This is a genomic window from Williamsia sp. CHRR-6 (genome assembly GCF_018474015.1).
Lineage (GTDB): Bacteria > Actinomycetota > Actinomycetes > Mycobacteriales > Mycobacteriaceae > Williamsia_A.
Genome location: NZ_JAHCSG010000002.1, coordinates 515,211 through 572,881, shown reverse-complemented (window position 1 = coordinate 572,881; position 57,671 = coordinate 515,211). Strand labels below are relative to the sequence as shown.

Genomic DNA, 57,671 nt, shown 5'->3' with positions numbered 1-57,671 from the left:
GCCGCATGACGCATCGCGGTGACCAGGCAGCGGATCTCGATCGGGTGGCCGGCCTGCGCTGCGGCGGCCATCCCGTCGTCGAACCCGGCGAGCACCGCTTCGACCACCTCGTCCAGCGACAGTCCGGCAGTCAGGTGCTGCTCGGGCGCGAACCGCGACTCGGCGTAGACCACGCCGTCGGCGGCGAGGTCCTCGGCGCACTCCCGGGCCACCCGGCGCAGCGCCGACGCCGTCTGCATCACCGCGACGGTATGGGTGAAGGTCTCCAGATAGCGCACGAGCGAACCGCTGTCGGCTGACTCCCGGAACCACCGCGCCAGCGACTCGGCGGCGGAGGCGGGCAGCTCGGTGTAGCCCACCTCGCGGGCCAGGTCCACGATGGTGGTCGGCCGTAGACCCCCATCGAGATGGTCGTGCAGCAACACCTTCGGCGCCAACCCCACCGCGTGTCGGTCGAATCGCGCGTCGCGCTCGAACTGCGTGGCGCGGTCGGAGGAGTTCGGGCCGGATGCGGCGGCTGCGGCGGTCATCAGCCCACGGTAACGCGATCGATGATCAACGGACCGTGCTCGACCGGCGCGTCGAGATCGGCCTGCACGGTGACCGCCCCGACCGCGGCGGCACGGGCATCGGCGAACCTGTCGGGAGTGTCGGTGAGCAGGGTGAGCAGCGGGTCGCCCCGCCGCACCCGGTCACCGGGGCTCACATGCCAACGCACTCCTGCGCCGGCCTGCACGGGCTCACCCTGGCGGGCCCGTCCGGCACCCAGCCGCCAGGCGGCCACCCCGATGGCCATCGCGTCGAGATCACCCACCACGCCGTCGATCTCAGCGGTGAGCACCTCGGACTCGCGGGCCTGCGGCAGCGGGGCGTCCGGGTCGCCGCCCTGCGCGGCGATCATCGCGCGCCAGGAGTCCATCGCGCGGCCGTTGGCCAGGTTCTGCGCCGGATCGGCATCGACCCCACCGGCGAGCAGCATCTCGCGGGCTAGCGCCAAGGTCAGCTCCACCACATCGGGCGGGCCGCCCCCGGCCAGCACCTCCACCGATTCGCTCACCTCGATGGCATTGCCGGCGGTGCGGCCCAACGGGATCGACATCGCGGTCAACAACGCCACCGTGTGCACGCCGGCATCGGTGCCCAGCTCGACCATCGTCTGCGCCAACGCGCGGGCGTCGTCGAGCGACTTCATGAACGCGCCTGCGCCCACCTTGACGTCCAACACCAGTGCACCGGTGCCCTCGGCGATCTTCTTGCTCATGATCGACGAGGCGATCAGCGGGATCGACTCGACCGTCCCGGTGACATCGCGCAGGGCGTAGAGCTTCTTGTCCGCCGGAGCCAAACCCGCACCGGCGGCACAGATCACCGCACCCACCGCACTCAGTTGCGCCATCATCGACGCCACGTCGACGTCAGCGCGCCAGCCGGGGATGGCCTCCAGCTTGTCCAGGGTGCCGCCGGTGTGGCCCAGACCGCGCCCGGACAGCTGCGGCACCGCCAACCCGTAGGAAGCGACCAACGGCGCCAGCGGCAGGGTGATCTTGTCGCCCACCCCGCCGGTGGAGTGCTTGTCGACGGTGGCCAGCACCCGACCGTCGCGACGCAGATCAGCGAAGTCCATCCGCTCGCCGGTGGCGATCATCGCCGCCGTCCACCGCGCCACCTCCCGGCGGTCCATGCCACGCAACAGGATCGCCATCGCCAGCGCCGACATCTGTTCGTCGGCCACCAGACCGTCGGTGAAGGCTCGGATCACCCAGTCGATCTGCTCATCGCTCAACGCATGACCGTCGCGTTTGGTGGCGATGACCGACACGGCATCGGGGGTGGCCCCCATCAGGCACCCACCGTGGCGGTCACTGCGTCGATGTCGTCGGGCCCGAACGCATCCGGGAGTAGGTCGGCCAGACGTTTGGGCCCGTCGGGGTGATCGACCAGCAGATCCGCACCCCCGAACTCGAACAGGATCTGTCGACAGCGACCACACGGCATGAGGATCTGCCCGCGCGCATCGGTGACGCTCACCGCGATCAGCCGTCCGCCGCCGGTTCGGTGCAGGTCAGCGGCCAGCGAACACTCTGCGCAGATACCGAGCCCGTATGAGACATTTTCCACATTGCAACCGGAAATGATTCGACCCTCGGCCACCAACGCCGCCGCGCCGACCGGAAATCGAGAATAGGGCGCGTACGCCCCCCTCATCGCGGCTCTTGCCTTGTCACGCAACGTGTTCCAGTTCACTGCGTCGCTCACCGACACTCCTCGTCCTCGCATCTGGTCTGCGGCCGCGCACAACGATGGGCGACACGAGATGATGTAAGGCAATCCTCACATTCATCAGAGCGTGACCACACTGAGTTCAGGCCGGGTCTTACCGTTGCCAGACTAGGTTTAAAGTCGAATGAGTAGGTCCACGACGGCCCGGAAATCGCCACCGGTCCGCCGCATCCCTCGACGATGACGGAGGCCATCTTCAGATGAGTACAACGACCGAGGTCGCGCCGGAACCGACGCGCCGTCTGTCCTTTTATCGCGGAGACCCGGGCATGTGGTCGTGGGTGCTGCACCGCATCACCGGCGTGTCCATCTTCTTCTTCTTGTTCGTCCACGTGCTCGACACCGCGATGGTGCGGGTCAACCCGGACACCTACGACAAGATCATCGACACGTACAAGACCCCGATCATCGGCTTGATGGAGATCGGTCTTGTGGTCTGCGTGCTCTACCACGCACTCAACGGAGTCCGCATCATCCTGGTCGACTTCTGGGCCAGTGGAGTCAAGTACCAGCGGCAGATGCTGTGGGTGGTGGGAGGCGTTTTCCTCATCGTCTTCGGCTACTTCGCCGTCCGCATGCTGACCATCCTCATCGATCACCTGTAAAGGAGGCGAGACCATGACCACATCGCAGGCTCCCAAGCTCGCCCCGGTGCTGACCACCGATCGCAACCGGCCGGCCAGCCTCGACAACCCGCGGTCGCCGCGGGAACCCAAGCGCGGCAACTTCGAGAAGAACGCATGGCTGTTCATGCGCTTCTCCGGCGCAGCGCTGATCATCCTGACCATCGGCCACATGGCGATCATGCTGACCATCGACGACGGCGTGCACCGCATCAACGCCGCGTTCGTGGCCGAGCGGTGGCGGCAGCCGTTCTGGCAGGTCTGGGACCTGTCGATGCTGTGGCTGGCCCAGCTGCACGGCGGCAACGGCGTGCGCACGGTGATCGCCGACTACGCGCGCAACGACCGCACCAGGTTCTGGCTCAACGTCTTGTTGGCCCTGTCGATGATCCTCATCGTCGGACTGGGCAGCTACGCACTGTTGACATTCAAGTAGACCGAGTTCGGTTCAGTTCTTCTACGACACCCATTCGAAGCCACCCGAAGCCCTGGGAGGGATTCACATGCAGGAACATCGTTATGACGTCCTGATCGTCGGCGCTGGTGGCGCCGGCATGCGCGCAGCCATCGAGGCCGGTCCGCGCGCCCGCACTGCCGTTCTGACCAAGCTCTACCCCACCCGTAGCCACACTGGCGCGGCCCAGGGCGGCATGTGTGCTGCTCTGGCCAACGTGGAGGAAGACAACTGGGAGTGGCACACCTTCGACACCATCAAGGGCGGCGACTACCTCGCTGACCAGGACTCCGTCGAGGTCATGTGCAAGGAGGCGATCGACGCCGTCCTCGATCTGGAGAAGATGGGGCTGCCGTTCAACCGCACCCCCGAGGGCAAGATCGATCAGCGTCGCTTCGGTGGTCACACCCGCGATCACGGTAAGAGCCCGGTTCGCCGGTCCTGCTACGCCGCCGACCGCACCGGCCACATGATCCTGCAGACGCTATATCAGAACTGCGTCAAGCACGACGTCGAGTTCTTCAACGAGTTCTACGCGCTCGATCTGTGCATGGGCGAGAACGAGAACGGTGAGCCCATCGCCACCGGCGTGGTGGCCTACGAGTTGGCCACCGGCGAAATCCATGTGTTCCACGCCAAGTCGGTCGTGCTGGCGACCGGTGGCTCGGGCCGGATGTTCAAGACCACCTCCAACGCCCACACCCTCACCGGCGACGGCATGGGCATCGTGTACCGCAAGGGACTTCCCTTGGAGGACATGGAGTTCCACCAGTTCCACCCGACCGGTCTGGCCGGGCTGGGCATCCTCATCTCCGAGGCAGTCCGTGGCGAGGGCGGGATCCTGCGCAACGCCGACGGCGAGCGGTTCATGGAGCGCTACGCCCCCACCATCAAGGACCTGGCCCCGCGTGACATCGTGGCGCGGTCGATGGTCCTGGAGGTGCTCGAGGGCCGCGGCGCCGGACCCAACAAGGACTACGTGTACATCGACGTGACCCACCTCGGCGAGGAAGTCCTCAACGAGAAGCTGCCCGACATCACCGAGTTCTCGCGCACCTACCTCGGTGTCGACCCGGTGACCGAGTACGTGCCGGTGTTCCCCACCTGCCACTACGCCATGGGCGGCATCCCCACCAACATCACCGGGCAGGTGCTGGCCAACAACGAGCAGGTCGTACACGGTCTGTACGCGGCCGGCGAGTGTGCGTGTGTGTCGGTGCACGGTGCCAACCGGTTGGGCACCAACTCGCTGCTCGACATCAACGTGTTCGGTCGGCGCGCGGGTATCGCCGCCGCCGAGTACGCCGAGTCCGTGGAGCTGGCCCCGCTGCCCGAGAAGCCGACCGCCATGGTCGACGAATGGCTGGGCTTGATCCTCTCAGAGCACGGCAGCGAGCGGGTGGCCGACATCCGCACCGAACTGCAGGCTTCGATGGACGCCAACGCATCGGTGTTCCGCACCGAGAAGACCCTCAAGCAGGCGCTCACCGACATCCACTCGTTGAAGGAGCGCTACAGCCGGATTCGCGTGCACGACAAGGGCAAGCGCTTCAACAGCGACCTGCTCGAGGCCATCGAGCTGGGATTCCTGTTGGAGATGGCGGAGGTGACCGTGGTCAGCGCGCTCAACCGCAAGGAGACTCGCGGCGGCCATGCCCGTGAGGACTACCCCGACCGCGACGACGTCAACTTCATGCGCCACACCATGGCGTACAAGAAGGGATCGGACCTCATCTCCGAGATCGAACTGGACTACAAGCCGGTCGTGCAGACCCGTTACGAGCCGATGGAGCGCAAGTACTGATGACCGCCACCGTAGACATCGGCAAGACCTCGGCCGAAGAACCACCGCTGCCGCCGGTTCCGGACGAGGCCACCATCGTCACCCTCAAGATCGCCCGGTTCGATCCGGAGAATCCCGATGCTGCCGGGTGGGAGAGCTTCCGGGTTCCGGCGCTGAAGACCGACCGGCTGCTCAACCTGCTGCTGTACGTGAAGGGCTACCTCGACGGCACCCTGACGTTCCGGCGCAGCTGTGCCCACGGCGTGTGTGGCTCTGATGCGATGCGCATCAACGGTGTCAACCGGTTGGCGTGCAAGTTGCTGATGAAGGACCTGCTGCCCAAGGACAAGAGCGGCAACCTCGACAAGAACAAAGAGGTCACCATCACCGTCGAGCCCATCCGCGGCCTGCCGGTGGAAAAGGACCTCGTGGTCGACATGGAGCCCTTCTTCGACGCCTACCGGGCCATCAAGCCGTTCCTCATCACCAGCGGCAACGAGCCGACACGTGAGCGGATCCAGAGCAGTGCCGATCGGCACCGCTTCGACGACACGACCAAGTGCATCCTGTGTGCCTGCTGCACCACGAGTTGCCCGGTGTTCTGGAACGAGGGCAGCTACTTCGGTCCGGCGGCCATCGTCAACGCGCACCGTTTCATCTTCGACAGTCGCGACGAGGGTGCGGCCGAACGCCTCGACATCCTCAACGGGATCGACGGGGTATGGCGCTGTCGCACCACGTTCAACTGCACCGACGCATGTCCACGTGGCATCCAGGTCACCCAGGCGATCCAGGAGGTCAAGCGCGCCTTGATGTTCTCGCGCTGACCGGTAGGCACAGTCGACACGACCGAGCCCGCGTCACCGATGGTGACGCGGGCTCGATTCGTACCCGAGGTGTGGGCTCAAAACACCGTCACGGCGTGAGGACGGCGCTGCCGAGCTTCACCGACAACTTGTTGTTGGGGCCGGCCACGATGGCGTTGAGGATGCCGGTGGCGATCCCGCAGCCCGACGGGAAGCTGGGGATGGTGTAGGTCCCGGTGAGAGTCCCGTTCGGGTTGAAGGTGGCGCCGAAGATGTCAGCGGCCTTGAACGCACCGGTCAGGTTGGCCGTGACCTCACCGCTGACACACTTGCCGCCCGCCGGGATGAGGTTGAGCGCCGAAGAACCGAAGTCCAGGCCCAGTGGCACCACGCTGTCGATCCGGATCTTGAACTTCTGCGTGGCGGCCAGACCCAGGTTGACCGGCGGGATGGCGTCGGGGGTGACGGTCCCGGTCACGGCCGACGGGTCGACGATGGAGATCTTGAACGACGCCAAGGTCAGCGGCCCCAGTGCCAGGTTGGCGTTGGCCTGCGGGAGCTGCAGGGTGCCACCGATGGTGCGCGCGATGGGATCAAGCACCGAGGGCAGGCTGGTGGTGGGGAACACCACGTCCTGACCGGTCTTGGCGATGGTGGTGACGGTGTCGGCCTTGAATGTGATGTTGAAGCCGGCCGCGTTCGCCGATCCCTGGCCCGCGACGAGCATCGCTGCTGCACTCGCCGCGCCGAGGACCACACTGACCAACCGCGCACTTGTCTTCATGTGTTTTTTCTTTCTGCCGGTGGGCGCCCCGTTCGTGAGGCTCACGACGGAGTGTAGAGATGTGAACGCTCTCACGTTTCGAGTTCGTTAAACCGACTTTTCCTCCAATTCCGACACTCGAGAACTGTGCTTTGTCACAACGCTCCCGCTCTACGATCCACCTACCGGAGTGGAGAACCGGCAGCGTCACCGTGCATGCTGGGACCGTGCCGTACAAGCCCCGTCGGTGGTCACCGATCACATTCAGCGCTCGGCGGGTACGGGCAACACGTACTCGGATCAGGTGTCTCGCGCCGGTGCTCGCGGTGACCCTGGTGGCCGGATGCGCCGCCGACGTGACCCACGAGATCTCCGGCGACATGGTGGCCATACCTGGTGTGGCCGCCACTCCTCCGATGGGCTGGAACAGTTGGAACACCTTCGGCTGCACCATCGACGAGTCGCTCATCAGATCGCAGGCCGACGCCCTGGTGACCTCTGGATTGGCATCAGCGGGATATAGGTACGTGGTGGTCGACGACTGCTGGGCGGCGCCACAACGCGACCGCGACGGCCGGCTGGTCGCCTCGCCGCAACGATTCCCGTCGGGGATGCGGGCGCTCGGCGACTACCTGCACCGACGCGGGTTGTTGTTCGGTCTCTACTCCACTCCCAGCAACAAGACCTGCGCCCAGCGCTACGGCACCTATCCCGGCGCCTCTGGCAGCGCCGGCCACGAGAAGACCGACGCCGCCACCTTCGCATCCTGGGGTGTGGATTACCTCAAATACGACTGGTGCTCCGATGACACCGATGTGCGGGCCCAGCGCACCGCGTTCATCACGATGCGGGATGCGATCCGCGCCGCCGGCCGCCCGCTGGTCTACAGCATCAACCCCAACAGCGGCGGACCCGGTCAGGACCAGAACTCGTCGCTGCCCGGTGCGGCGTACGACTGGGGTGGTGTGGCCTCCATGACACGGCTGACCAACGACATCGCCCCGGTCTGGCGCGTCGGTGGCGGACGCACCCGATCCCAGGGCATCGCCGAGGTGATCGCCGCGTCACGCACGGTCAATGCCCGCGTCGGACCGGGGCGTTGGCTGGATCTGGACATGTTGGAAGTGGGGGTGGGCACCGCGTTGACTGCGGCCCAGCAGCGCACCCACCTGGCCATGTGGGCGATGATGGCGGCGCCCCTGATCACCGGCCACGACCTGACCTCGATGACCACGCAGACCCGAGACCTGTTGGCCAACAGAGGGATTCTTGCCATCGACCAGGACCGGCTCGGTCGCCCGGCCACCGCTGTGCGCGGCGACGGATCCATCCGGCGACGGTCGCTGGCCGACGGCTCGGTGGTGGTGTCGCTGACCAACGCCGGGACCACCTCGGCCGGGATGAGTTTCACCCTCGACGAGGTGGATGCGCCGGGCTCGGTGGCTGCCATCGATGCGTTCTCCGGCGCCCGGCTACCGATAGATCGGCGCCGCGGTGTCGTGATCGTCCCCGTACCCGCCTACGACACCCTGGTCATCCGTCTCGCGACGAGCTAGTCGCCGCCGTCGGCGTCGGTGACCCGACTGCGCCGCGACCGCCGATCGAAGCTGACCCGGATGCGCTGCATCCGGGAGGCCTGTTGGGCCTGGACCTGATGCGCATAGGACACCCGGTCGGCGCGGGAGAGTTCGGCGTCGTCGGTGAACGGCACCAGCAGCGCGCGCGGCCACAGCCGGTCGACCCGAACCGCGTTGATCTCGGCGGTGAACACCACCGCCAGCGCGGTCAGCTGCAGAAACGCCAAGAGCCCCAACACCACCGCGAACACACTGTTGGTGGCGCTGGCGTGTCTCACCACACCGTTGACGTAGTACGCGCCGAACGTCTGCAGCAGCTGCCAGACCACCGCCATGGCCAGCCCTCCGGGTAGCACCTCCCGAAACGTCAACGACCGCTCGGTTCCCACCTGATAGGCCAGCGCGAACACGGCCGCGTTGATGGCGATCGCGGCCACCGTCAACACACCGTCGACCAGCGGATCATAGGACCCGATCACGTTGCCCACCAACGACAACGCGGCGGTGGCGGCCAACGCGACCGCCAGCACCAGCAGGATGCGCAGGCTACGCAGCCGGGACATGAACGGGTTGGGGCGTTGCATCCGTGGCACCGACCAGACGGTGTTCATCGCGTTCTGCACCGCCTGCCCCACCCCCGAGGCACCGTAGAGCGCCAACAGTGAACCGACGACCACACCCGCGGTGCCGCCACTGAGTTGGCGCGGCCTGCTCAACTGCTCACCGATGATCGGCATGTCGCCGAGCGCCGAATCCAGAAGGGAGCGTTGCAGATCCGGATTGTTGGCCAACACCAGACTCAACCCGGTGGTCAGCAGCAACAACAGCGGGAACAGTGACAGGAACGCGTAGTAGGTGATCAGGGCGGCCAAGAACCCACCGAGGTCGTCGACGAACTTGTAGATCACGGCGATCAGGAACCCCAGCGGCCGGTTGCGTCGTTGCAGTGCGTCGAGTCCCCGCAGCGCCGCCGTCATCGCCGGAACCGCCGGTGGCCGGGATCAGTAGTGGAAGGTGTCCGACGGAGCGGGCGCGTGGTCAGGCGCGTTCTCGTCATCGGCGTGCACCTCGATTCCGTAGGCCCGGGCGAGGTCGACGATCTTGGTGGCACGAGCGATGCGCGGCAGATCCGATCCGTTGCGGATCTCGCCACCGTCACGCTCGAAATCACTGAAGAACTCACGCGCCCATGCGATCTCCTCCTGCGAGGGCGACAGGCCCTCGTTGATGGCCGGGCACTGATCGGGCGTGAGACAGATCTTGCCGGTCATGCCGAACTCGCGACTGACCGCGGTCGCCTCGCTGAGTCGCAGCGCCGAGGACCCCACCGTGGGGCCGTCGATGGCACTGGGCAACTGGGCCGCGGTGGCAGCGATGGTGAAGCGGGAACGGGCGTAGGCCAGCGTCGCCGGATGCTCACCGAACCCGGTGTCGCGACGGAAGTCGCCGATACCGAACGCCAGCCGGAATGTGCCCTTGGCCGTGGCGATCTCCCCGATGCGCTCGAGTCCACGCGCGGTCTCGACCAACGCGACGATCGGGACGTCGGGCAGCCGCGAGGCGGTCTCGGTGACATGGTCGACCGACTCGACCATCGCCAACATCACCCCACCCACGCCGGGCTGGCCGGTGGCACGCACCGCACGCAGCGCCTCGAGGTCGGCCTCCCACCACTGGGTACCGAAACCGTTGATGCGCACCCAGTCCGAGTTGCCCCCCGACAGCCACCGCACCACGTTGTCGCGGGCCTCCACCTTGTCCTTGGGGGCCACCGCATCCTCGATGTCGAGCACGACGATGTCGGCGCGGGAATGAGCGGCGGCCTGGAACCGATCGGCGGATCGCCCGTTGACCAGCAGCCAGCTACGGGCCAGAACGGGATCGATGCGCGAGCCGATGTCCTCGGCTTCGACGTCACTGTCGGAGATCTGTGTCGGATTCATCGCCGACATCGTCTCCCACCTCAGGCAGGTCGGCAAAGTCGGGGCCGACACGACACCGGTGGGGGCGCCGCCGACGGGCGAGTCGGCAGCAGTAACAATCGGTCATCGGCGGCGAAGGAGAACGTGGTGGGCAGTGAGACTGGCGATACGGGGCAGGTCGTCCCGGCCCGAACCGATCGCAACCTGACGAGAGCCGATTTCCCCGTGTTGGTCCCGGCCATCACGCGGTGGGCCGACAACGACATGTACGGCCATCTGAACAACGCGATCTACTACCAACTCTTCGACACCGCGATCAACGGCTGGCTGATCGGTGACGCCGGAATCGATCCGATCACCGCGCCGGTGCAGGGTGTGGTGGTGGAATCTGGGTGCAGCTACTTCCGGTCGGTGGGGTTTCCGGAGCCGTTGTCGATCGGGCTGGCCGTGGCGCGCCTGGGCACCTCCAGCGTCACCTACTCCCTCGGGGTGTTCGCCGACGACGAACCGACGGTCGCCGCGGCGGGCCGCTGGGTGCACGTCTACGTCGACGCCCAGACCCGCCGACCGGTCCCCGTTCCCGAGGCACTGCGCGCGGTGATGGCCACCGCCGTCGTCACCACCGAAGGAGACCAGTCGTGAAGATCGACGCCGCTGTCCTCGTCGAATCGGGACGGGCTCGCCCCTATGCCGATTCCGAGCCGATCCTCATCGCGCAGCTGGAACTCGATGGGCCAGGCCCCGGTGAACTGTTGGTGCGGATCGAGGCCGCCGGCGTCTGCCACTCGGATCTGTCCGTGGTCGACGGTAACCGGCCCCGGCCGCTGCCAATGGCCCTGGGGCACGAGGCCGCGGGCATCGTCGAGGCAGTCGGGGCCGGTGTCGAGGACATCGAGGTCGGTACCCGGGTGGTGATGGCGTTCCTGCCCCGCTGCGGCGACTGCGCGCCGTGCGCCACCGACGGCCGGCTGCCCTGTGGACCGGGATCGGCGGCCAACAACGCCGGCACCCTGCTGGCCGGGACCCGGAAGCTGACCGCAGTCGGCGGTGATCTCGATGGGCAGATCCACCACCACCTGGGGGTGTCCGGTTTCGCCACGCACGCCGTGGTGGACCGACGCTCCGCGGTTGCGGTAGGCGCCGACGTGCCCCCGGAGGTGGCCGCCGTCCTGGGGTGCGCGGTGTTGACCGGTGGCGGCGCGGTGATCAACGCGGGCCGACCCACCACCGGTCAGTCGGTGATGATCATCGGCCTCGGCGGCGTGGGGATGGCTGCGGTGCTGACTGCGGTCTCGCTGGGCCTCGGTGAGGTGATCGCCGTCGACTCGGTGCCCGACAAGCTGACCGCGGCGCGTGCCATCGGCGCCACCGCGGTCTACTCCCCCGCACAGCTGGCCTCCTCCGGGGTGAGCGCCGACGTGGTGGTCGAGGCCGCAGGCAACGCCCGCGCATTCGAGGCGGCGGTCATCGCCACCGCACCGGGCGGGACCACCGTGACCGTCGGCCTGCCCGCGCCGGACGCGGTCTCGTCGATCCATCCGCTGGCGCTGGTAGCCGGGGCACGAACGATCGTGGGCAGCTATCTCGGTTCAGCGGTCCCGGGTCGCGACATCCCCCTCTACGAGAACCTGTGGCGCGCAGGAAAGCTGCCGGTCGAGAAACTGATATCTGCACGAATCCGATTGCACGACATCAACTCCGCGATGGACGCCCTGGCCGATGGCACCGCCATTCGACAGATCATCGTCTTCGATTGAGGCTCAGGTCGGTGTGGACTCCACATCGACCACCGTGTGCTTACGGTTGCGGTACACCCGTCGACCGACGATCACCATCACCACCACGACCAGCACACCGATCGCCGCATACGACACCCAGCCGAGGTCACGTTCGACGACCTTGTAGGACTTCCCGGCCGCGTACCCGAGGCTGGCCACCACGGTGGCCCAAATGGTCCCACCGATGGCGTTGGCGATGACGAAGGTACGGGTGGGGATCGCGGCCATCCCGGCCATGCCCGGGATCAGCGCGCGCAACGCGGCGACCCAACGACCGAACAGCACCGCCAGCGCGCCCCGCTTGCGCAACGCCTCGCGGGCCTGTTCGACGTGGGCGGGTTTGAGGATCGACGGCGGGATCTTGGCCAACAGCTGGGTACCCCACCGCTTGCCCACCTCGAAGCCGATGAAGTCGCCGATGACAGCTCCGGCGATGGCCGCGATGAGCACCTCCCACAGCGAGAGTCGTCCACCGTTGGCGATCACGCCCGCGATCAGCACCGCGATCTCACCGGGGATCACCACCCCGATGAACACCGAAGCCTCCAGCGCCGGAAACAGGAACGCCATGGTCAGCGCCAGCCAGGGCGGCAGGTCGAGCAGCCAGTCCACAATCGCCTCGATCACCCGACCCACAGTATCCGCGCCCGCGGCCGCATCACGAGAGCACACAACTGTGCAACGGCACCGAGACCGAGCGGTGATCGAACACGCGCCACGACCGAATCCGTCGTTGTGTTACCGAACAGAAAACAATTCCGTCGTTTCGACGTGCTCAGACGGACCTAATCGTAGTGTGACGCCATGGCCGTATCAGAACCCCTACCCGCCGCCGCCCCGCCGGTGGGTGACAAGGGCCTACGCGCGGGATCACTGGGACTGGTGGGCAATGTGGTCATCGGCCTCTCGGCGGTGGCCCCGGCCTACAGCCTCGCCGCGACACTGGGATTCGTCGTCGCCCAGGTCGGCGACAAGTCTCCGGCGATGTTCGTCCTCGCGTTCATCCCCATGCTGCTGATCGCGTTCGCCTACCGCGAGCTCGGCCAGGACACCCCCGACTGTGGCACCACGTTCACCTGGGGCACCAAGGCGTTCGGTCCGTGGATCGGGTGGATGGGCGGCTGGGGGCTGGCGGTCTCGGCGATCATCGTGCTGGCCAACGTCGCCGAGGTCGCCGCGGTGTACCTGTTCAAGTTCCTCACGCTGGACTCGTTGGCCGACGACACGATCGTGAAGGTGGGTGTGGGTTCGTTCTTCATCATCGCGATGACGTGGGTGAGTATCCGCGGCATCGTGATCAGTGAGCGGATGCAAAGCGTGTTGATCGCGGTGCAGTTCGGGGTGCTGATCGTGGCCAGCATCATCGCCTTGATCAAGGTGGCCTCGGACCACGCAGGTCCCCAGGCCATCACGCCGCAGTGGGACTGGTTGTGGCCCAGCGGTTTGTCCTCGTCGCAGATAGCAGCGGCGATCATCCTGTGCATCTTCATCTACTGGGGCTGGGATGCATGTCTGGCCGTCGGCGAGGAGACCAAGGATTCCGCGCGTACCCCTGGCCGGGCGGCGGTGTTGACCACGCTGATCCTGGTGTTCACCTACGTTCTGGTGGCCTACGCCATCCAGTCGTTCGCCGGGTTCGGTGACAAGGGAATCGGTTTGAACAACCCGGACAACACCGACGACGTGCTCACCATTCTCGGCAAACCAGTGGGCGGGGTCATCCTGTCGTCGCTGCTGTTGTTGACGGTGTCGATCTCGGCGCTGTCATCCACCCAGTCGACCATCTTGCCCACCGCACGCGGAACCCTGTCGATGGCCGTCTACGAGGCCCTGCCACGCCGCTTCGCCTCCATCCATCCGCGTTATATGACACCAGCTTTCGGTACCGCGGTGATGGGTGCATCCGCCTTGTTCTTCTACCTCGTGCTGTCGCTGGTGAGCAGCAACACACTGGGCGACTCGGTCGCCTCGCTGGGGCTGGCGGTCGCGTTCTATTACGGCATCACCGCCTACTCATGCGTCTGGTACTTCCGCCGCACCCTGTTCACCTCGGTTCGCCACTTCTTCATGCGCGGCCTGTTCCCGCTCGTCGGTGCCGGGGTGATGACGTGGGCGTTCGTCAAAAGCGCCATCGACATGTCCAAGCCCGATTACGGCTCGACGTCGTTCGGGGGCGTGGGTGGTGTCTTCGTGTTGGGCGTGGGCATGTTGGTCTTGGGTGTCCCGCTGATGCTGTTGTGCGTGGCCGGCGGTCGAGACTTCTTCCGCGGCAGGACCCTCAACGCGTCGACCGAGGTGAAGGTGCCCGATGTCTACTGAACCGATTCGACGGATCACGGTCGGATACAAGGCGACACCGTCCGGCGAGGACGGCGTGGCATTGGCGGTCGCCATCGCTGAATGTACTGGTGCCGCAATTGATCTGGTCTGCATCGTGCGGATGGAGGAGCCTGACGGCGTGCCTGGGCGCGCCGCCTACCAGGATCTGCTGGTGCAGCGGGCCACGAGTTGGTTGGCCGATGGCGCCGCCCACGTCCCGGCCGGCATCGCGGTCGAACGGCATGCGATCGTCGCCGAGTCCTTCACCGAGGGGTTGTTGGATTTCGCGGTGTCATCGGGGGCCGGGCTGATAGTGGTGGGCGGTACCCGCGACAGCATCTTCGGACGCCACGCGCTGGGCACGGTGAGTTCGGAGCTGCTGCACTGCTCTCCCCTGCCGGTGGCGCTGGCTCCTCGTGGGTACGCCGAGCGTGCGGCCGTTCCGTTGACCACGATCACGGTTGCGGTCCCGGAATCGGCGCGAGCCGACAACCCGCTGCCTTTCTCGTTGGCGCTGGCCGAGCAGGCATCGCTATCGCTGCGGCTGGTCTCGCTGGTGTCGTTGGACGACGACGAGGACATCGACGCCGAGACTTCCGCGCAGACCCGCGCTCGACACATTGCGGCGGCCAATGCCGTTCTGGCCCAGGCACAGCGGTCGGTGACCACGGTGCCGTCCATCGACGCGACGGTGGCCGACGGCGACACGCTCGAAGACGCGCTGGAGACCCTGCGTTGGGGCGAGGGCGACGTGGTGGCCGTCGGCTCGGCGCGACTGGCTGCTCCCGAACGTATCTTTTTGGGTTCTACCGCGGCCCGGATCCTGCGGTCCACCACCGCCCCGATCGTGGTCGTGCCGAAGGCGCGCGGATAGACACCGTGCCGACGGCGCGCGGATAGACACCGTGCCGACGGCGCGCGGGTGATCAGCGGGTGATGTTGATGATGGTCGACTTGGGTTCGGTCATCGCTTCGAGGGCGTAGCGCACCCCTTCGCGTCCGATGCCTGAGCCTTTGAAGCCGCCGAAAGGCATGGCGTCGAGGCGTTGATCGCTGGTGCCGTTGACGACCACCGCGCCGACGATCAGCCGTTCGGCCACCGACATGGCGGTGTCGATGGAGGTGGTGAAGATCCCCGCCTGCAGCGCGAGGTGGCAGTCGTTGGCCGAGGTCACCGCCTCATCGATGTCGTCGACGGCCACGATGCTGACCACGGGGCCGAAGACCTCGTCGGTGAGGATCTGACAGTCCGGTGGCACGTCGGTCAACACTGTCGGTAGGTAGGTGTTGCCGATTCGGCGACCGCCGGTCTGTAGTCGAGCACCGGCGTCGACGGCCTGCGTCACCCACTGTTCGACGCGTTGCGCGGCCCTGAGGTCGATCAGTGGTCCGATGTCGGTGAGTGGGTCGCGTTTGGGTCCGGTCTGCAGTTGGTCGGTGTGTTCGACTGTGCGCGTGACCAGTTCGTCGTGGACCGAGCGCTCGACGTAGACCCGTTGGACCGACAGACAGTTCTGACCGGCCACCCCGAACGCCCCGTCGACGATCTGGCGTGCCGCGGAGTCGATGTCGGCGTCGGCGGCGACGATGGTGGCGTTGTTGGCGCCGAGTTCGGTGAGCAGTTTCTTGGGTCCGGCTTCGGCGGCGATTCTCGCGGCCACCCGAGGTCCGCCGGTGAACGACACCAGCGCCACATCCGGGTGGGCGACGAGTGCGCGGCCCACCTCGACTCCACCTGGTATCACCGACAGCCGCGCGGCGGGCACCCCCGACTCCAGCAGCAGCTGGGCTAGGGCCAGCGCGGTCAGTGGTGTGTTCTCGGAGGGCTTGACCACCACACTGTTGCCGCCGAGCAGTGCAGGTCCCACCTTGTGGGCCACCAGGTTCAGCGGATCGTTGAAGGGTGTGATGGCTGCGATCACCCCGACGGCTTCACGCCGGAACCATCCCAGCGTCGACGGCATGCGGGGACTGGCCGCGAACGGCAGCGTCTGTCCTTCCAGCGCTTCGGCGGCCTCGGCGGTGAGGCGCAGCGTCTCGGCGCACCGGTCGATCTCCCGATCGGCCTCGGTCACGGTCTTGACGCCTTCCCCGGAGATGAGGTGCACGAGGCGTTGCCGATCGGCGAGCACTCGCTGCGCGGCGTCGCGCAGGGCGGCGCACCGCGCCCACACCGGCCACGGCGTCATCAGTGCTCGGCGACCCGCTTCGATGGCGTTGCCGACGTCGTCGACGGTGCTCGCACAGACCATCCCGACCACCGATCCGTCGTCGGGGTCGGTGACCGGCACGCGCCGATCGTCGGTGCCCCAACGGCCGGCGACCAGTTTGCCTCCGGGCACCGTCTGCGCAGCAACAGCGGTGGTCGCCGCCGACATCAGACCACCACTCCGAGCCGGTCGAGCACCTTGGCCCCGGCGCCGACGAAGGGCAGGAACCAGGGCGGCCCGAAGTGTCCTGGCACGGCGGGATAGGACAATCCGGCCCACACGTTGCGGTAGTCCTTGCCCGCCAACTTGAGTCCGAGTTGGCGGCCCATGTAGGTGGCCATCTGGACCCCGTGGCCGCTGTAGCCCAGCGAGTAGTGCACCCCGTCACGCACCCCGGCGTGCACCATGCGGTCCATCGAGATGTCCACCAGCCCACCCCAGGTGTAGTCGATTCGCGACCCGGCCAGATGCGGGAACACCTGCGCCAGAGCATCTTTGAGAATCTCGGCGCTCTTGAGGTCGGAGTTGGGGCTGGAGAGGGAGAACCGGGCCCGGCCCCCGAAGAGCATCCGGTCACCGATGAGTCGGAAGTAGTAGGTGAGCATCTTGTTGTCGGCGGCTTGGCGCCGGTGCGGTAACGCCAGGCGTGCCGCTTCGTCGCCCAGCGGCTCGGTGACCACGATGAAGCTGCCCACCGGTACCGTGCGCCGCTGCAGCCATGGGGTGAGTGCACCGGTGTAGCCGCTGGTCGCGACGAGAACATCGTCGGCTTCGACCACGCCGCGCACGGTGGCCAGTCGATGCCGACCATCGGGCAGACGGTCCATGGTGACCACTTCGCTGTCCTCACAGATCGTGGCGCCTGCGCGCACCGCAGCCGCGGCCAGGCCGTGGACGAACCAGCCGACGTGCACCCCGGCTCCGGCCGGATCGACCATGGCACCGGCGTAGAAGTCGCTGCCGATCTCGTCGCGGATCTGTGAGCGCGGCACCACGTCGACGTGGTGGTCGAGGTGTTTGGCCAACAGGTCGCGGGTCTGGACCATCCCCTGGTACTGCTTGTCGTTCATGGCCAGCGTCATCTTCCCGGTGCGTTCGAAGTCGCAGTCGATGGAGTGCGCGCGGACCAGGTCCTCGATGGAGTCGATGGCGTGGTTGTACTCGGTGAACATCGACAGTGCGGTGTCGAGGCCGTAGCGCTTGATCGCCGAGCCCAGACCGATGGCCAGACCGGTGGTGGCCATGCCACCGTTACGACCCGAGGCGCCCCAACCGACGGTGTGGGTGTCGAACACGGCCACCGACCCGCCGGCGGCGGCGATCTCCAGCGCGGCCGCCAATCCGGTGAACCCTGCTCCGACGATCGCGACATCTACGCGCTCGGGAACGGGGGTGGAGCGGAAATCGCCTGCAGGCGTTGAGGTGTCGAGCCAGTAGGAGGTGAGCTTCATGGGGTCTCCAGTCACAGTCCGAGTTGCCGGTTGAGCTCGTCGAGCGAGCCCACGGTCACGTAGCGGTAGGCAGGGCTCTGCGGGTCGTAGCCGCGGTCGAGGAACACCTTGTTTGTGAAACCCAGATCATCGGCGGGCATGAGGTCGTAGCGGGTGTGCGACGACACATGCAATATCCGGTCCGGGGTGGTGCCCAGCTGCTCGAGCATGTATTCGAACGCCTGATAGCGCGGCTTGTAGGCCTGTGCCTGTTCGGCGGTGTACACCGCGTGAAACGGCGCGCCCAGCTTCGGCACGGAGACGTCGAGGAACGAGGTGTCGGCGTTGGAGAGTATGACCAGCGGGTAGTTCGCACCCATCGTCGCCAGCGGGGCCGGGACGTCGGCGTGCGGCCCCCAGGTGAGCACGGCCGCGGCCAAGCGCTCCCCGGCATCGGGTGCCACGTCGACACCGAATGCTCGACACGTCCGGGCGTAGGCGTTGTGCAATACCTCGGCGTAGGGCCGGTAGTCACCACACACCTCGTCGTAGCGGTACTTGGAGAATCGGGGCAGGAAGCGGGCGATCTGTTCGTCGTCGAGCTGGTCGCCGATCAGCTCCAGCGTGGTGCTGGTGATCTCGAAGTAGATCAGGGTGCCGTAGCAATCGAACGAGATGAAGTCCGGGCGCTTGGTCGGGTCGAGTTCGAGGCTGGCCACTGCAGTCCTTCCGTGGGGAGAGTGCTTACGCACGATCTGACGGCCTACCGTATCGCCAGGGCGGCATATTGTCGACCGTCGACTGAATCCGTTTGACACACGCCCCCGCCGACGTGAGGATTGTCCAGTACATACATGGCGCTCGGTGAGCGCACCCGAGGAAAGTGGGCGCGATGGCCGGCCTGGACAGTCTCCGCACCCTGGAACGCAAGTCCACCTCTGCCCGCATCGTGGCCGAGCTACGACAGATGATCATCGAAGGCGAGCTGGCACCCGGCGAGCAGCTCGCCGAAGCGCGGATCGCAGAATTGCTCGGCGTCTCGCGTGCGCCGGTGCGCGAGGCGCTGCAGCAACTGGTTCAGCAACAATTACTGGTTGCCGCTCGCAACCGTGGGGTCTCGGTCGTCACCTTCTCCAGCGCCGACATCTGGGAGATATACGACGCTCGGGTCGCGATCGAGACGCACGCGGCCAAACGCATCCTCGACCGTGGCCCGCAAACCGCCCGCGCCTGCGATGAGCTGCGCACATGCCTCGACGAGCTGCGCCGTGCGGTCGGCCGAAACGACCGTAGGCTGGTCTCGGCAGCCGACCTGGAATTCCATCGCACCTTCGTCGCGGCCGCACAGAACTCCCGACTCACCGACGCCTACACCATCCTCTCTGCGCAGGCGCTCACGTGCATCAACCGCCTCGAGCTGGCCCGGCCCTCGGGTACCGAGATCATCGATGATCACCAGGTGCTCGTCGACCTGCTCGCACGCAGCGACGGCGAGGGGCTGCAGGCCGCCATCGTCGATCACCTCACTGCCGCCGCCCGCAACCTCACCGCCCCGCCTGCGCGCTGACCGTCGCGCCCGCACGCCTTCGCTGCTCGGGCGCGATGACGTGCGCAGTGCATCGACGTACTCGGTCGACCGCGCGTCAGACGAAACAATCTTGAAACCGTATACGGTCGACAATCTTTCCGATACCGTGCTTGGATACCACCAAAGCGAAGCACGCCAGCCCCCGTCTCGGCGCACGGCATCCTGGCTTCGCAACTGTGAAAGGACGAGCACCATGGCTCTCGTACGACGTCTAGCGCTCGCGGTGACCATCCCGGCTCTGCTATTGAGCGCCGCCTGCAGCACTGACGACGGCGACTCGTCGACAGGGCCGGGCAGCACCAGTCAGGCCGCGCTGCCCACGGTGGGCGTCGACGCTGCGGCCGCCGCTCTCCTACCCGCCGAGGCCAAGGCCCGCGGCAGCCTGAGCCTGGCGCTCGACCTGAAGTACCCTCCGACGTCCTACCTCGACACCGACAACAAGACGCCGATCGGGTACAACGTCGACATCGGGAAGTTGATCGGGCAGGCCCTCGGACTGCGGGTGGACGTGAAGAACGTGCCGTTCGACAACGTGATCCCCGGCATCGCCTCGGGTCGCTACGACTTCACAGCCACCAACCTCACGCCTACCGCAGAGCGACTGAAGGTTCTCGACATGGTGACCTACTGGGCCGACGGATCGTCGTTGGTCACCACCAAGGGCAACCCCGAAGGCCTGAGCCTGGTCGGAAACAAAGTGTGCGGGAAGAAGATCGCGGTCACGGTCGGCTCCACGCAACAGGAGACCTACCTCCCCCAGCTGAGCAAGCAGTGCACCGAGTCGGGCAAACCCGCTGTACAAACCGTGGTGCTACCCGACGTTCAGGGGGCGCTGACGCAGATCGCGTCCAAGCGGGTCGACGGGCTCTTCGGCGACACCCCGCAGGTCGGGTTCGCCGCCAAGGAGAAGCCGGACCTCTTCGAGCTCACCACCCCGCAGTACGAGAAGACCGAGGGCGATGACGTCGTGGCCCTAGGGGTGAAGAAGGGCTCGAGCCTCGGCCCGGCGATTCAGAAGGCACTCACCGCCATCATGGCCACCCCGGCGTACAAGGCCGCGTTGGCTCGCTGGGGCCTGGAGACCGGCGCCATCGAGAACGCAGAACTGCTGACCAAGTAGACCACCCATCCCAGGAGGCAACCCAACGTGGACGACCCCGACACACCAGGGCGATTACAGAAGGGGCATCCGATGGCAGATCGGACGGTCGACACCATGTCGACGCTGACCGACTCCGACGCCGCGACTCTCGCCAAACCCAGGATCCGACGTCCTGCCCTGCTCGAATATGCCGCCTGGGCATTGTGCGCCGGGGTGATCGGTGCGGTGGCGCACACGCTGGTGACCAACGACAACTACCAGTTCGGTGTGGTGGCAAAGTATTTCACCGCCGACACCATCATGCGAGGCCTCGGCCTGACCATCACGCTGACCGCGGCCGCGATGTTCTTCGGAACGATCATCGGGTTGTTCGTCGCCATGCTGCGGGTCTCGCCGTTCCTCCCGCTGCGCCTGCTCGCCCAGGGCTACACCACGTTCTTCCGCGGCACGCCGGTGCTGGTGCAGCTCATCTTCTGGTTCAACATCGCCGCGCTCTACCCCGACATCTCCGTCGGTGTCCCGTTCACCGACTTCTCCCATCAGGTCGACGTCAACCGGTTGATGAGCGCGACGACCGCAGCAATCATCGGCCTGTCCCTCAACGAGGCTGCTTACCTCGCCGAGATCATCCGCGGCGGATTCGCCTCGGTCCCCGCCGGGCAACTCGAAGCGGCCGACTCCCTCGGTATGAGCTCGTTCACGCGGCTGCGCAAGGTGACCATCCCGCAGGCCATGCCCGCGATCATCCCGGCTGTGGGCAACCAGGTGATCGGTATGTTCAAGGAGACCTCGTTGGTCAGCGTGCTCGGTGTCGCCGAACTGCTGCAGAGTGCACAGCTCATCTACGCCAAGAACTACCAGACCATCCCACTGCTGATCGTGGTGAGCCTCTGGTATCTGATCATGACGCTGCTGCTCAGCTACCCACAGTCGTTGCTGGAGAAGCGATATTCGCTCTCGCGCAACCGGGTCAAGACCTCGCTCGATCTCGCCGATGTGCCGGTGGGTGCGCGATGACCGGCGCCACGGCCGGGGTGGGGACCATCGAGGCGCGCGCGTTGCACAAGTCCTTCGGCGACAACACCGTGCTGCGCTCCATCGACCTGCACATCGCGTGCGGAGAGATCGTGTGTCTGATCGGGCCGAGCGGCTCGGGCAAGTCCACTCTGTTGCGCTGCATCGATGGACTCGAACCGGTGGACCACGGCGTGCTGAAGGTGAACGGCGAGCACGTCGGATACCGGGAGACCGAGAAGCAGATGGTCGCGCTGCGGCCATCTGAGATAGCGCGCCAGCGCGCCCGGATCGGAATGGTCTTTCAGCAGTTCAATCTCTTCCCCACCATGACCGCACGCGAGAATGTGCTGGCCGGGCCGGTTCTGGTGAAGAAGCTACGCAGACGCGATGTGATCGCGCGCGCCGACGCCCTGCTGGCCAGCGTCGGAATGGCCGGTCACGAAGAGCACTATCCATGGCAGCTCTCCGGCGGGCAGCAACAGCGGGTGGCCATCGCACGCGCGCTGGCCATGGAACCGACGGTGATGCTGTTCGACGAACCGACGAGTGCGCTGGACCCCGAACGGGTGGGAGAGGTGCTGGCGGTGATGAAAAACCTGGCGCACCAGGGCATGACGATGGTGATCGCCACCCACGAAATGGGCTTCGCCCGTGAGGTCGCCGACACGGTCGTGTTCATGGACGGCGGCGTCGTCGTGGAACAGGGCAGTCCGGCCGCAGTGCTCGGCCATCCCGAACACGAACGTACCCAACGGTTCTTGGAGAAGGTGTTGCCGTGACCGATGTCGACCTGGCCATCGTCGGGGTGGGCAGCGTGGGCAGTATGGCGCTGTGGCAGGCCGCGAGAGCGGGTGTCGACGTCCTGGGCTTGGAGGCGGCGACACCGGCTCACACCCGTAGTGCCGCAGGCGGCGACACGCGGCTGTTCCGGATGACCTTTCGTGGTGACGCCGACTACCACCCCATTCTGTCGCACGCACAGCGGTTGTGGCGCGAACTCGAATCCGATTCGGGCGCTGAGATATTCACTCAGTGCGGCGGCTTGGCGATCGGTGAGGAACACGGCCGCTACCTGCCCGAGCTCCTGGCTTCCATCCGACGCACGCCCGCCCCCTACGAGTTCCTGGACCACCACGAGCTGTCGCGGCGCTACCCGCAACACGCGCTGGGTCCTGATGAGTGCGGGGTGTTCGATCCCGAGGCGGGCTTCCTGCGTACCGATCAGGCGGTGTTGTCGGCGGTGCGGTGTGCCACCGAAGCCGGGGCCACGGTGATCTCCGGCGCCACGGTGGGCGAGGTGACCGAGACCCCGCGCGGCGTCCGCATCAGTACCGACACGGCCACCTACACCGCCGCGCGAGTGATCCTGAGCCCCGGCGGCTGGGCCAGTGCACTACTGCCCGAGTCGTTGCGCGCACACGTGCGACCGCATCGGACCATCCTCACCTGGTTCGCAACGCGACACCCGGAGATGTTCAGTCCCAGTCGTTTTCCGATCTTCATCAGGATCACCGCAGACAAGTCGATGTACGGCGCGCCGTCCACCGACGGGGCCACCGTCAAGGCGACGCTGGACGGTCGCAGCTCGGCCTGCGAGCATCCCGACACCGTCGACCGCGCTCTCAGCGCGGCCGAGATCGACGAGACCATCGCGACGGCCACCGAGTACTTCCCCGACCTGTATCCGACCATCGTCCGCAGCGATGTGTGGGGTGATCTGCACACCGATGACGGGCACGGCTTGGTGGGGTTCGCCCCCGGCAGTCAACGCATCTATCTGGGCACCGGTTTCTCCGGCGCCGGGTTCAAGATGGCCCCGGCGTTCGGGGCCGTCGCCGCCACCGAGGCGCTCGGCGGTGACGCCGGGATCGTCAATGTGGACTTCCTGCGACCCAACCGGTTTCACTGAGCAGACCTGGAGACGCGGCGTCAGCTGTCGAAGCCCAGACCCAGCGCGTCCATCGTGCGCAGCCACCAGCCACGCCGGCCACGGTTGCGATCCATCCGAGCGAATTCCCGGCGCGTGATGGTGATCCCGATCCAGCGCATTGGTTCGGGCGGGAATGGCAGGGGTCGCCGCCGCACCATCGACAGGCGGGTGCGTTCGGTGTCGCGTCCGTCGACGAGGTCGAGGGCGGTGCGCGCTGCGAAATGCGATGCGCCGACACCGAGACCGGTGAAGCCGAGTACCGACACCACCCGCCCGCCCAGGCCAAGATCCCAATAGGCCGAGAATCGGGTGCAGGTGTCGATGGCACCACCCCAACGGTGGCTGATGCCGACACCATCGAGTTGCGGGAACATCTGCACGAGATGCTCGGCGAGCAGCGCGAACTCGCGGTCATCCTGCTGGTACCGGACGTCGCGGTCAGATCCGAAGCGGTACAGAGCATCCCACCCACCGAAGAGGATGCGGTCGTCGGCGGTGAGTCGGAAGTAATGGAAGCGAGATCCGCAGTCGGCAAGACCTTCTCGCCCCGACCACCCGATGGCCGCGCGCTGCTGCGGCGACAGCGGCTCGGTCATCAGGACGTAGTCCCAGACCGGCACCGTGGCCCACCGGTCACGGCGGCGCAGCGGTCGCGCGGCACCGGTCGCCACCACCACGCGATCAGCCGTGATCGACCCGATTGCGGTGCTGACGCGTACACGCCCCCGGCTGCGCGAGATTCCGGTCACCGCAGTGTGTTCGGCGATGTGCACACCCAACCGCTCGGCGGCTGCTGCAAGACCCCAGGCCAGCCGCGCCGGATCCAGCATCATCACGTGCGGGTCGAAGGTGGCGCCGAGAACCATCGGCGAGGCGATGGTCGCGCGGGCGGCATCGGTGTCGAGCAACACATCGGGAAGACCGAATTGCGCTGCGGTGTCGCAGTGTTCGCGTAGCTGATCGAGCTGCCAATCGTGGTTGGCGATGTCGAGCTCGCCGACGCGCTCAGCGTCCGCATCGACCCCGAGACGCACCAACGATTTCTCGATCTCGTCGAGCGTCTGCACGCCCATCGTCAGCAGCGTCGCGAGCTCGTCACGGTGGCGCGCCACCCCGTTGGCCAGCCCGTGGGTGAGGCTGGCCGAGCAGAACCCGCCGTTGCGGCCTGACGCACCCTCGGCGATCCGATCTGCCTCGACCACCACGATGCGGCGACCCGGGTTCTCCTCGGCCGCGATGACCGCAGTCCACAGCCCGGTGAAACCGGCACCGATCACCAGCAGGTCGGTGTCGAGGTCGCCCACCAGTGCCGGTCGCGGATCGGGCCGCTCGGGACGGTCGAGCCAGAACGAGGCGCGGGTCGCGCCGGAGATCATCTGCCACCCGCGATCAGTGGGCACCTCGAGCCAGTCGCGGGTATCAGACTCAATCATCTGACCCGCCACCGTCTCCGGTGAACACCGTTCGGTGCCAGGGCTTGCGGGCCACCGCGGTGATGTCACTCATCACGTGTTTGATGGCCAGGTACTCGTCGAGGGAGTAGGTGGACATGTCCTTGCCGAATCCCGAGGCCCCCATCCCACCGTGCGGCATCTCGCTGATGATCGGGATGTGGTCGTTGATCCACACGCAGCCCGCCCGGATCTCGCGCGACGCCCGCTGCGCCCGGTACACGTCACGGGTCCAGGCCGACGCGGCCAGACCGTAGGGGGTGTCGTTGGCCAGGCCGATAGCGGTGTCGTCGTCGTCGACGGCGGTGACGGTGAGCACCGGACCGAACACCTCGGTGGTGAAGACCTTCGCTGCGGGGGTCACCTCGGCCAACAGCGTCGGCGGATAGAACGCACCTGCACCCGAGGGCACCGTGCCACCGGTGACCACCCGAATCCCCTCGGCGCGTGCATGTTCGACGAGCGCAGCCACCCGGTCGCGGTGGGCGATGGAGATCAGCGATCCCATGTCGGTCGCCGGGTCGCGCGGATCGCCGACGACGACCTGCGCCATCACCTCGGCCACCCCGGCGACGAACTCGTCGCACACCGGGCGAGCCACGATGGCCCGGGTAGCCGCGGTGCAGTCCTGGCCGCCGTTGATCAGGGCCGCCGCCACCGCCCCGTGGATCGCCGCCTGCACATCGGCGTCGTCGAAGACCACGAAGGGCGCCTTGCCGCCCAGCTCGAGCTGCACCCGCGTGCCGTTGGTCGCGGCGGCGGCCATCACCGATCGGCCCACGGCGGTGGACCCGGTGAACGTGACCAGGTCGACCCCGGGGTGTCCGGCGATGGCCGCACCCACCTGCGGTCCGGTCCCGGTGATGACCGACAACACCCCGTCGGGCAGACCGGCCTCGGTGGCCAGCCGAGCCAATGTCAGTGTGGTCAGCGGCGTCAGCTCGGCTGGTTTGAGCACCACCGAACAGCCGGCGGCCAACGCGGGCAACACCTTCCACACCGCCATCTGCAGCGGATAGTTCCATGGGGTGATGCTTCCGACCACCCCGATGGCCTCGCGACGGATCCAGGAGGTGTGATCAGCGGAGTATTCAGCGCTCGCCTTTCCCTCGAGGTTGCGCGCCACCCCGGCGAAGAAATCGGCGTTGTCCACCGACCCGGGCACGTCGAACTCGGTGGCCATCCGGATGGTCTTGCCGGTCTGAGCCACCTCTTGTTCGGCCAGTTCATCAGCGGAGTCGGCCATCCGGCGAGCCAACTGTGCCAACACCGACGATCGGTGCGCCGGCGTGGCGCTCGACCAGCCCGGTAGGGCACCGCGCGCCACCTCGACGGCGGCGTCCACGTCGGCGGGTTCGGCCAGATGCATCGTCGCGACGGCCTCGCCGGTGGCCGGGTCGATCACCGAGTGCTCGAGGCCGTGGAATGCGTGAGCCGATCCGGCGATCCAGCCGGCGGCGTGGGAGCAGGTCATGCCCCCCGATGCTAGGCGTGCCAGCTCGAATTCGCGGCGAATGAAGCACCAAACAACAGAATCAGTCATTTCGGTTGCAGAAAACCACTGATTACGTCACGATTGCTCGGTGGCCAAGGAGCTCGACGACATCTCACGCAAGATCATCGAAGCACTGCAGACCGACGGGCGTAGGTCCTATGCCTCGGTGGGCAAGTCGGTGGGTTTGTCTGAGGCGGCCGTGCGCAACCGTGTCCAAAAACTCAGCGACAGTGGATTGCTGCAAATCGTGGCGGTGACCGATCCACTGCGGGTTGGTTTCTCGCGCCAGGCCATGATCGGCATCCGATGCACTGGCGACTCGGTGGTGGTGGCCGAGGCGTTGGCGCAGATCGCGCAGATCGACTATGTGGTCCTGACCGCCGGGTCCTACGACATCATCATCGAGGCAGTGTGCGAGGACGACGACGCACTCCTGGAACTGCTGAACAAGCAGATCCGATCCCAGCCGGGGGTCACCGCCACCGAAACCCTCGTATACCTGAAACTTGTCAAACAGCAATACAATTGGGGTACCCGATGACACTCACCAGCGAACCAGACATCACCAGCGCACCCGATTCGCGCGGTGCCCGCAGCGCGCGGCATCTGTGGGGTCACTTCACCCGGCACGGACAGGGCATCACCCCACCCATCATCACCCGCGGCGAAGGCGTGCGGATCTTCGACGACCGCGGCCGCAGCTACATCGACGGACTGTCCGGTCTCTTCGTGGTCCAGATCGGCCACGGCCGTGAGGAACTCGCTCGCGCAGCGGCGAATCAGGCGCAGACCCTCGGGTTCTTCCCGCTGTGGTCCTACGCCACCCCCACCGCCGTGGAACTGGCCGAGCGGCTGGCCCACTACGCACCCGGGGATCTGAACCGGGTCTTCTTCACCACCGGCGGCGGCGAAGCGGTGGAGAGCGCGTGGAAGCTGGCCAAGAAGTACTTCAAGCTGAAGGGAAAGCCCTACAAGCACAAGGTGATCTCGCGTGCAGTCGCCTACCACGGCACCCCTCAGGGCGCGCTGGCCATCACCGGGATCCCGGCGATGAAGCAGGATTTCGAGCCGCTGACCCCCGGGGCGTTCCGGGTCCCCAACACCAACATCTATCGGGCTCCCGAACACGGCGACGACCCCAAGGCGTTCGGGCGGTGGGCCGCCGACCGGATCGCCGAGGCCATCGAGTTCGAGGGCCCTGACACCGTCGCTGCCGTCTTCCTCGAACCGGTTCAGAACGCCGGTGGGTGTTTTCCGCCGCCACCGGGGTACTTCGAGCGAGTCCGTGAGATCTGCGACTCCTACGACGTGTTGCTGGTCTCCGACGAGGTGATCTGCGCGTTCGGCCGGATCGGATCGATGTTCGCCTGCGACGACTTCGGCTACGTGCCCGACATCATCACCTGCGCCAAGGGCATGACCTCGGGCTACTCCCCGATCGGGGCGATGATCGCCAGCGATCGCCTCTTCGAGCCCTTCGACGACGGGATCACCTCGTTCGCCCACGGCTACACCTTCGGCGGGCATCCGGTGTCGGCGGCCGTCGCCCTGGCCAACCTCGACATCTTCGACAACGAGGGCATCACCGACCACGTCAAGCACACCGCACCGGCGTTTCGAAAGACGTTGGAGCGTCTCAAGGATCTTCCCATCGTGGGCGACGTGCGCGGGGAAGGCTACTTCTACGGCATCGAGTTGGTGAAGGATCAGGCCACCAAGGAGACCTTCACCGCCGAGGAATCCGAACGGGTGCTGCGCGGGTTCCTCTCACACGCGCTGTTCGATGCGGGCCTGTACTGCCGGGCCGACGACCGCGGCGACCCGGTGGTGCAGTTGGCGCCACCACTGATCTGTGGGCAGGCGGAGTTCGACGAGATGGAGCAGATCCTGCGGTCGGTGTTGACCGAGGCCTTCTCCAAGATCTGACCACAGCCGGTGTCGGCGCCACCTCCGCCGCTACTCCACCCGGTGCCGGTAGCGTCAGACCCGTGCTCTCGCGCCGACCCCGTCTCATCCCGATGGCCGCCGTCGCTGCCGTGGCCGTCATCGCTGTGCTGCCCACGTCGGCGCTGCTGCCCGGCTGGACGAACTCACCCGATGCGGTGGTGTCGGCCGAACCGGTGCACCCCGGTGACCCCATTCCAGCCACCCCCGACACCGCGTCGTGTCCCTATCGGGTGATCCCGGCCCCGCCGGTGGACACCTCGGAGGTACCCCCTCCTGGGCAGAGCGCACCCCCGCCGTTGCCGGTGCCGCGACCACCTGTCGGCGGAGATCGGTTGGCGGCCTGCGGCGTCATCACGGCAGGCAACCCGAGCGCCATTCCCCGCGGCATCACCTCGGCGGGCTGGCTGGTGGCCGACGCCGGTTCTGGACAAGTGTTGGCCGCCAAGGACCCACACGGGCGCTACCGCCCGGCCAGCACCATCAAGACACTGCTGGCGTTGGTGGTCCTCGACGAGCTGAACCTGGATCAGGTGGTGATCGGCACCCGCGAGGACTACGGCATGGAAGGCGACTCGGCCGGTATCGGTCCTGGTGGGCGGTATACCGTCCGCCAGCTGTTGCAGGGTCTGCTGATGGTGTCGGGCAACGACTGCGCCAACGCCCTGGCCCGCACTCTGGGTGGGCGAGAGACGGCCCTGAGCAAGATGAACGCGATGGCGCAACGACTCGGCGCGCAGGACACCCGGGCCGCATCCCCGTCGGGACTCGACGCGCCCGGGATGAGCACCTCGCCCTACGACCTGGCCCTGATCTTTCGTGCGGGACTGAAGAATCCGACCTTTCGTGACCTCATCTCCCACGTCAGCGCGCCGTTTCCCGGGTTTCCCCGGCTACCCGACGTACCCGGCGACACCGACCACCCCGGATATCAGATGCAGTCTCAGAACCGACTGTTGGTCGAGGGGTATCCCGGAATCATCGGCGGTAAGACCGGCTTCACCGACGACGCCCGCAAAACCTTTGTCGGAGCAGTGGATCGGCGTGGCCGCACCCTGATCGTGGTGCAGATGTTCGGCCTCAACGAGGCCGGCGACTCCTACTGGGACCAGGCGACTGCACTGCTCGACCACGGCTTCACGGTTCCTGCGGACGCATCGGTCGGGACGCTGGTCACCCCGACTGTGGCCCAGCCTGCCGCCACGAACAACGCAGGCACACCGCGCGCGAGCGCAAGAGACGACGACGGATCAGAAACCAGCGATTCATGGACCGGCCGTCTCCTCGGTGGCACCGTGGGCCTCGTGATCGTCCTCGGGCTGATCTATGCAGCGCTGCGCATCAACCGACGATCCCGCTGATCACCGGCGAACACCACTGCGACGCAACCTCGCTCCCACCGCAACCAGCACCGCACCGACACCGGCGGCGAGCGCCAGCGACCCGGCCGAGGGTTCGCGCCGCACCGTCACCTTCGGCGACACCGTCACCGCAGCGGGCAGTTCCGCCTGGGTGAACCTGGCGTTGGCCTCGTCGGTGGCGGCCCACGCGGTGGCGAACAAGATGATCCGGGTGGTGAGGAACGCGAACACCATGATGCCGATGATCGGTCCAAAGGTGGCACCGGCCGGCCCGTTGGTCACCCCGGCGAGGTAGAACGTGGCCACATACTTGAAGAGTTCGAATACCATCCCGCTCAACGCACCGGCCTTCACGGCGTTGCGGAACGGGAGCCGAATCCTGGGCAGTCGCGCGATGATCCAGGTGAACAACAGCACCGAACCGATCAGCGACATCACCATGGACACGGCTCGGATCACGACGGATATCCCTGGGACGTCTGCGATATGGAGTGCATCGACGATCAGCACCGGCAATCGGCTACCGGCCAACGCCGAGAGACCGAAGGACGCCGCCAGCGCGACGAACAGCCCCAGCAGCGCACCGAGGTCGCTGAGCTTGGTGCGCACCAGCTGTCCCGGCGAGGGCACCGAGCCCCACTGTCGGGTCAGCGCCAGACGCAGGTTGGCCATCCACCCGAGTCCGGAGTACAGCGCCAACACCAACCCGATGATCCCCACCGAGGTGCGCGATGCGATGGCCTGATCGATCAGCCGGGTGAGCTGACCGGCGGCGTCGCCTTGCACCGAATCGGTGATGTGCCCCTTCACCTCTGACAACAGATCGGGGCTGGCGGTGAAGACGAAACCGGCCACCGCGAACCCGATCATCAACAGCGGGAAGATGGCCAGGATGCTGAAATAGGTTGCGCCGGCGGCCAGGAAGTCACCGGTGGTGTCCTGGTAGCGACCGCCCGCGCGGGCGAGGTGGTCGAACCACGGGTAGCGGGCCCGCAGCTTCTCCATCCGCGTGGGCTCGGTGCCGGCGTTCGATGTCGCCTCTGTGCTCACCGGCGCACCATCATCGGGCGGCCGGCAGGAACCCGATACGGTCGTACACCGTGGCCAGGGTGAGCGCGGCCTCACTGCGCGCGCGCTGCGCCCCCCGAGCCAGGATCGCATCGAGTTCGGCTGGGTCGGACAGCAATTCGTCCACCCGACCCTTGAGCGGGGTGACGAACTCGGCCAGCGCGTCGGCGGTGGCCACCTTCAGATCGCCGTAGCCCTTGCCCTCGTACCCCGCGACCAACTCGTCGATCGAGGTGCCGGTGAGCGCGGACTGGATGGTGAGCAGGTTGCTGACCCCGGGTTTGTGCTCGGGGTCGAACCGGATCTCACGGTCGTTGTCGGTGACCGCCGAACGAACCTTCTTCGCCGAGCGTTTCGGGTCGTCGAGCAGGTTGATCAGACCGGCGTCGGAATCGGCGGATTTGCTCATCTTCGACGTCGGGTCCTGCAGGTCGAAGATCTTGGCGGTTCCGGACACGATGTGCGCCTCCGGCACCACGAACGTCTCCCCGAACCGAGAGTTGAAGCGTTGGGCGAGGTTTCGGGTCAGCTCGAGGTGCTGGCGTTGATCCTCGCCCACTGGCACCCGGTTGACGTTGAAAGCCAGGATGTCGGCGGCCATCAGGATGGGGTAGGTGAACAGGCCGACCCCGGCCGAATCGTTGCCGTGCTTGGCCGACTTGTCCTTGAACTGGGTCATCCGGCTGGCCTCGCCGAATCCGGTGAGACAGCTCAACACCCAGGTGAGCTGGGCGATCTCGGGGATGTGTGACTGGACATAGATGGTGGCCCGCTCGGGATCGACACCCACGGCGATCATCTGGGCCACGCTGAGCCGAGTGCGGTGACGCAACGCGACCGGATCGTGGGCGACTGTGATGGCGTGCATGTCAGGGATGAAGTAATACGCCTCGAAGTCGTCCTGCAGCGCCACCCACTGCTGCACCGCACCGAGGTAGTTGCCGAGATGGAACGAATCGCTGGTGGGCTGGATACCGGACAGCACCCGTGGTGGAGTCATGTCGACAATTGTTTCATCCGGGCGCAAACGCGTGTGCACCTGCTGGGCACGCTCACCGGTAGGTCACCGTGACCGGTGCGTGGTCAGACCACCGACGGTCATACGCCGATGCGCGTTCGACGTGGGCGTCGATCACCCGTGTCGCCAACGCGGGGGTGACCAGCTGGTAGTCGATCCGCCAGCCGGCGTCGTTGTCAAAGGCCTTGCCCCGCCACGACCACCAGCTGTACGGCCCGGGCACCTCACCCGCGGTCTCGCGGGCCACGTCCACCCAACGCCCCGACAGCACCTCGTCCACCCAGGCCCGTTCTTCGGGCAGGAAGCCCGGGTTCTTGACGTTGCCCTTGGCGTTCTTGAGATCGAGTTCGGTGTGGGCGATGTTCCAGTCGCCGCCGACCACCACGTCGCGCCGACGCCGCGACAGCGGCGTGAGGTGGTCGGCGAACTGGGCCATGAACCGGAACTTCTCGTCGCGCTTGGCACCGTCGGCAGCGCCTTTGGGCAGATACAGCGATCCCAGGGTCAACGGCGCACCATCGCCGTGGGCGGCGACGTCGATCTCGAGGTAGCGGCCGGTGTCATCGAACTCGTCGCTGCCGAACCCGACGCGCACACGCTCGGGGACCACCGTGCTGAGCACCCCCACCCCGGCGTGGCCCTTGACCCGTGACTCCGACATCGACAGGTGCCAGCCCGCCTCCAGCGCCGGTGCCAGCGCCTCGGTTGCCTGGTCGTAGGAGGCCCGGATCTCCTGCAGCAGAACGAATCTGCGCCCCTCAGGGCGCCCCAGCCAGGGCAACAGGCCCGGGTTGTCGGGGTTGCGTTGCTTGACTGCGGCGCGGACACCGTTGACGTTGACCGTGGTGACGGTGAGAGAAGGCCTGGACACGCATCCGACCCTAGGTGGTGGCCGCGACCCGACGGGCACGGCCCGTACCAACCGCAGCCGCCAGCACTCCGAGCCCGGCCACCGCCAACCCGGCACCCAGCACCGACGGCGCCCGATACCCCCAGCCCGCCGCGATGACCAGCCCGCCCAACCACGCACCGGCCGCGTTGGCGACATTCAACGCCGAATGGTTCAGTGCCGCAGCCAGAGTCTGGGCGTCATCGGCCACGTCCATCAGCCTGGTCTGCAGGGCGGGCACGATCGCCGATCCGCTGACCCCGACCACGAACACCAGAACCAGTGCGGCCCACACCGACTGCGCGACCGCGGCGAACACCAGCAACGACACCGCGATGGCCACCAGCCCACCGCCGATGGTGCCCACGATCGACCGGTCGGCCAGGATGCCACCGAGCAGGTTGCCCACCACCATGCCCACACCGAACAGCATGAGCGCCAACGGGATCAGACTCGACGACAGCCCCGACACGTCAGTCAGCGTGGTGTGGATGTAGGTGTAGAAGGCGAACATGCCACCGAACCCGACCACCCCGATCAGGAGCGTGAACCACACCTGCGATCGGCGCAGCGCGGAGAGCTCGGTGAGTGGGTTGGTGATGGTCATGTCACCCAGGGCAGGCAGATGACGGAGCAGCGCGGCAACGGTGACCACCCCGATCACCACGACCACCGCGAACGCGCTTCGCCACCCGAAGGCCTCGCCGAGCCAGGTGGCTGCGGGTACCCCGATCACGTTGGCGACGCTGAGCCCCAACATCACCTGCCCGACTGCGGCGGCCCGCCGGTGCGGCCCGGCGAGATGGGCGGCCACCAGCGCCGCCACCCCGAAGTAGGCCCCGTGGGGCAGCCCCGCGACGAAGCGGGCCAGCATCAACGTCGGGTAGCTCGGCGCGATGACGGTGGCGAGGTTTCCGATGACGAACGCACCCATCAGGGCCATCAGCAATACACGGCGTGAGATCGCCGCCGTGGCCGCGGCGATGACCGGGGCACCGACCACAACGCCGAGGGCATACGCCGAGATGGTGTGCCCGGCAGTGGGTTCGGAGACCCCGAGCGAATCAGCGATCGCGGGCAGCAGCCCCATCGCGACGAATTCGGTTGTCCCGATCCCGAATCCGCCCAACGCCAGGGCCAGGATGGCCAGTCGGCGGGCCCGCGGCGATATCGGCGGCGCCAGTGAGGCGGGTGTGGGCAGGGAGATGGTCACGACGAAGTGCAACGACGGCGAGCGACCCGACGATTCCGCGCCCGCCGGTGAGGTCGTTCACATCGGCGGACGCGGCACGCACCCTCGCGGGTCAGCTGTCCTTGCGGGCGGCCTGCAGGTTCTCGTCGATGGCCCCGAGGAACTCCTCGGTGGTGAGGAACGACTGGTCGCCGCCGACGAGCAGGGCGAGGTCTTTGGTCATCTTGCCGCTCTCGACGGTGTCGATGACGACGTCCTCGATCTGGTGGGCGAACTCGATCAACTCGGGAGTGTTGTCGAGTTTGCCGCGGTGCTCAAGACCCCGCGACCACGCGAAGATCGACGCGATGGGGTTGGTCGAGGTGGGCTTGCCCTGCTGGTGCTGGCGGTAATGCCGGGTGACGGTGCCGTGCGCCGCCTCGGCCTCACAGATCTTGCCGTCTGGGGTCAGCAGCACCGAGGTCATCAGCCCCAGCGAACCGTAACCCTGGGCGACGGTGTCGGACTGCACGTCACCGTCGTAGTTCTTGCACGCCCACACGTAGCCGCCCTCCCACTTGAGGCAGGACGCCACCATGTCGTCGATGAGCCGGTGCTCGTAATGGATTCCGGCGGCGTCGAACTCGGCCTTGAACTCGGTGTCGAACACGTGCTGGAAGATGTCCTTGAAGGCGCCGTCGTAGGCCTTGAGGATGGTGTTCTTGGTGGACAGGTATACCGGGTAGTTGCGCTGCAGGCCGTAGTTGAACGAGGCCCGGGCGAAGTCCTCGATGGACTTGTTGAAGTTGTACATGCCCATCACCACCCCACCCTCCTCGGGGATCTTGACGATCTCGTGCTCGATGGGCTCGGAGCCGTCGTCGGGGGTGAAGGTGATGGTCACGGTACCGGCCTTGGGCACCTTGAAGTCGGTGGCGCGGTACTGGTCGCCGAACGCGTGGCGGCCCACGATGACCGGCTTGGTCCAGCCGGGCACCAGGCGCGGGACGTTGGAGATGATGATCGGTGCACGGAAGATGGTGCCACCGAGGATGTTTCGGATGGTGCCGTTGGGCGAGCGCCACATCTTCTTGAGCCCGAACTCCTCGACGCGGGCCTCGTCGGGGGTGATGGTGGCGCATTTGACGCCCACACCGTGCTTCTGGATGGCGTGGGCGGCGTCGATGGTGACCTGGTCGTCGGTCTCGTCGCGGTACTCGATACCGAGGTCGTAGTACTCGAGGTTGACGTCGAGGTAGGGGTGGATCAGTTTTTCTTTGATGAACTGCCAGATGATCCGGGTCATCTCGTCGCCGTCGAGTTCGACGACCGTTCCCTCGACCTTGATCTTGCCCATGTGACTACGCGTCCTCCTCGGCGTGGTTGCCCACCCCGCATCGATGCACCTCGTGAGTGCTTGCTGATGACGCGAACCCGGCCGCCGTCCTGCTGACGCCCGTCGTGGCTGTTCGCGGTGTGCTGTGCTTCCCGTGCTGTTCGACTGTGTTGTCGACCACGGTAGTACTCGCGTCGGTCCGACCGCTGCAGGCGGGTGAGAAAAAGAACGCTCGTACTGCTGTGGCTCAGTCTACCTGCGCGCCATCGTTGGAATCGGCCTGCGCAGGAGCCTTCATTCGCTCTCGCTGCGGTGTTATACCCTTGTCGCCAGGTCATGAGTGTCAGCGACAAGCCCCGGCTAGCTGAACGGCAACCCTCCAACCGCGGTGGGGTGCTCCGGGTGATTGACCAGGTTGTGGAGCGGCCCGATCGGGCCGCCCTCACGGCAAGCGCGGGTCCGACGGTCGGACCCATCCCAGGCAAACACAGCGCCTGGCCGACCCAGAAGGAAGCAACAAGCATGTCCGACGCCCACACCACAGACGCCGACGTCGATCCGACCGCGAACTGGAGTTTCGCCACCAAGCAGATCCATGCGGGCCAGTCACCGGACGTGGCCAGCAACGCCCGTGCACTGCCGATCTACCAGACCACCTCCTACACCTTCCGCGACACCAAGCACGCCGCCGATCTGTTCGGTCTGGCCGAGCCGGGCAACATCTACACCCGCCTGATGAACCCCACCCAGGACACCGTCGAGCAGCGCATCGCCGCACTCGAAGGCGGGGTGGCGGCGTTGCTGTTGGCCTCGGGTCAGGCCGCCGAGACCTACGCGATCCTCAACATCGTCGAGACCGGCGGGCACGTCGTGTCCAGCCCGCGGCTCTACGGCGGTACCTACAACCTGTTCCACTACACGCTGCCCAAGCTGGGCATCGAGGTCTCCTTCGTCGACGATCCCGAGAGCCTGGACTCCTGGCAGGCTGCGGTGCGTCCCAACACCCGTGCCTTCTACGGCGAGACCATCTCCAACCCCAACAACGAGATCCTCGACATCACCGGTATCTCCGGGGTAGCCCACAGCAACGGCATCCCGCTGATCGTCGACAACACCGTCGCCACGCCGTACCTGATCCAACCGTTGGCCCATGGCGCCGACATCGTGGTGCACTCGGCCACCAAATACATCGGCGGCCACGGCACCGCCATCGGCGGCGTCATCGTCGACGGCGGCACCTTCGACTGGCGTGGTCAGCGCGACGGCGTGGACCTGTTCCCCGGCTTCACCACCCCCGACCCCAGCTATCACGGCGCGGTGTTCGCCGACCTCGGCGCCCCGGCTTACGCGCTCAAGGCGCGGGTGCAGTGGCTGCGCGACACCGGTGCCTCCATCTCGCCGTTCAACGCCTTCCTGCTCGCCCAAGGTCTGGAGACCCTGAGCCTGCGGATCGAGCGACACGTGTCCAACGCCCAAGCGGTGGCCGAGTTCCTCGAGGAGCATCCGCAGGTGACCAAGGCCATCTACGCCGGCCTCAAGTCCTCAGCCTGGTACGAGCGTGGCCAGCAGCTCGCCCCGCGCGGCCAGGGTGCCATCGTGGCCTTCGAGATCGAGGGCGGCGTGGAGGCAGGCAAGAAGTTCGTCGAGGGCCTGAGCCTGCACAGTCACGTCGCCAACATCGGTGACGTGCGGTCGCTGGTCATCCACCCGGCCTCGACCACCCACTCGCAGCTGACCCCCGAGGAGCAGCTGGCGGCGGGCGTCACGCCGGGTCTGGTACGGCTGGCCGTGGGCATCGAGGGGATCGACGACATCATCGCCGACCTGAACTCCGGATTCACGGCGGCTTCCTGACGGTGAGCATCGATCCACGGACACATACCGCGACCGACTGGGAGAACCTCCCCGACGGGGCGCTGACGAGTGTGTCCGTGGGTCCGCTCGCTACCGAGGGCGGCGGCCAGTTCGAGGACGTGACGCTGGCGTTCCAACGGTGGGGCCATCTGGCGCCGACCCGCGACAACGTCGTGATCGCACTGCACGCCCTCACCGGCGACTCCCACGTGACCGGTGCGGCCGGACCCGATCAACCCTCCCCCGGTTGGTGGGATGGTCTGATCGGCCCGGGCTGCGCGGTGGACACCGACGAATGGTGTGTTATCGCCGCCAACGTCCTCGGTGGGTGCCGCGGCTCTACCGGCCCGGCCACCCTTGATCCGACCGGGCGACCATGGGGATCTCGGTTCCCGATCATCACCGTGCGTGATCAGGTGCGTGCCGAGGTGGCCCTGATGGACACCCTGGGCATCGACTCGGTAGCTGCGGTCCTCGGAGGCTCGATGGGTGGGGCTCGGTCACTGGAATGGATTGTCGGACATCCTGATCGGGTGCGCAGCGCCCTGGTGTTGGCGGTCGGGCCGCGCGCTACCGCCGATCAGATAGGAACCCAGACCACCCAGGTCGCGGCCATCACCTCCGATCCGCACTGGCAGGGCGGGGATTATCACGGCACCGGCTCGGCACCGACGGCAGGACTGGGTATCGCACGACGGATCGCGCACATGACGTATCGGTCCGAGCTGGAGATGGACAACCGGTTCGGCAACTCCCCTCAGGGACAGGAGATTCCACTTCAGGGCGGCCGGTACTCGGTGCAGAGCTACCTCGAACACCAGGCCAACAAGCTGATCGAACGCTTCGATCCGGGTAGCTACGTGGTACTCAGCGAGGTGCTCAACCACCATGACGTGGGCCGCGACCGCGGTGGCGTGGCGGCGGCCCTGGCGGGCTGCACGGTCCCCACGATAGTCGGCGGGATCTCTTCGGATCGGCTGTACCCGTTACGAACTCAGGCCGAGATCGCCGACCTGCTCACCGGCTGCGTCGGTGGCCTGCACGTGGTGGAGTCCGACAACGGCCACGACGGCTTTCTCACCGAGTTCGACGCGATCGCCGAGTTGCTCGCGCTGACAATGGATCTCGCTCGGCACTGACCGCTACTGGTCGATACCGGTTCCCAGCGCGTCGATCGACGTCGCCAACCACAGGATGGCTGCACCAGCTGTCCCCATCGCCACCACGTCGAACACGCGTCCGCGCACCTGCAGCAACCCCACGCGCGTCGTCGGCAGCACCGCACGCAGCACCGCGGCCACCACCGCGGCCCCGCCGAACACGAACGCCCCACGACGCCACCGGTCGGCCAGCACCAGGATCACCGCGACCAGCACCAGTGCGGCGACGATGAGGAACGGGATCTGCGCGACGATCCGGCTCGCGCGCCGGGTTCGCCCGTCGGACTGCGCGGTCACCGGCCGGCCAGCAGGGCTTCGGCCCGTTCGACGACGTTGACCAGCAGGAAGGCTCGGGTCAGCGGGCCCACCCCGCCGGGGTTGGGTGAGACGTGACCGGCCACCTCCCACACGTCGGGCGCCACATCGCCGACCAGACCGGACTCGGTGCGACTGATGCCCACATCGAGCACCGCAGCGCCGGATTTGACCATGTCGGCGGTGATCAAATGCGCCACGCCGGCCGCCGCGATCACGATGTCGGCGCGGCGCACCTCCGCCGCCAGGTCGGTCGTGCCGGTGTGGCACAGCGTGACGGTGGCGTTCTCGGTCTTGCGGGTCAGCAACAGGCCGATGGGCCGACCGATGGTGACCCCGCGTCCGACCACCACCACGTGCCGTCCCGCGATGGGGATGTCGTAGCGGCGCAACAGATGTACTGAACCGCGCGGCGTGCACGGCAGCGTGGCCTCGGTTCCCAAGACCAGACGGCCGAGGTTGATCGGGTGCAGACCGTCGGCGTCCTTGACCGGATCGATCCGTTCCAAGGCCGCGTTGTCGTCGAGATGCGCGGGCAGCGGCAACTGCACGATGTAGCCGGTGCAGGCCGGATCGGCGTTCAGCTCGTCGATGACGGCGTTGAGTTGCTCGGTGGTGGTGTCGGCGGGTAAGCCTCGGCGCAACGACTCGATGCCGACCTTCGCGCAGTCGGCATGTTTGCCGCGCACATAGGCCTGGGAGCCGGGATCGTCGCCGACCAGGACGGTGCCCAGGCCGGGGACGACGCCTGCGGCACGCAGGGCATCGACCCGCTGCTTCAGGTCACCGAAGATCTCATCGCGGGTGGCTTTGCCGTCGAGGGCGATCGCTGTCACCGCTCCAGTGTCCCCGATTGATCCACCGAACCGAACGCGCCCTGGTGCGCGCCACCGCCGGACCGGCGAGAAACGCCTCGAAACCGTGGATCGGGTACCGCAGACCCCACCACGTCGGCGACTTGGCCACACCGAACACCGTGGGCACCTGCGCCCGGAAGGTCAACGGGTAGCAGGCCAACCCGATGAGACCGGCGCACAGGTGACCGACATCGGTGAAGGTGGCGTGCGCGCCGCCGTAGAACTGCTCCACGAACGGGTCGGCGGCCCAGGCCGCGAGCGTCGCGAGATACACCAGCCGCCAGCGTCGTGGGATGCGGTAGGTCAGCACCCCGGCCACTGCGGCGACGCCATAGCTGACCCCGATGTCGATGACGCCGGTCATGCTGTGTGGCGCGCGGCCGGTGTCGATCGCCCACAGCAAGACGCCTTGGCTGAGGTAGGTGGCCCCCACGTGGCCGAGGATCACCACCATCACCCAGCGGCGCGTACCCAGCCAACGTTCCACCGGGGCGACGATGATGGCGAACACCAACGCCCACATCAGCCACACGCTGCCGTCAATCCACAATGCGCTGCGGACGAGGCTGGGAACCGGGTTGGTTTGCAGATGCTCGATGTTGGTCGAGCGGGTGCGCAGGATCTGATCGAGGTGATGGTGGGGCATGTTCTGCGCGGCCGTCGAGGTCATGAACAGCACCGACAGCCAGATGAAGGTGGCCGGCGCGCTGCGCACGTAGTCGACTATCGCCAGCCGACCCGCTCGCACCAGGTAGCGACGATCCCTCGCCCAGGTCAGCGCGGTCCGGATTGCTGTGATCGCATCGCGGGACAGCTCGCGCACCGGCGCAGCCACGCCGGTCAGCCGTTGCGCGGTGTCGGTCATCGATGTCTCCGGTCGGTGATCTGAGGCGGCCCACGGTTTGCGTGGGGTGCGCAACTGCTGTCAACGGCAAACGATGTGAGCGCTATTCCCCGCTCCGCAGACCTTGCCGGCGATAGGGCAGGCTGGGCCGGTGTTCCGCATCGTGTTCTTCGAGCCCTGCATCCCGCCCAACACCGGCAACGCGATCCGGCTGGCGGCCAACACCGGCTGCGAGTTGCACCTGGTGGAACCACTCGGGTTCGACCTGTCTGCGGCAAAGGTCAAACGCGCCGGCTTGGATTACCACGACATGGCGTCGGTGACGGTGCACCCCGACCTCGATGCGACCTGGGCGGCGCTCCACCCCGAGCGGGTCTTCGCGTTCACCGCACACGCGCAACGCTTCCACACCGACGTCGACTATTCCCCCGGCGACGTGTTGCTGTTCGGTCCCGAACCCACCGGGTTGTCACCGGAGGTCTTGTCCGATCCACATGTCACCGACCGCGTCCGCATCCCGATGCTGCCGGGTCGGCGCTCACTGAACCTGGCCAACGCGGCGAGCATCGTGATCTACGAGGCGTGGCGGCAGCAGGGATTCACCGGCGCGGTCTGAGTAGGCGTCGCGCATCTAGGCCGACCAGTCGACCTGATCGGCCAGCGCGAGCAGTCGCTCCCGCCGAGAGGCGTTGGTCGCCCCCACCCAGGCGATACGGCCGTAGATGTGAGCGCGGAAATCGGGGTGCCCGGCATGGTTCTGAGTGCTGGCGCCGGTGGTGATGGCATTGTGCAACAAAGCTTTCAGGGCATCGAACTCCGCACGCGGCACCTGCGGATGATCGTTGACGACCAGTCCGGCCAACTGCTGACGTTGATGTCGACCCATGATGCGGGTCTTGTCGGGATGCACCACGAACCGTTCGGCGGCGACGATCCGCAGTACCGCCCACAGCACACGGTCGGCGTCCATGGCGTCGCCGCTGAAGGCGAGGTCGTCACCGTAGCGGGTGTAGCGCAACGCGTGCCGCCGGGCGTACCCGGCCAGGCGGCGATCGAGCCGGATCATCACCAGATTGGCCAGCGCCGGCGAGGTGGGCGCACCCTGCGGGAGGTGGCGCGCCCGCAACATGGCCGCCAGCCACGGATCGAGGTCCCCTAGCGCATCCGATGATGTTGTGGTGGTACTCAACTCAGCAAGTACCCGACTGACTGCGGGCGAGTACCCGCAGTCGGCGAACACTCGCCGCACCCGGGCGGTTCCGATCGTGGTGAAGCAGTGCCGCAGATCCAGTCGCAGCACCACCGGTCGGTCGGTGTGCGGCCACGCGAAGTGGGCTACCGACTTTCCGCGCCGGAACCCGCAGGCGGCCGGATGCGGATCGCGGTGATCAAGGATGCGGCGCAGTATCTTTCGTTGGATCTCCGCCAGGCGCGGTTTGGGTGCCTCGATGATCCGGACGCCGTCGCGCTTGGGGATGCGCGTGATCCGATAGTGCCGCAACGGTACTCGCGCGGTGCGCAACCAGGTTCCCCGGTCGGCAAACCATTCCAGTTCACCGATGTCGAGATTCAGTGATGCCGCCAACTCGCCTACATCGGTGATCACCGGTAGCCCGGCGGCCACCACGGGCGGGTTCGGCTCAGAGGGGATGATGATCACCGGCTCGGACGGGATCGCCGCCAAGAACTCGGCCAGCACCTCCGGCGCCGACGGCTGCTCGGGTAGAGCGACCAGGATCGCATCGGCCACCTCGTCGGCGATCTCCGGTGGCAGCTGCCAGCTCAGTCGAGCGGAGACCGCCCAGCTGTCCCATAGCAGATCGCGATCCTCCAGGATCCAGTTCGCAAGCGACGCAGCACGATCGGCAGAGAAGCGTTGTTCGCTGCGCAGACCGGCGGTCAGATGCGGTGGTGGCAGCCCGGGATCTGTCACGGTGCCGACAGGAGGGTGTGCGATGGGAGGGTGACCGTCAACTCGTCATCGCGGCGCCATGAAGCACGCGCAGCGTGCCCGGTGGCGTCGGACGCAGGGTGTAGCTGTGGTCTGAACCCAGGGGTTGCCCCTGAGACGGATCGCGAGGATCCACTCTCACCACTCCCATCGCACACCTGTCTATCCCTACCAGAGGTTGTCATCGCCAGTCGCGTGAGCGGGTACCCACCTTGAGGTCGAGTTGCTGCAGGTGTTCGGCCACCACGGTGACCGCGCCCTCGGCGTTCTGGACGGTGCCGCGGATCATCAACGCCGTCGCGTTCTGCGCCAGCCGTCGGTAGCGCTTCCACAGGCCCACCGAGCACACCACGTTGACCATCCCGGTCTCGTCCTCGAGGTTGATGAACGTGACCCCCGAGGCGGTCGCCGGACGTTGACGGTGGGTGACCGCACCGGCCACCTGCACCCGCGACCCGTCGGCCACCGCGAGCAACCCGTCGGCGGGGATCACCCCCAGCGCGGTCAGTCGGGGCCGCAGGAACTGGGTGGGATAGACGTTCGGGGTCACCCCGGTGGCCCAGGCGTCGGCGGCAGCCAACTCCACCCCACTCATGCCTGGCAGCACCGGGGCACTGCTCGCCGCCTGCAATGCCAGTTGGTCGGCGCGTTCAGCCGAGGCGGCGCCTGCATCCCACAGGGCTTGCCGTCGGCTGCCACCGAAGCAGTCGAATGCCCCTGCGGTGGCGAGTGATTCGAGCTGCCGCGTACTCAGCTCGGCGCGCCGGGCCAGGTCGGCCGGACTGGCGAACGGGCCGTCGGCGGTGCGTACGTCGACGATCAGCTGGGCCAGGTCGTCGCCGATGTGGCGCACCGACCCCAACCCCATCCGCACGTCGAGGCCGTGGTTCTCCAGGTTCGCGTGCGTCAGCGAGATGTTGATGTCGGGGCCGTGGACGGCCACCCCGTGCCGACGCGCATCGGCCACCAACGACTGCGGCGAGTAGAACCCCATCGGTTGAGCCCGCAGCAGTGCGGCGCAGAACGCGGCCGGGTGGTGGTATTTGAACCACGACGAATAGAACACCAGGGCGGCGAAACTCTGCGAATGGCTTTCCGGGAAACCGAAGTTGGCGAAAGCGGCCAGCTTCTCGAAGATGCGGTCGGCCACCTCTCCGGTGATGCCGTGGGTGTCGCGCATGCCGTCGTAGAACCGTTGCTTGAGCCGCTGCATCTTCTCCGGCGACCGTTTGGAACCCATCGCCCGACGTAGCTGATCGGCCTCACTGGGGTCGAAGCCGGCCACGTCGACCGCCAGTTGCATCAGCTGTTCCTGGAACAGCGGTACCCCCAGGGTGCGTTCCAGTGCAGGCATCAGCGACGGATGCTCGTAGCTGGTGGCCTCCAACCCGTTGCGGCGGCGGATGTAGGGATGCACCGACCCGCCCTGGATGGGGCCGGGGCGGATGAGGGCGACCTCGACCACCAGGTCATAGAACCGACGGGGTTTGAGCCGGGGCAGCGTGGCCATCTGGGCGCGCGATTCCACCTGGAACACCCCGACCGAGTCGGCGGCACACAGCATGTCGTAGACCGCGGCCTCGGCCAGGTCGATACGGGCCAGGTCGACGGTGATGCCTTTGTGTTCGGCCACCAGGTCGATCGCATAGTGCAGGGCCGAGAGCATCCCCAACCCCAACAGGTCGAACTTGACCAGGCCGATGGCCGCGCAGTCGTCCTTGTCCCATTGCAGCACACTGCGATTGGCCATTCGCGCCCACTCGGTGGGGCAGACGTCGGCGATGGGACGGTCACAGATGACCATGCCTCCGGAGTGGATGCCCAGGTGTCGGGGCATGCCGGAGATCTGCTGGGCCAGGTCCAGCACGTCGTCGGGGATGTCGTGCTCGGGATTCTCCGATTCGTCCACGGCGCGGCCCCATCGGCTCACCTGTTTACTCCAGGCATCCTGTTGTCCGACCGAATACCCCAAGGCGCGGGCCATGTCTCGCACCGACGAGCGTCCCCGGTAGGTGATGACATTGGCGACTTGCGCGCTGTACTCGCGGCCGTATGTGGCGTAGACGTGCTGGATGGCCTCTTCGCGGCGATCGGATTCGATGTCGACGTCGATGTCGGGTGGGCCGTCCCGCTCGGGTGAGAGGAACCGTTCGAACAGCAGGCTGTTGCGCACCGGGTCGACGTTGGTGACCCCGAGTGCGTAACAGACCGCCGAGTTGGCTGCGCTACCGCGGCCCTGGCACAGGATGCCGCTGCGCTTGCAGAAGTCCACGATGTCGTGGACCACCAGGAAATAGCCTGGGAAGTTGAGGGATTCGATGATGGCGAGTTCGTGTTCGATCTGTCGGTAGGCCTTGGGGTGCCCGGTCGGGGTGCCGTACCGATCGGCTGCGCCCCGCATGGTCAACTCCCGCAGCCAACTGGCTTCGGTGTGTCCGTCGGGTACGTCGAACGGGGGCAGATCTGGTGCGATCAAACGTAATTCGAAGGCGCAGTCCACCCCGAACTGTGCTGCGTTGTCGATGGCGTCGAGGTGGGTGGGCAGCAGCCGCGCCATCTCGTCGCCGCTGCGCAGGTGCGCCCCACCCAGCGGCGCCAGCCAGCCGGCGATGTCGTCGAGACTGCTGCGGGCCCGCACTGCGGCCATCGCCATGGCCAGGCGGCGCCGGTTCGGGGCGGCGAAGTGGGCGCCGGTGGTGGCGACAGTGGGCACGCGGTGCGTTGCGGCCAGCTCGGCGAGGGCGGCGTTGCGTTCGTCGTCGGTGGGTACGCCGTGGGCGGTGAGCTCCACGGCCACGTTGTCGGAGCCGAAACGGTCTATCAAACAGCGCAGTTCGCGCGCTGCAGCATCGGGGCCCTCGGTCTCCAACGCGGCTCGCACCGAGCCTTTGCGACAGCCGGTGAGGATCAGCCAGGAGTCGCGTGCTGCCTGCGCCAGGGCGTCGAGGTCGTAGCGCAGCAACCCTTTTTCGCCGGCCGCCATGTGCGCCGCCGCCAGTTGCCTCGACAGTCGCCGATAGCCTTCCTGTCCACGTGCGATGACCAGCAGGTGGTTGCCATGCGGATCGGGGGTGCCGGTGCGGGCGGCGTCATGCTGCAGGGACAACTCGGCGCCGAACACCGTGGGCAGGCCACATTCTCGGGCGGCCTCGGCGAATCGCACCACCCCGTAGAACCCGTCGTGGTCGGTGACGGCGAGGGCGTCGAGACCCAACCGCTGCGCCTCGGTGACCAGTTCCTCGGGCATCGACGCCCCGTCGAGAAACGAATACGCCGAATGGGCGTGGAGTTCGGCGTAGCGCACCGAGCTACGACCCCGCTTGATCCCGTCGGCGGCAAACGGCTGACGGGTCCGCGACCAGGCCGGGCTGTCGCTGCCATCCCCGGGGAACGTTTCGCCAGGTCGACCGTCAGATGGAGCGCGTCCCGACAGGACGCGCTCCATCTCCGCCCAGGTCGGCGGCCCTTCGTTCCAGCCCACCGATCAAGTGTATCGAACATGTATTCGACTCACCAGCCGTCGGTCTCGCCGATCCCAGGAACCTTTGGGTGACTGACCGCATCTCACTTTCCGTACCGTCTGGCAGCCCGCCGGGCACTGGAATGTGAAGGCGTCACCGGATGACCACGTCCCCTCCGATCACCAGCACGCCACTTCGCCGCGTGGTGACCGCAGTTCTACTCGCCCTGGCCGTGCTGATCGGCGCACCAGCCCTGAGCGCTGTGCTCGCCACCGAAGCACCCGCATCAGCGTTCACTTCCTGCGCAACGGACCTACCCACCCAGATCGCCGCCTGGAAAGCCGCTGGGCAGCAATACAACTCCGAAGTGTCCGCCATCAACGCCGCCGGCGGCGGCAGCCCCGCCCAGGTCGCCACCTACAACGCACGCAAAGCACAGCTACAGGCCCAGGGTGCAGCCCTCATCGCCCAGGTGCAGGCCTGCGAGGCCAGCGGCCAAAAGAATGTTCCCCCGGTTCCCCAGATCCCCGGCCTGACCCCCGGCGCCACCCCCGGGCAGCCCGGCAACTCGCCGGACTCACCGCGCGGACCACCCAACCGCACCGCTCCCACCCGACCCACCACCCCCGCCACACCCGCCCAGACCCCCAGCACCCCGACTCCCGCCCAGCCCACACCAGCGCGTCCACAGCCCTAAGACGCGCCGGTCGCACCGTCCAAGCAGACCGCACCCACCAAACCCGCCGGACCCAACGACCCCGACACCCCCAGCAAGACTGCCGATCCCACCCCAGCCCCGGCCCGTTCGACACCCCCGGTCGCCAAAGCCGCCCCCGCCGAGAAACCAGCACCCGCACCAAAACCCAGCCAGCCCACACCCGCACAAAAGCCCGCCCCGAAGCCGGGCCCAGCCCCCAAACCGGCTGATCCGAAGTCGACCCCCAGCACACCGGCAAAGCCTGAGCAGGCAGCAGAACCGATCGACTACGGTTCCACTCCCCAAGAGCGACTGAACAACCCCGCCTTCGTCAAGCGGTTCTACAAGGCGCCCGGCCCCGACGGGACGCTGCAGCGCAAAGACCAGTACGCCACCGATGATTTCGGCAACCCCATCCCCAAAGCCCGGATCGGCGCGGACGGCAAACCGATCCTCATCGAGGACCGCATCGACACCTACGCCACCCTCGGTCCGCGTGAGCAGGCCGCCGCCAACGAAAACGCCCGATCCACCATCGACCCCATCGCCACCCAACGCGCCGAAGCCATTGCGGCACTGAACGATCTTCGGAAACAAGCCGATCGTGAAATCGCTGAACAGGGCGACATCACCGCCGACACAGCCAACAAACTGGCCAAAGCACACACCCAAGTCCGAGATCTCGGCGAGAAGCTCGGCCTCGAGGTGGCCCGTGACCGGGTACACCAGATGTACGGCGAGCAATACGACATTCGCCCGCTGACCGACCCGACCAAGCCAAACGGTCCAGGCGAAGCCGATCAGGTCTTCCTACTCACCCCGAAGAACGGAGGACCATCCAAAACGGTCCTGGTCGAAGCCAAAGGCGTCAACGCCGACCTCGGATCGAAGATCGTCAACGGTGAACGTGTACAACAGGGAACACGCGAATACGTCGAAGACCTGTCCAACTCGGATCGAGAGGACCAGGAAGTTCGCGACGCTCTGCAAATGGGACTCGACGACGGATCACTAAAGTATCTGCTGATCCGACCCACCGTCGACAGCTCGGGACGCTGGACAGGATCCGTAGCCCAGCAATTCAATATCGACAAATGAGGAGCAACCGAATGAACACAATCGAACGGCACGAATTCGATCTTGACCGCGCCCAACGCAACATGGACGACTCCATCCAGATACTCCACAGGAGAGTACACAACATTCCAGACGATGTTACGAAGAACATGTTTTCTGCAGCCATGGCAGCGTCGGCAGTGAAGTGGTTCAGCACGAGTGATCCCCTCGCCCAGCAACCCGCAACCCGCTGGGCCGCAACCATGGCGACCGACCTCTACGCCGGATTGTTCCTCGGCGCCGCAACACCACCCGGCACCACCATCACCATCAACATCGTCAACACACCCCACACACTCAACGGCGCCGGACCCATCCGCAAAGCCACCCTCGACGACTGGATCCAGTTGTTCTGGTTCTACGCACTATCTCGATCACCACAATCCCGACGCGCCATCCACGCCCTCCCCGAACACCACGTCATCCCCACCGGACGCTGGCCACAACACCGCATCCACCGTTACCGCGCCCTCACCGCCCTCGACAACAACGACCCCACCTGGACCGACCACCTCACCGCCGCCCAAGAAGCAATCACCAACCCCGGCTACGTCGAACCCGACGAAGCCACCCTCCTCGAAGCACCCATCCTCGCCATCCTCGCCACCATCGCCACCGGCGACCAGACAGCATTCACCACCGCGGTCACCGCCGCGGTCCACGCCCACCACACCTACTACACCGCCCACACCCACCGATCACGCGACTGCGCCGGCTACACATCCATCCCCATCGCCGCCACCTGCGCCCTCGCCACCGACCACGGACTCACCCTCACAGTCGAATCCGACTACCTCCCCACCGGACTCATCCACCCCGGCTGGTACCCCACCACCACACCCAACTGAGCACCCGTAACGCTGTGAGGTACCCCTGAAGTACCCCAGGTTTAGTTCCGATCTTTGTAGGGGATGGAGCTATGCCACGTCAGTATCCGCCGGAGTTCCGGCAGCAGTCTGTGCGCATGGTGGAGACGGCGTTGGAGTCTGATGTCGAGCTCTGGCGAGTTTGAAGCGATCCGTCAGATCTCGGCCAAGCGTCAGATCGCTGAGGAGACGCTGCGGCGGTGGCGGCGGAAGGCCCAGATCGATGCTGGGCAGCGCCGCGGGGTGAGCAGCGATGGGTATGCCGAGATCCGGCGGCTCAAGAAGCGTGTCGGCGACCGGTCTGCCGGTGTACTTCGCTCATCCACACTCGCCGTGGGAGCGGGGCAGCAACGACAACCTCAACCGGATCGTGCGTGAATACTTCCCAAGGGTGTCGCCATCACCAGCGACCCCCGCTACCTCGCTGCGGTGGCCGCTGAGATCAACGACCGACCCCGTAAGATCCACGACTGGAAGAAGCCAAGCGAAGTGGTCGCCGAACTATGCGCTGATGCTTCCACCGCCTGAACCCGCCTGCTTCTCGAACCATCCGCCTGATGGAATTGCCAGCTCTGCCTCATCTTCAGGCACAGTGTGGATCACGTCGGATTTCTCATCCCAGAGTACTATCGCCTGTTGGCTTGCTTCGAGAATTGGATCCGTATTCACGCGGGTGTTGGACTCACCAATTCCGTAGTACGGCCACGCAAAATAGACGATGGCATCCCCAGGCACTGGGAGTAATTCCGAATAAAATCGTGTACCTGCGGCTTGGCGACCACCCCAGCTATGGCTGAAGTGGAGTGCGCTGCGCCGCTGGTTCGGCAAGTTACTTACGACCGATCCATCAGCAAACTCCATCCCAAACAACACTTGCCCTGCAGTTTGATCCGAAGGCGGCCGTCCGAAACCGTATGTGTCGATGTACTTTGTCGATTCCTTCTTTCGTATGTTGAGTTCGAAGGTGAAGGCGTCTCGATAGGAAAATATTGACGTGACCCAGACTGCCACGCGGTCGGTTTGCACAATGTCTACCTCGAGCTGCACTTGCACCGGACGTTGATTCGGTGGCGTTAAATCTGGCATCGTATGCGCCTCCAGGTTAACGAGATGTATGAGTACTTTACGGATGGAATGGCTGTCTGGACTCCACGCTTTTGGCGCTAGTACATTTTAGGTCAACGTAAGTTTGATATCAAACTTTGCGCGAAGCACGAGGTCTACAAGATCCGCACGAACTCGATGCTCTCCTTTCGTAAGCTCGCCCGTCAGAGACCCGGGAATGCGTATCGCTGCGCCCGGTGCCAAATTGGGTAGCGGGTCTCCAATTCCAACGACTTGAAACCCTAGCGCCAGTTCGTCAACATAGACTGCTACCGTAGATTTGTCTTCACCGTAGTTGATCCACTCGCGGGGCGACTTGTTCGTCAGGATGTAGTCAAACGTCAGAATCTCGTCGCTAGCCCGGGTGATTGCGGAATCGGCGGGAGTTAGCTCAAGACTCGCGCGCCGAACTGCCCTAGCGGGAATCGCATCTACTGCAAATGGCGCGACAGCAAGGCAGACGAGTTCAGATTCGCGGTAAGAACTTCGTCGAACGGCCCGAGCTGAACTTGTTGCCGGTCGAGATTGTCCACATGCATGACTATACCGGAGGCTGCCGAACTGAGAGATCATCTTCACTCGAATCCATTGGTTCGGGAGATCGGATCGCGTCGTCCTTGAAAGAGGCTAGGGCATGGACGATTGCCTTCTGCGAAAAGCTAGCTCGACTATCACAACCGTCGCCAGGGAACCAATGAGCGCACTGATTCCCAAAACGCCAGATGTCAGATCCCAACCAGAGTATGCGACGAAGAGTATAAAAAATACTACCGAAAAGAGACCGCTAAGCGTCCTGCGAACTATTTTCACAGGATATTTGGTTGCAATCGATATGCCAAACGCGATAACACTTGAAACTGCCAACATTGGCAGAGCGACGATAATGCCTACAAGAAGAAAAAGGGCAACGTACATGCAATCACGTTACTACGTGACGAATTTCCTAACAGGCTCCACACGGACAGCGCACAATGAGGCGGTGGACACCCCGTATCTGGCGGTCGACCTGGCTCGCCTCGACGCCAACCTCACCCGGATGGCCCGCTGGGCGGCACACGCCGGTGTCGATCTGCGTCCGCACGCCAAGACCCACAAGTGCGCTGAGATCGCCCAGCGTCAACTCGGCAGCGGCGCAATCGGATTGACCGTGGCAACGATCGGCGAGGCCGAGGCGTTCGCGGCCATCGGCGTCGACGATCTCTTCATCGCCTATCCCCTGTGGGTCACCGCATCGACTGCAACACGGTTACGGGCCATCGCGGCACACACGTCGCTGCGATTGGCCGTCGACTCGATCGACGGGGCAACAGCGCTCGCGCGCGGCCTCGGGTCCATGATGGGCCAGGTGGAGGTGCTGGTGGAACTCGACTCCGGCCACCACCGCACCGGAACCGATCCTGCACACGCGGGAGTGATTGCAGCCCATGGGCGTTCGCTAGGTCTACCGGTGGTGGGGGTGTTCACCTTCCCCGGCCATGGATACGGCCCCGGTACCGCCCAATCGGCCGGCGAGCAGGAGTCACGTGCACTGAGCGCCGGGGCGCAGGCGCTACGTGCGGTGGGTGTGGAACCAAGAATCCGAAGCGGCGGATCCACTCCCACCGCCACGCTCGCCGATCCCGATGTGGTGACCGAGATCCGGCCGGGGGTGTATCCGTTCAACGACGCCCAACAGGTGGAGATGGGCACCGCCACCTTCGACGACGTGGCGTTGGTGGCCATCGCAACCGTCGTGCATCGACAACCGCATCGAGCCGTACTCGACTGCGGCAGCAAGATTCTCAGCGCCGACCGCCCGCCGTGGACCACCGGGTTCGGTCGGCTGCCCGCGTACCCCGACGCCCGGGTGGTCGCGCTGTCTGAGCATCACGCCACCGTCGACTTCGGTGACCGCCCCGCCCCCGCGCTGGGCACCCGGTTGGCGGTGGCCCCCAATCACGTGTGCACCGCAGTCAACCTGGTAGACGAGCTGATGGTGATGCGTGATGGCGAACTGCTGGACCGGTGGCCGGTGCTGGCCCGCGGCGCCAACTGGTGAGTGAAAGTACTCACCGAGATCGGCGGTCACCGCCCATAAGATCGCCGCATGACACTCTGCCCGCGCCGGTTGTGGACCACCGCCATGTCACTGACCTGCACCGGGGTCCTGCTGATCAGTGGGTGCGCCTCGAACACTGAAGGTCCCTCGACGGCACAGCTGAGCAAAGCGCCAAGCGTGACGTTCACCCAGATCGGCATCGACGAGGTACGCGCCGACTCGGAATCGCTGGTCGGGGCCACCCGCCGGTTGGGCGTCGCCATCGCCGGCCAGTCGGCCGCAGGGGCCAACCGGATCGTCTCCCCGTGGAGTCTGATGACGGCGCTGGCGATGGTCCGTGCCGGTGCGCGCGGGGCGACCGCCGACGAGATCGACCGTGCGGCAGGGCCGTACACGCCGCGCGCGGTGGCAGCGCTGACCGGTCAGGTGACAGCCGTCGGTGGCGACCCAGGCAAGGTGGACGAGCAGAATCCGCCCACCCCACCGGTGTTCCGGCAGGCCACCGGGGTGTTCGCGCAGAAGTCGTATCCGATCGGCAAGCAGTATCTGGTGGAGCTGAGTCGCTACTTCGACACCGGCGTGTACCCGGTGGACTTCTCCACCGATCAGGCCCAACGCGCCATCAACGAATGGACCACGGTCAACACCGGCAGTCAGATCACTCGCGCACCCAACCCACCCGACAAGAGCACCCTGCTGTCGCTGTTGTCGACGGTGTACCTGGCAGCAGCCTGGAACTCACCGTTCCCGGCCGCGAAAACCGTAGAGCAGGGCCGATTCTCGGTGACACCGGATCGGGTGGTGCGCACGCCGATGATGGCGAACTCTGGTGCCTTCCGCATCGCCGAGGGACCCGGCTGGACCGCGATCGAACTGCCCTACGGCACAGGTGAACTCGCCATGCAGGTGGTGCTGCCCGCTACCGGGGCCACCACGAGCACAGTGCTGACCGATGCGGTGTTGTCCTCGGTCGCCGCCGAACTCAAGTCCGCCCAACCCCGCACCGTCGACGTGACGCTCCCCCGGTGGCAGAGCACCGAGACGATCGATCTCCGTACGGCATTGCAAACCATGGGAATTCGATCACTGTTCACCGATCGTGCCGACCTGTCCGGCATCAGCCCCGGACTGATGGTCACCCGCGCCGCCCAAAGTGGCACCATCACCGTCGGTGAGAAGGGCACGGTGGCCGCCGCGGTGACGAAGATCGACGTGGGTCCGACTGCAACGCCTGATCAGGGCATCAGGTTCACCGCCGACCGCCCCTTCGTCTACCAGATCGTCGACACCTCCACCGCGTTGCCGCTGTTCCTCGGAGTAGTCAGCGATCCGCGCAGCACCTGAAGCCGTCACTCGTAGACGCCTTCCACGACCCAGGACTGTTGCTGGTACCGCAGCAACAGGGCGCGGGAATCATCCAGCAGCACTTGAGCTCTGGCATGGGTACCGACCCGCTCGTCGGGTGCGGCCCACCAGCGTTCGTCCACCGGCCAGGGTCCAGCCCACCACTGCAGCGACCACTGCCGTGATCCCCAGACCACGGTGGCGGGTTCGCCGCTGAACGCACCCCGCGCGGTGACCTGCACCGGATCGCCGACGTCGTCGCACACCGTCACCGGGGCGTCGAGCACCACCGTCGGTGCGGGCTCGGGCACCCGACCCGGCCACGGGGCGGTCGGGTCGGTGGCCGGGACCAGCTCATCACCCAAGGGCACCAACGTGATCCGTTCGGCCGCCCCTCGCCCACCACTGGGCACCGGGATGCACACCGCGTCGCCACCGAGCAGTCCCTGCACCCGCACCAACGCCCGACGCGCCCGATCAGCCACCTCACCGTCGCCACCAGGAACCCCTGCTCCCCGGAGACCGAACTGCAGCGCACCGGAATCGACCACCTCCACCGGTTCCAGACGCAACCGCGAAATGGGTGAGTCGGGGCGATCGCCCGCGCGCCCGGTGAGCCACCCGTCGAGTTGCCAACGGATGCGGTCGGCGGTGGCCTCCGGTGTCAGCGGCTCGGCGCAGCGCCAGGTACGCGAGGAGTGTTGTCCCCCCGTGGTGCTGGCGTGCACGGTGAGTCGCGTGCATGCCACCGACGCCGACAGCAGGGCGCGATGCAACTCGTCGGCCAACCGGCGACCGACGAACGCGGCGGCGTCCACCCGGTCGATCGGCGGATCACACTCGTGGTCGATCACCACATCGGTGGCAGGTAACCGCCCCGAGGGTGGCCGACCGGGCAGAGCCCGCGCCGCCCGATGCGCGGCGATCGCGTCGAAGCCGAACCGGGTGGCCACATCGGATGAGGCCAGCTCGGCGAACGTCCCGATGGTCCGAACACCCAAGCGCCACAACAGATCGATCAGATCCTCACGCTCGGGCTCACACAGGCTGGGCTCGGCACCGAGTTCGGCGATGGGCAGCGGCGCCAGATATGCGGCGTCGCCACCAGGAGCCACGATGCGGCCGTGCCGCGCTGCGACCACGCAGGTGAACAGCTCATCGGCGATACCGGTCTGCGATTCCACCCCACCGGCAGCGACCACGTCGATCAGCTTCTCCGCCGCGGTCTCCTCGCTGCCGAAGTAGCGCGCTGCCCCGGCCGCGGGCAACACCATCAGCCCCGGCCGCAACACCTCCACGGTGGGGATCACCTGCGTCACCGCTGCCACCACCGGATCGAAGAGCCGCGCATCGCGACCGGGATCGGCGGTGACCACATGCAGCTGGGGACACCGCGCCTGCGACTCGCGTTTACGCATGCCGCGGCGTACCCCGGCCGCCCGGGCCGGAGCCGAACACGTGGTGACCCGGTTGGCGGAGATGACAGCCACCGGCCGATCCGGAGACAGATCGGCCTCGGCGGCAGCCGCGATCGCTGGCCAGTCCGGGCACCACAGCGCCAGGGTGCGGCGTCCGGCCGTCCGGTCGATGGCCACCACTGCGGGAGCCGCGGTCGCGGTCATCAGTTGGCCACCGACAGCGACCGCGATCCCACCTGCGGCTGTGGCGTGGTCGACTCGCCGACCGCCGTGCCCGGGGTGGCGGCGACCAGCCGGACCCGGCCGCGCTGTGACACCACGTCGAGCCCGGTCTCGATGCGTCGCATACCTCGGCCGGTGGCTGCCACCGTCAGCGACAGCCCCGCGATACGTCCATGTCCCAGATGCCGATACGGGAGGTGACGGTAGTCGGCCACCTGCGCGGTGAGGGTGGCATGTGCACCCGAGAAGACGCCGTCGGTGACGAGCATCGCCGCACCCTTGGCACGTGCTCGCGCCATCACCGCCCGGGTCCGTGACGGGGGTACCGACGCACCGGCGAGCCCCACCACCACCAGATCGAGTCCATCGAGCAGCACCGCGGCCACCTCGACCGGATCAGGTCCGGGGGCCCCGACGGTAGCGATGTGGGACAGATCCGCCCCCATCTCCGCGGCGGCGTGCAGGCTCAGATGCGGCAGCCCGATCACCGCGACGTATCCGCCGGCCGCGGTGACCTCGGCGATCATCGACACCAACACCGACCGGGCGCCGTCGACCGCCACCACCGTTCCCCGCGCCAACCCGCCGCCGGGAAACAACGGGGCGAGCACTTCAGGGGTGGGTAACAGCTGCCGTTCGGGGCGTTCGGAGGCGGCCACGGTCACCGTGTCCTGGCCCTCAGGCACCACCGGCGCCGACTTTTCCGCCGAAGCCGCAGCGAGCTTGGCCCGCAGTTCGGCCAGGGTCTCGGCCACCCGTCGATCGGCTTCCCGCGCGTACGCAGACGTCATGATCTCTCCCTCGAAGACAACACTTTCCAACGCATCCACTCACCGCGGGGAAGGTGTGCGCAGGGAAGGTGCGAACACTCAACGATCAGTCGAACATGCTTTCGTATCTGAGGGTAGAGGTGGGGTCCGACAATCGTCAACGAGGTTGTCTGCAGAGTGGACAGCAGAACTTTGTCACTTGTATTCATCACAGAAAAGAGTGCTCTGAACAGCAATGTCAGTATCGAGTGGTATACATGTGGCACAAAGTCACCACGATTCACCACGAGCGGGGCGCCCGATGACCACCAGTCCGTTCCAGCCCGGTTTCGGGTCGTTTCCACCTGCTCTGGTGGGCCGCGACGAGATCCTGCGTCGGGTGGGTGAACGCCTCGACGAGGGCAGCCCCGAGCAGTACCTGGTGCGCGGGCATCGCGGCATGGGCAAGACCGTTCTGCTCAGCGCCATGGAGGACACCGCCACCGATCGCGGTTGGGTGGTGCTCTCGGAGATCGCCACCCCCGGCGTGGTCGATCACCTGGTGGGCACCACCATCGTGCGTGCCCTGGCCAAGGTGCAGGGAACGCCGATCGACCGCATCGTCACCGGCGCCTCCATCGCCTCGCTCGGCGGCATCACCACCTCGGCGACCCGCCGCAATCAGGAAGTCCCCAGCCTGTACTCGCGACTGAGCGACCTGTTCGACGCCATCGCCGAACGCAATCCACACTCAGGCATCCTGCTGACCCTCGACGAGGTGGAGAAGAACTCGCTCACCGACACCTCCACCATCGGGGCCGCAGTCCAACAGTTGCGTCGCGACAACCGGCCCATCGCCTTCGCCGCCGCCGGGTTACCGCATCAGCTCGACCAACTGCTCGACTTCCCCCACACCACGTTCCTGCGGCGGGCGATCCGCATCGACGTGGCCCCGCTGGGCTGGGACAGTGCCCGCATCGCCTTGCTCGAACCGATCGCCACCAACGGACGACACATCGATCCCGCCGATCTCGATCGGGCCACCGCCGCCACCTACGGCTATCCCTACCTCACCCAACTCATCGGCGACGTCGCCTGGCGCGCCACCCCCGACGCCGAGGCGATCAGTGCCGCCGACGTCGACGCCGCCATCGCCCGGGCCACCGAGCTGATGGGGTCGATGGTGCACGAACCAGCGCTGATCACCCTGACCACCCAGCAACGTGACTACCTGGCTGCGATGGCCGACACCGACGGCCCGGCCGCCACCTCCACGGTGGCCGAACACCTGGGCATCACCATCCAGGCGGCCTCCAATGTGCGTGCGGTACTGGAAGATCAGGGTCTGATCTTCCAGCCCCGGCGCGGGCAGGTCGACTTCGCGACACCCTATTTCCGCGAGTACCTGGTACGTCACGGGGCGCATCCGTCCCGCGCGCCGGTGGCGTTCACCGGGACATTCGGGCCGACGAGCGCCGACTCCACCGACTGACCGCCGCCTCGCGGCACCCGCCGAAACCATCAGCGGGGCTAACATCCCAGTCGTGCCCGGCCCCTCGATGAGACTTCCCATGCGAGGGCGACGAACACGATCGCAGTCCCTGGGGCCCGCCTTCACCCAGCTGGTCTGGGCCCGGGCCCTGATCTGGATCGCCGGGGCGATCACCAAGGTGGCCCTGCCGCTCGCGGTCTACCAGCGCACCGGCAGCCCCGCCCTGGCCGCCATCCTCACCGCGTTCGAGTCCACCCCGTATCTGTTGGTGGGGTTGCCGGCCGGCGCGTTGGCCGACCGGTTACGCACCCGCACCGTGGTCATCACCTGCTGCGTGGTGTGCGGGTTGGCGTCGGGTTCGGTGCCGCTGGCCGCCGCAACCGGGGTGCTGACCACGCCGCACCTGTTCGTCGCCGGATTCGCCGCCGGGTGCGCTCTGGTGTTCTTCGACGCCGCCATGTTCGCCGTGCTACCCGCCGTGGTGCCGCGAGATGCGTTGGTACGCGCCTACTCCACCACCACCGCGGTGCAGACCACCATCGCCCTGGCCGGACCTGCCGCAGGCGGAGTGCTCGCGGCGGCCATCACCCCGGTGTACACACTGCTGCTCGACTCGCTGATGTTCGCCTGCGCCACCGTGGTTTTCGCCTCCTTCCGCGAACCCATCCGGACGCGCACGTCGCGCGAGGTGTCCATCATCTCCACCATCGTCGAGGGCATCCGGTTCATCCGGGGGTCGGCGGTGGTGGCCACGATGACCCTGCTGGGCACCGGCAACGCAACGGCCGAAGGTGTCTTGGTGGGCATGCTGATCCCCACGGTGGTGCACATCTACGGCACCAGTTCCGACGGCGGCGCGGTGGGTCTG

At 66.5% G+C, this 57,671-nt stretch carries 52 protein-coding genes and 1 riboswitch (2 of these 53 cut by a window edge); of the genes, 27 read left to right on the top strand and 25 right to left on the bottom strand.

Annotation, left to right across the window (positions count from 1 at the left end; translation table 11 throughout):
* The 3 genes in view from KIK15_RS08590 to KIK15_RS08580 are tightly spaced (each overlapping or abutting the next) and all read right to left on the bottom strand, a layout consistent with a single transcriptional unit that may run on beyond the window.
* Positions 1–530: the start of an adenosine deaminase gene (locus KIK15_RS08590; protein ID WP_214243748.1), read on the bottom strand. The gene continues 643 nt to the left of window position 1, outside the view; the window shows 530 of its 1,173 coding nt (coding positions 1–530); the start codon lies at positions 528–530; its stop codon lies off the left edge, out of view.
* Positions 530–1,840, bottom strand: coding sequence for a thymidine phosphorylase (locus KIK15_RS08585; RefSeq protein WP_214243747.1), 1,311 nt, complete (start codon positions 1,838–1,840; stop codon positions 530–532). Before KIK15_RS08585 ends, KIK15_RS08590 begins: the two co-directional genes overlap by 1 nt.
* A complete protein-coding gene (locus KIK15_RS08580) occupies positions 1,840–2,256 on the bottom strand; it encodes a cytidine deaminase (protein WP_307851801.1) in 417 nt (138 codons plus the stop codon). The genes KIK15_RS08585 and KIK15_RS08580 overlap by 1 nt, the downstream gene beginning before the upstream one ends.
* Before the next feature lie 224 nt (positions 2,257–2,480).
* Between KIK15_RS08580 and sdhC the strand changes: the two genes are divergently transcribed.
* The 4 genes from sdhC to KIK15_RS08560 all read left to right on the top strand — a co-directional run bounded on the left by sdhC (position 2,481) and on the right by KIK15_RS08560 (position 5,967).
* Positions 2,481–2,885 carry a succinate dehydrogenase, cytochrome b556 subunit gene (sdhC, locus tag KIK15_RS08575; protein ID WP_214243745.1) on the top strand — a complete coding sequence of 135 codons (405 nt, stop codon included), beginning with the start codon at positions 2,481–2,483 and terminating at the stop codon, positions 2,883–2,885.
* Positions 2,886–2,898: 13 nt separating this feature from the next.
* Entirely contained in the window at positions 2,899–3,339 is a 441-nt protein-coding gene (locus KIK15_RS08570; RefSeq protein WP_214243744.1) for a succinate dehydrogenase hydrophobic membrane anchor subunit, read from the top strand.
* 67 nt (positions 3,340–3,406) lie between these two features.
* Positions 3,407–5,161 (top strand): succinate dehydrogenase flavoprotein subunit, encoded by a 1,755-nt coding sequence (gene sdhA / locus KIK15_RS08565; protein ID WP_214243743.1) that lies wholly within the window; start codon positions 3,407–3,409, stop codon positions 5,159–5,161.
* On the top strand, positions 5,161–5,967 hold the full coding sequence (locus KIK15_RS08560; RefSeq protein WP_214243742.1) for a succinate dehydrogenase iron-sulfur subunit: 807 nt from the start codon (positions 5,161–5,163) through the stop codon (positions 5,965–5,967). Before sdhA ends, KIK15_RS08560 begins: the two co-directional genes overlap by 1 nt.
* An 88-nt stretch (positions 5,968–6,055) precedes the next feature.
* Here KIK15_RS08560 and KIK15_RS08555 read toward each other — a convergent pair whose 3' ends face one another.
* Complete coding sequence (locus tag KIK15_RS08555; RefSeq protein ID WP_214243741.1) at positions 6,056–6,730, bottom strand: hypothetical protein; 675 nt, start codon at positions 6,728–6,730, stop codon at positions 6,056–6,058.
* A 296-nt stretch (positions 6,731–7,026) separates the two neighbouring features.
* On the opposite strand from KIK15_RS08555, the gene KIK15_RS08550 reads away from it, so the two are divergent.
* Positions 7,027–8,265: a glycoside hydrolase family 27 protein gene (locus KIK15_RS08550; RefSeq protein WP_307851800.1), complete on the top strand. Its 1,239-nt coding sequence runs from the start codon at positions 7,027–7,029 to the stop codon at positions 8,263–8,265.
* On the opposite strand, the gene KIK15_RS08545 is transcribed toward KIK15_RS08550, so the two are convergent.
* Together KIK15_RS08545 and KIK15_RS08540 are read right to left on the bottom strand one after the other, a co-directional pair.
* Complete coding sequence (locus tag KIK15_RS08545; protein WP_214243740.1) at positions 8,262–9,263, bottom strand: YihY/virulence factor BrkB family protein; 1,002 nt, start codon at positions 9,261–9,263, stop codon at positions 8,262–8,264. The genes KIK15_RS08550 and KIK15_RS08545 overlap by 4 nt on opposite strands.
* Before the next feature lie 24 nt (positions 9,264–9,287).
* Complete coding sequence (locus KIK15_RS08540) at positions 9,288–10,229, bottom strand: CoA ester lyase (RefSeq protein ID WP_374222832.1); 942 nt, start codon at positions 10,227–10,229, stop codon at positions 9,288–9,290.
* A 126-nt stretch (positions 10,230–10,355) separates the two neighbouring features.
* Between KIK15_RS08540 and KIK15_RS08535 the strand changes: the two genes are divergently transcribed.
* Both KIK15_RS08535 and KIK15_RS08530 read left to right on the top strand, forming a co-directional pair.
* Positions 10,356–10,850, top strand: a complete 495-nt coding sequence (locus KIK15_RS08535; protein WP_307851799.1) for a thioesterase family protein — start codon at positions 10,356–10,358, stop codon at positions 10,848–10,850.
* Positions 10,847–11,965, top strand: coding sequence for an alcohol dehydrogenase catalytic domain-containing protein (locus tag KIK15_RS08530; RefSeq protein WP_214243738.1), 1,119 nt, complete (start codon positions 10,847–10,849; stop codon positions 11,963–11,965). Before KIK15_RS08535 ends, KIK15_RS08530 begins: the two co-directional genes overlap by 4 nt.
* A gap of 3 nt (positions 11,966–11,968) precedes the next feature.
* On the opposite strand, the gene KIK15_RS08525 is transcribed toward KIK15_RS08530, so the two are convergent.
* Positions 11,969–12,613, bottom strand: coding sequence for a DedA family protein (locus tag KIK15_RS08525; RefSeq protein WP_214243737.1), 645 nt, complete (start codon positions 12,611–12,613; stop codon positions 11,969–11,971).
* 177 nt (positions 12,614–12,790) lie between these two features.
* Between KIK15_RS08525 and KIK15_RS08520 the strand changes: the two genes are divergently transcribed.
* Both KIK15_RS08520 and KIK15_RS08515 read left to right on the top strand, forming a co-directional pair.
* The gene (locus KIK15_RS08520; protein ID WP_214243736.1) at positions 12,791–14,305 is read left to right on the top strand and encodes an APC family permease; all 1,515 of its coding nucleotides are present in this window, start codon (positions 12,791–12,793) and stop codon (positions 14,303–14,305) included.
* Positions 14,295–15,179 carry a universal stress protein gene (locus KIK15_RS08515; protein ID WP_214243735.1) on the top strand — a complete coding sequence of 295 codons (885 nt, stop codon included), beginning with the start codon at positions 14,295–14,297 and terminating at the stop codon, positions 15,177–15,179. The genes KIK15_RS08520 and KIK15_RS08515 overlap by 11 nt, the downstream gene beginning before the upstream one ends.
* Before the next feature lie 52 nt (positions 15,180–15,231).
* Here the strand turns inward: KIK15_RS08515 and KIK15_RS08510 are convergent, their stop codons facing one another.
* Genes KIK15_RS08510 through KIK15_RS08500 form a run of 3 tightly spaced genes read right to left on the bottom strand, consistent with a single transcriptional unit; the run spans position 15,232 to position 18,664 of the window.
* Positions 15,232–16,683, bottom strand: coding sequence for an aldehyde dehydrogenase family protein (locus KIK15_RS08510; RefSeq protein ID WP_214243734.1), 1,452 nt, complete (start codon positions 16,681–16,683; stop codon positions 15,232–15,234).
* Positions 16,683–17,966 carry an FAD-binding oxidoreductase gene (locus KIK15_RS08505; RefSeq protein ID WP_214243733.1) on the bottom strand — a complete coding sequence of 428 codons (1,284 nt, stop codon included), beginning with the start codon at positions 17,964–17,966 and terminating at the stop codon, positions 16,683–16,685. Before KIK15_RS08505 ends, KIK15_RS08510 begins: the two co-directional genes overlap by 1 nt.
* 11 nt (positions 17,967–17,977) lie before the next feature.
* A complete protein-coding gene (locus KIK15_RS08500) occupies positions 17,978–18,664 on the bottom strand; it encodes a haloacid dehalogenase type II (protein ID WP_214243732.1) in 687 nt (228 codons plus the stop codon).
* A gap of 173 nt (positions 18,665–18,837) precedes the next feature.
* Here KIK15_RS08500 and KIK15_RS08495 point away from each other — a divergent pair, with 173 nt between their 5' ends.
* From KIK15_RS08495 to solA, 5 genes are all read left to right on the top strand, one after another.
* A complete protein-coding gene (locus KIK15_RS08495; RefSeq protein WP_214243731.1) occupies positions 18,838–19,512 on the top strand; it encodes a GntR family transcriptional regulator in 675 nt (224 codons plus the stop codon).
* Positions 19,513–19,726: 214 nt separating this feature from the next.
* On the top strand, positions 19,727–20,653 hold the full coding sequence (locus KIK15_RS08490; RefSeq protein WP_214243730.1) for an ABC transporter substrate-binding protein: 927 nt from the start codon (positions 19,727–19,729) through the stop codon (positions 20,651–20,653).
* A 72-nt stretch (positions 20,654–20,725) separates the two neighbouring features.
* Positions 20,726–21,652 (top strand): amino acid ABC transporter permease, encoded by a 927-nt coding sequence (locus KIK15_RS08485; protein WP_250324298.1) that lies wholly within the window; start codon positions 20,726–20,728, stop codon positions 21,650–21,652.
* Positions 21,649–22,431, top strand: coding sequence for an amino acid ABC transporter ATP-binding protein (locus KIK15_RS08480; protein ID WP_214243729.1), 783 nt, complete (start codon positions 21,649–21,651; stop codon positions 22,429–22,431). Before KIK15_RS08485 ends, KIK15_RS08480 begins: the two co-directional genes overlap by 4 nt.
* Positions 22,428–23,561 (top strand): N-methyl-L-tryptophan oxidase, encoded by a 1,134-nt coding sequence (gene solA, locus KIK15_RS08475; RefSeq protein ID WP_214243728.1) that lies wholly within the window; start codon positions 22,428–22,430, stop codon positions 23,559–23,561. Before KIK15_RS08480 ends, solA begins: the two co-directional genes overlap by 4 nt.
* A 20-nt stretch (positions 23,562–23,581) precedes the next feature.
* On the opposite strand, the gene KIK15_RS08470 is transcribed toward solA, so the two are convergent.
* On the bottom strand, positions 23,582–25,015 hold the full coding sequence (locus KIK15_RS08470) for an FAD-binding oxidoreductase (RefSeq protein WP_214243727.1): 1,434 nt from the start codon (positions 25,013–25,015) through the stop codon (positions 23,582–23,584).
* Positions 25,008–26,507, bottom strand: a complete 1,500-nt coding sequence (locus KIK15_RS08465) for an aminobutyraldehyde dehydrogenase (protein ID WP_214243726.1) — start codon at positions 26,505–26,507, stop codon at positions 25,008–25,010. The genes KIK15_RS08470 and KIK15_RS08465 overlap by 8 nt, the downstream gene beginning before the upstream one ends.
* Positions 26,508–26,616: 109 nt before the next feature.
* Here KIK15_RS08465 and KIK15_RS08460 point away from each other — a divergent pair, with 109 nt between their 5' ends.
* The 3 genes from KIK15_RS08460 (at position 26,617) to KIK15_RS08450 (ending at position 29,833) form a co-directional block, all read left to right on the top strand.
* Positions 26,617–27,069, top strand: a complete 453-nt coding sequence (locus KIK15_RS08460) for an Lrp/AsnC family transcriptional regulator (protein ID WP_214243725.1) — start codon at positions 26,617–26,619, stop codon at positions 27,067–27,069.
* Positions 27,066–28,454 (top strand): aspartate aminotransferase family protein, encoded by a 1,389-nt coding sequence (locus tag KIK15_RS08455; RefSeq protein ID WP_214243724.1) that lies wholly within the window; start codon positions 27,066–27,068, stop codon positions 28,452–28,454. The genes KIK15_RS08460 and KIK15_RS08455 overlap by 4 nt, the downstream gene beginning before the upstream one ends.
* A 62-nt stretch (positions 28,455–28,516) precedes the next feature.
* The gene (locus KIK15_RS08450; RefSeq protein ID WP_307851798.1) at positions 28,517–29,833 is read left to right on the top strand and encodes a D-alanyl-D-alanine carboxypeptidase family protein; all 1,317 of its coding nucleotides are present in this window, start codon (positions 28,517–28,519) and stop codon (positions 29,831–29,833) included.
* On the opposite strand, the gene yhjD is transcribed toward KIK15_RS08450, so the two are convergent.
* From yhjD to KIK15_RS08425, 5 genes are all read right to left on the bottom strand, one after another.
* The gene (yhjD, locus tag KIK15_RS08445) at positions 29,834–30,883 is read right to left on the bottom strand and encodes an inner membrane protein YhjD (RefSeq protein WP_307851797.1); all 1,050 of its coding nucleotides are present in this window, start codon (positions 30,881–30,883) and stop codon (positions 29,834–29,836) included.
* Positions 30,884–30,893: 10 nt separating this feature from the next.
* The gene (trpS, locus tag KIK15_RS08440; protein WP_214243723.1) at positions 30,894–31,901 is read right to left on the bottom strand and encodes a tryptophan--tRNA ligase; all 1,008 of its coding nucleotides are present in this window, start codon (positions 31,899–31,901) and stop codon (positions 30,894–30,896) included.
* A gap of 52 nt (positions 31,902–31,953) precedes the next feature.
* Positions 31,954–32,790 (bottom strand): exodeoxyribonuclease III, encoded by an 837-nt coding sequence (locus KIK15_RS08435; RefSeq protein WP_214243722.1) that lies wholly within the window; start codon positions 32,788–32,790, stop codon positions 31,954–31,956.
* A 10-nt stretch (positions 32,791–32,800) separates the two neighbouring features.
* Entirely contained in the window at positions 32,801–34,021 is a 1,221-nt protein-coding gene (locus tag KIK15_RS08430; RefSeq protein ID WP_307851796.1) for an MFS transporter, read from the bottom strand.
* Between the two features lie 91 nt (positions 34,022–34,112).
* Positions 34,113–35,336 (bottom strand): NADP-dependent isocitrate dehydrogenase, encoded by a 1,224-nt coding sequence (locus KIK15_RS08425; RefSeq protein ID WP_214243721.1) that lies wholly within the window; start codon positions 35,334–35,336, stop codon positions 34,113–34,115.
* 311 nt (positions 35,337–35,647) lie between these two features.
* A riboswitch (SAM riboswitch) is annotated at positions 35,648–35,775 on the top strand.
* 62 nt (positions 35,776–35,837) lie between these two features.
* Between KIK15_RS08425 and KIK15_RS08420 the strand changes: the two genes are divergently transcribed.
* Together KIK15_RS08420 and KIK15_RS08415 are read left to right on the top strand one after the other, a co-directional pair.
* On the top strand, positions 35,838–37,169 hold the full coding sequence (locus KIK15_RS08420; protein WP_214243720.1) for a bifunctional o-acetylhomoserine/o-acetylserine sulfhydrylase: 1,332 nt from the start codon (positions 35,838–35,840) through the stop codon (positions 37,167–37,169).
* A complete protein-coding gene (locus KIK15_RS08415; protein ID WP_214243858.1) occupies positions 37,166–38,308 on the top strand; it encodes a homoserine O-acetyltransferase in 1,143 nt (380 codons plus the stop codon). Before KIK15_RS08420 ends, KIK15_RS08415 begins: the two co-directional genes overlap by 4 nt.
* Before the next feature lie 3 nt (positions 38,309–38,311).
* Here KIK15_RS08415 and KIK15_RS08410 read toward each other — a convergent pair whose 3' ends face one another.
* The 3 genes from KIK15_RS08410 to KIK15_RS08400 are packed head-to-tail and all read right to left on the bottom strand — an operon-like array spanning position 38,312 to position 40,366.
* Positions 38,312–38,626 carry a DUF3017 domain-containing protein gene (locus tag KIK15_RS08410; protein WP_214243719.1) on the bottom strand — a complete coding sequence of 105 codons (315 nt, stop codon included), beginning with the start codon at positions 38,624–38,626 and terminating at the stop codon, positions 38,312–38,314.
* Positions 38,623–39,480 carry a bifunctional methylenetetrahydrofolate dehydrogenase/methenyltetrahydrofolate cyclohydrolase gene (locus KIK15_RS08405; RefSeq protein ID WP_214243718.1) on the bottom strand — a complete coding sequence of 286 codons (858 nt, stop codon included), beginning with the start codon at positions 39,478–39,480 and terminating at the stop codon, positions 38,623–38,625. Before KIK15_RS08405 ends, KIK15_RS08410 begins: the two co-directional genes overlap by 4 nt.
* Entirely contained in the window at positions 39,440–40,366 is a 927-nt protein-coding gene (locus KIK15_RS08400) for a rhomboid-like protein (protein ID WP_214243717.1), read from the bottom strand. The genes KIK15_RS08405 and KIK15_RS08400 overlap by 41 nt, the downstream gene beginning before the upstream one ends.
* A 130-nt stretch (positions 40,367–40,496) precedes the next feature.
* On the opposite strand from KIK15_RS08400, the gene KIK15_RS08395 reads away from it, so the two are divergent.
* Positions 40,497–40,961 (top strand): tRNA (cytidine(34)-2'-O)-methyltransferase, encoded by a 465-nt coding sequence (locus KIK15_RS08395; RefSeq protein WP_214243716.1) that lies wholly within the window; start codon positions 40,497–40,499, stop codon positions 40,959–40,961.
* 15 nt (positions 40,962–40,976) lie between these two features.
* Here KIK15_RS08395 and KIK15_RS08390 read toward each other — a convergent pair whose 3' ends face one another.
* Both KIK15_RS08390 and KIK15_RS08385 read right to left on the bottom strand, forming a co-directional pair.
* On the bottom strand, positions 40,977–42,278 hold the full coding sequence (locus tag KIK15_RS08390) for a reverse transcriptase family protein (RefSeq protein WP_307851795.1): 1,302 nt from the start codon (positions 42,276–42,278) through the stop codon (positions 40,977–40,979).
* Between the two features lie 199 nt (positions 42,279–42,477).
* Positions 42,478–45,777 (bottom strand): error-prone DNA polymerase, encoded by a 3,300-nt coding sequence (locus tag KIK15_RS08385; RefSeq protein WP_214243715.1) that lies wholly within the window; start codon positions 45,775–45,777, stop codon positions 42,478–42,480.
* 140 nt (positions 45,778–45,917) lie between these two features.
* Here KIK15_RS08385 and KIK15_RS08380 point away from each other — a divergent pair, with 140 nt between their 5' ends.
* The 3 genes from KIK15_RS08380 (at position 45,918) to KIK15_RS08370 (ending at position 48,418) form a co-directional block, all read left to right on the top strand.
* On the top strand, positions 45,918–46,454 hold the full coding sequence (locus tag KIK15_RS08380; RefSeq protein ID WP_214243714.1) for a hypothetical protein: 537 nt from the start codon (positions 45,918–45,920) through the stop codon (positions 46,452–46,454).
* A 729-nt stretch (positions 46,455–47,183) separates the two neighbouring features.
* Entirely contained in the window at positions 47,184–47,552 is a 369-nt protein-coding gene (locus KIK15_RS08375; RefSeq protein ID WP_214243713.1) for a hypothetical protein, read from the top strand.
* Positions 47,553–47,695: 143 nt separating this feature from the next.
* Positions 47,696–48,418: an immunity 49 family protein gene (locus KIK15_RS08370; RefSeq protein ID WP_214243712.1), complete on the top strand. Its 723-nt coding sequence runs from the start codon at positions 47,696–47,698 to the stop codon at positions 48,416–48,418.
* Between the two features lie 519 nt (positions 48,419–48,937).
* Here the strand turns inward: KIK15_RS08370 and KIK15_RS08365 are convergent.
* Positions 48,938–49,522, bottom strand: coding sequence for a hypothetical protein (locus KIK15_RS08365; protein ID WP_214243711.1), 585 nt, complete (start codon positions 49,520–49,522; stop codon positions 48,938–48,940).
* A gap of 931 nt (positions 49,523–50,453) precedes the next feature.
* Between KIK15_RS08365 and KIK15_RS08360 the strand changes: the two genes are divergently transcribed.
* Positions 50,454–51,578, top strand: a complete 1,125-nt coding sequence (locus KIK15_RS08360; RefSeq protein ID WP_214243710.1) for an alanine racemase — start codon at positions 50,454–50,456, stop codon at positions 51,576–51,578.
* A 48-nt stretch (positions 51,579–51,626) separates the two neighbouring features.
* Positions 51,627–52,922, top strand: a complete 1,296-nt coding sequence (locus KIK15_RS08355) for a serpin family protein (RefSeq protein WP_214243709.1) — start codon at positions 51,627–51,629, stop codon at positions 52,920–52,922.
* A gap of 5 nt (positions 52,923–52,927) precedes the next feature.
* Here KIK15_RS08355 and KIK15_RS08350 read toward each other — a convergent pair whose 3' ends face one another.
* Complete coding sequence (locus KIK15_RS08350; RefSeq protein ID WP_214243708.1) at positions 52,928–54,544, bottom strand: DNA polymerase Y family protein; 1,617 nt, start codon at positions 54,542–54,544, stop codon at positions 52,928–52,930.
* On the bottom strand, positions 54,544–55,353 hold the full coding sequence (locus tag KIK15_RS08345; RefSeq protein ID WP_214243707.1) for a hypothetical protein: 810 nt from the start codon (positions 55,351–55,353) through the stop codon (positions 54,544–54,546). The genes KIK15_RS08350 and KIK15_RS08345 overlap by 1 nt, the downstream gene beginning before the upstream one ends.
* Positions 55,354–55,633: 280 nt before the next feature.
* Here KIK15_RS08345 and KIK15_RS08340 point away from each other — a divergent pair, with 280 nt between their 5' ends.
* Positions 55,634–56,803 (top strand): ATP-binding protein, encoded by a 1,170-nt coding sequence (locus tag KIK15_RS08340; protein ID WP_214243706.1) that lies wholly within the window; start codon positions 55,634–55,636, stop codon positions 56,801–56,803.
* A 79-nt stretch (positions 56,804–56,882) separates the two neighbouring features.
* On the top strand, positions 56,883–57,671 hold the 5' portion of the coding sequence (locus KIK15_RS08335) for an MFS transporter (protein ID WP_214243705.1). The gene runs 441 nt beyond the window's last position; only the first 789 of its 1,230 coding nucleotides appear in the window; the start codon lies at positions 56,883–56,885; the stop codon falls past the right edge of the window.

Coding starts and splice junctions, on each gene's coding strand:
- KIK15_RS08365 (WP_214243711.1), bottom strand. CDS start 49,522: ATGCCAGATTTAACGCCACCGAATCAACGTCCGGTGCAAGTGCAGCTC.
- KIK15_RS08425 (WP_214243721.1), bottom strand. CDS start 35,336: ATGGGCAAGATCAAGGTCGAGGGAACGGTCGTCGAACTCGACGGCGAC.
- KIK15_RS08375 (WP_214243713.1), top strand. CDS start 47,184: ATGTACGGCGAGCAATACGACATTCGCCCGCTGACCGACCCGACCAAG.
- KIK15_RS08495 (WP_214243731.1), top strand. CDS start 18,838: ATGGCCGGCCTGGACAGTCTCCGCACCCTGGAACGCAAGTCCACCTCT.
- KIK15_RS08480 (WP_214243729.1), top strand. CDS start 21,649: ATGACCGGCGCCACGGCCGGGGTGGGGACCATCGAGGCGCGCGCGTTG.
- KIK15_RS08380 (WP_214243714.1), top strand. CDS start 45,918: ATGACCACGTCCCCTCCGATCACCAGCACGCCACTTCGCCGCGTGGTG.
- KIK15_RS08490 (WP_214243730.1), top strand. CDS start 19,727: ATGGCTCTCGTACGACGTCTAGCGCTCGCGGTGACCATCCCGGCTCTG.
- sdhA (WP_214243743.1), top strand. CDS start 3,407: ATGCAGGAACATCGTTATGACGTCCTGATCGTCGGCGCTGGTGGCGCC.
- KIK15_RS08555 (WP_214243741.1), bottom strand. CDS start 6,730: ATGAAGACAAGTGCGCGGTTGGTCAGTGTGGTCCTCGGCGCGGCGAGT.
- sdhC (WP_214243745.1), top strand. CDS start 2,481: ATGAGTACAACGACCGAGGTCGCGCCGGAACCGACGCGCCGTCTGTCC.
- KIK15_RS08345 (WP_214243707.1), bottom strand. CDS start 55,353: ATGACGTCTGCGTACGCGCGGGAAGCCGATCGACGGGTGGCCGAGACC.
- KIK15_RS08355 (WP_214243709.1), top strand. CDS start 51,627: ATGACACTCTGCCCGCGCCGGTTGTGGACCACCGCCATGTCACTGACC.
- trpS (WP_214243723.1), bottom strand. CDS start 31,901: ATGACTCCACCACGGGTGCTGTCCGGTATCCAGCCCACCAGCGATTCG.
- KIK15_RS08340 (WP_214243706.1), top strand. CDS start 55,634: ATGACCACCAGTCCGTTCCAGCCCGGTTTCGGGTCGTTTCCACCTGCT.
- KIK15_RS08515 (WP_214243735.1), top strand. CDS start 14,295: ATGTCTACTGAACCGATTCGACGGATCACGGTCGGATACAAGGCGACA.
- KIK15_RS08400 (WP_214243717.1), bottom strand. CDS start 40,366: ATGACCGACACCGCGCAACGGCTGACCGGCGTGGCTGCGCCGGTGCGC.
- KIK15_RS08505 (WP_214243733.1), bottom strand. CDS start 17,966: ATGAAGCTCACCTCCTACTGGCTCGACACCTCAACGCCTGCAGGCGAT.
- KIK15_RS08570 (WP_214243744.1), top strand. CDS start 2,899: ATGACCACATCGCAGGCTCCCAAGCTCGCCCCGGTGCTGACCACCGAT.
- KIK15_RS08560 (WP_214243742.1), top strand. CDS start 5,161: ATGACCGCCACCGTAGACATCGGCAAGACCTCGGCCGAAGAACCACCG.
- KIK15_RS08465 (WP_214243726.1), bottom strand. CDS start 26,507: ATGACCTGCTCCCACGCCGCCGGCTGGATCGCCGGATCGGCTCACGCA.
- KIK15_RS08455 (WP_214243724.1), top strand. CDS start 27,066: ATGACACTCACCAGCGAACCAGACATCACCAGCGCACCCGATTCGCGC.
- KIK15_RS08370 (WP_214243712.1), top strand. CDS start 47,696: ATGGCAGCGTCGGCAGTGAAGTGGTTCAGCACGAGTGATCCCCTCGCC.
- KIK15_RS08520 (WP_214243736.1), top strand. CDS start 12,791: ATGGCCGTATCAGAACCCCTACCCGCCGCCGCCCCGCCGGTGGGTGAC.
- KIK15_RS08585 (WP_214243747.1), bottom strand. CDS start 1,840: ATGGGGGCCACCCCCGATGCCGTGTCGGTCATCGCCACCAAACGCGAC.
- KIK15_RS08470 (WP_214243727.1), bottom strand. CDS start 25,015: ATGATTGAGTCTGATACCCGCGACTGGCTCGAGGTGCCCACTGATCGC.
- KIK15_RS08485 (WP_250324298.1), top strand. CDS start 20,726: ATGGCAGATCGGACGGTCGACACCATGTCGACGCTGACCGACTCCGAC.
- KIK15_RS08510 (WP_214243734.1), bottom strand. CDS start 16,683: ATGTCGGCGGCGACCACCGCTGTTGCTGCGCAGACGGTGCCCGGAGGC.
- KIK15_RS08540 (WP_374222832.1), bottom strand. CDS start 10,229: ATGAATCCGACACAGATCTCCGACAGTGACGTCGAAGCCGAGGACATC.
- KIK15_RS08545 (WP_214243740.1), bottom strand. CDS start 9,263: ATGACGGCGGCGCTGCGGGGACTCGACGCACTGCAACGACGCAACCGG.
- KIK15_RS08360 (WP_214243710.1), top strand. CDS start 50,454: ATGCAATCACGTTACTACGTGACGAATTTCCTAACAGGCTCCACACGG.
- KIK15_RS08420 (WP_214243720.1), top strand. CDS start 35,838: ATGTCCGACGCCCACACCACAGACGCCGACGTCGATCCGACCGCGAAC.
- KIK15_RS08350 (WP_214243708.1), bottom strand. CDS start 54,544: ATGACCGCGACCGCGGCTCCCGCAGTGGTGGCCATCGACCGGACGGCC.